The sequence below is a fragment of the Burkholderia sp. SRS-W-2-2016 genome (assembly GCF_001931485.1).
Lineage (GTDB): Bacteria > Pseudomonadota > Gammaproteobacteria > Burkholderiales > Burkholderiaceae > Paraburkholderia.
On record NZ_MSDV01000001.1, the window covers coordinates 1 to 57,671 of the forward strand.

47 protein-coding genes (1 of these 47 running past the window's edge) are annotated in these 57,671 nt (G+C 63.3%); 18 read left to right on the forward strand and 29 right to left on the reverse strand.

Annotated elements, in window-relative coordinates; genetic code table 11:
- Positions 1-114: 114 nt before the first annotated feature.
- Positions 115-519 (reverse strand): hypothetical protein, encoded by a 405-nt coding sequence (locus BTH42_RS00005; protein ID WP_075294676.1) that lies wholly within the window; start codon positions 517-519, stop codon positions 115-117.
- Positions 520-778: 259 nt separating this feature from the next.
- On the opposite strand from BTH42_RS00005, the gene BTH42_RS00010 reads away from it, so the two are divergent.
- Positions 779-1,285, forward strand: coding sequence for a MarR family winged helix-turn-helix transcriptional regulator (locus tag BTH42_RS00010; protein ID WP_075294677.1), 507 nt, complete (start codon positions 779-781; stop codon positions 1,283-1,285).
- 188 nt (positions 1,286-1,473) lie between these two features.
- Positions 1,474-3,036: a DHA2 family efflux MFS transporter permease subunit gene (locus BTH42_RS00015; protein ID WP_075294678.1), complete on the forward strand. Its 1,563-nt coding sequence runs from the start codon at positions 1,474-1,476 to the stop codon at positions 3,034-3,036.
- Between the two features lie 66 nt (positions 3,037-3,102).
- Here the strand turns inward: BTH42_RS00015 and BTH42_RS00020 are convergent, their stop codons facing one another.
- The 4 genes from BTH42_RS00020 to ada all read right to left on the reverse strand — a co-directional run bounded on the left by BTH42_RS00020 (position 3,103) and on the right by ada (position 7,940).
- Positions 3,103-3,609, reverse strand: coding sequence for a hypothetical protein (locus tag BTH42_RS00020; protein WP_075294679.1), 507 nt, complete (start codon positions 3,607-3,609; stop codon positions 3,103-3,105).
- A gap of 255 nt (positions 3,610-3,864) precedes the next feature.
- Positions 3,865-5,481, reverse strand: coding sequence for a glutamate--cysteine ligase (gene gshA / locus BTH42_RS00025; protein ID WP_075294680.1), 1,617 nt, complete (start codon positions 5,479-5,481; stop codon positions 3,865-3,867).
- Between the two features lie 301 nt (positions 5,482-5,782).
- On the reverse strand, positions 5,783-6,700 hold the full coding sequence (locus BTH42_RS00030; RefSeq protein ID WP_075294681.1) for a DNA-3-methyladenine glycosylase: 918 nt from the start codon (positions 6,698-6,700) through the stop codon (positions 5,783-5,785).
- Entirely contained in the window at positions 6,687-7,940 is a 1,254-nt protein-coding gene (gene ada, locus BTH42_RS00035; protein ID WP_075294682.1) for a bifunctional DNA-binding transcriptional regulator/O6-methylguanine-DNA methyltransferase Ada, read from the reverse strand. The genes BTH42_RS00030 and ada overlap by 14 nt, the downstream gene beginning before the upstream one ends.
- A 464-nt stretch (positions 7,941-8,404) precedes the next feature.
- On the opposite strand from ada, the gene BTH42_RS00040 reads away from it, so the two are divergent.
- Positions 8,405-8,830 carry a VOC family protein gene (locus tag BTH42_RS00040; protein WP_075294683.1) on the forward strand — a complete coding sequence of 142 codons (426 nt, stop codon included), beginning with the start codon at positions 8,405-8,407 and terminating at the stop codon, positions 8,828-8,830.
- 148 nt (positions 8,831-8,978) lie between these two features.
- Here the strand turns inward: BTH42_RS00040 and BTH42_RS00045 are convergent, their stop codons facing one another.
- Both BTH42_RS00045 and BTH42_RS00050 read right to left on the reverse strand, forming a co-directional pair.
- The gene (locus BTH42_RS00045; RefSeq protein WP_075294738.1) at positions 8,979-9,533 is read right to left on the reverse strand and encodes a YaeQ family protein; all 555 of its coding nucleotides are present in this window, start codon (positions 9,531-9,533) and stop codon (positions 8,979-8,981) included.
- Between the two features lie 142 nt (positions 9,534-9,675).
- Positions 9,676-10,653 (reverse strand): LysR family transcriptional regulator, encoded by a 978-nt coding sequence (locus BTH42_RS00050; protein ID WP_075294684.1) that lies wholly within the window; start codon positions 10,651-10,653, stop codon positions 9,676-9,678.
- Between the two features lie 205 nt (positions 10,654-10,858).
- On the opposite strand from BTH42_RS00050, the gene BTH42_RS00055 reads away from it, so the two are divergent.
- From BTH42_RS00055 to araH, 4 genes are all read left to right on the forward strand, one after another.
- Positions 10,859-12,307: an aldehyde dehydrogenase family protein gene (locus BTH42_RS00055; RefSeq protein ID WP_075294685.1), complete on the forward strand. Its 1,449-nt coding sequence runs from the start codon at positions 10,859-10,861 to the stop codon at positions 12,305-12,307.
- Between the two features lie 370 nt (positions 12,308-12,677).
- On the forward strand, positions 12,678-13,682 hold the full coding sequence (locus tag BTH42_RS00060) for an arabinose ABC transporter substrate-binding protein (protein ID WP_075294686.1): 1,005 nt from the start codon (positions 12,678-12,680) through the stop codon (positions 13,680-13,682).
- Between the two features lie 315 nt (positions 13,683-13,997).
- Complete coding sequence (gene araG, locus BTH42_RS00070; protein ID WP_075294688.1) at positions 13,998-15,554, forward strand: L-arabinose ABC transporter ATP-binding protein AraG; 1,557 nt, start codon at positions 13,998-14,000, stop codon at positions 15,552-15,554.
- Between the two features lie 82 nt (positions 15,555-15,636).
- A complete protein-coding gene (gene araH, locus BTH42_RS00075; protein ID WP_075294689.1) occupies positions 15,637-16,641 on the forward strand; it encodes an L-arabinose ABC transporter permease AraH in 1,005 nt (334 codons plus the stop codon).
- A 263-nt stretch (positions 16,642-16,904) separates the two neighbouring features.
- Here the strand turns inward: araH and sap1 are convergent, their stop codons facing one another.
- Positions 16,905-17,243 (reverse strand): surface attachment protein Sap1, encoded by a 339-nt coding sequence (gene sap1 / locus BTH42_RS00080; RefSeq protein ID WP_075294690.1) that lies wholly within the window; start codon positions 17,241-17,243, stop codon positions 16,905-16,907.
- Positions 17,244-17,745: 502 nt separating this feature from the next.
- On the opposite strand from sap1, the gene BTH42_RS00085 reads away from it, so the two are divergent.
- Positions 17,746-17,925 carry a hypothetical protein gene (locus BTH42_RS00085; RefSeq protein WP_075294691.1) on the forward strand — a complete coding sequence of 60 codons (180 nt, stop codon included), beginning with the start codon at positions 17,746-17,748 and terminating at the stop codon, positions 17,923-17,925.
- A 247-nt stretch (positions 17,926-18,172) separates the two neighbouring features.
- Here BTH42_RS00085 and BTH42_RS00090 read toward each other — a convergent pair whose 3' ends face one another.
- Together BTH42_RS00090 and BTH42_RS00095 are read right to left on the reverse strand one after the other, a co-directional pair.
- Positions 18,173-18,598, reverse strand: a complete 426-nt coding sequence (locus BTH42_RS00090; RefSeq protein ID WP_075294692.1) for an HIT family protein — start codon at positions 18,596-18,598, stop codon at positions 18,173-18,175.
- 87 nt (positions 18,599-18,685) lie between these two features.
- Positions 18,686-19,621 carry a GlxA family transcriptional regulator gene (locus BTH42_RS00095; RefSeq protein WP_075294693.1) on the reverse strand — a complete coding sequence of 312 codons (936 nt, stop codon included), beginning with the start codon at positions 19,619-19,621 and terminating at the stop codon, positions 18,686-18,688.
- 196 nt (positions 19,622-19,817) lie between these two features.
- On the opposite strand from BTH42_RS00095, the gene BTH42_RS00100 reads away from it, so the two are divergent.
- Positions 19,818-20,675 carry an SDR family oxidoreductase gene (locus BTH42_RS00100; RefSeq protein WP_075294694.1) on the forward strand — a complete coding sequence of 286 codons (858 nt, stop codon included), beginning with the start codon at positions 19,818-19,820 and terminating at the stop codon, positions 20,673-20,675.
- On the opposite strand, the gene BTH42_RS00105 is transcribed toward BTH42_RS00100, so the two are convergent.
- The 7 genes from BTH42_RS00105 to BTH42_RS00135 form a co-directional block, all read right to left on the reverse strand.
- A complete protein-coding gene (locus tag BTH42_RS00105) occupies positions 20,654-21,769 on the reverse strand; it encodes a diguanylate cyclase (RefSeq protein WP_075294695.1) in 1,116 nt (371 codons plus the stop codon). The two genes, BTH42_RS00100 and BTH42_RS00105, sit on opposite strands and share 22 nt — an antisense overlap.
- Before the next feature lie 35 nt (positions 21,770-21,804).
- Positions 21,805-22,839, reverse strand: a complete 1,035-nt coding sequence (locus BTH42_RS00110) for a chemotaxis response regulator protein-glutamate methylesterase (RefSeq protein WP_075294696.1) — start codon at positions 22,837-22,839, stop codon at positions 21,805-21,807.
- Positions 22,840-22,844: 5 nt separating this feature from the next.
- Positions 22,845-25,514 carry a hybrid sensor histidine kinase/response regulator gene (locus BTH42_RS00115; RefSeq protein ID WP_075294697.1) on the reverse strand — a complete coding sequence of 890 codons (2,670 nt, stop codon included), beginning with the start codon at positions 25,512-25,514 and terminating at the stop codon, positions 22,845-22,847.
- A complete protein-coding gene (locus BTH42_RS00120) occupies positions 25,511-26,152 on the reverse strand; it encodes a chemotaxis protein CheW (protein WP_083654629.1) in 642 nt (213 codons plus the stop codon). The genes BTH42_RS00115 and BTH42_RS00120 overlap by 4 nt, the downstream gene beginning before the upstream one ends.
- Before the next feature lie 55 nt (positions 26,153-26,207).
- Positions 26,208-27,902, reverse strand: coding sequence for a protein-glutamate O-methyltransferase CheR (locus tag BTH42_RS00125; protein ID WP_075294699.1), 1,695 nt, complete (start codon positions 27,900-27,902; stop codon positions 26,208-26,210).
- A complete protein-coding gene (locus BTH42_RS00130) occupies positions 27,899-28,363 on the reverse strand; it encodes a chemotaxis protein CheW (RefSeq protein WP_075294700.1) in 465 nt (154 codons plus the stop codon). Before BTH42_RS00130 ends, BTH42_RS00125 begins: the two co-directional genes overlap by 4 nt.
- A gap of 75 nt (positions 28,364-28,438) precedes the next feature.
- Positions 28,439-30,064 carry a methyl-accepting chemotaxis protein gene (locus BTH42_RS00135; RefSeq protein WP_075294701.1) on the reverse strand — a complete coding sequence of 542 codons (1,626 nt, stop codon included), beginning with the start codon at positions 30,062-30,064 and terminating at the stop codon, positions 28,439-28,441.
- Between the two features lie 305 nt (positions 30,065-30,369).
- On the opposite strand from BTH42_RS00135, the gene BTH42_RS00140 reads away from it, so the two are divergent.
- Positions 30,370-30,672 carry an ecotin precursor gene (locus BTH42_RS00140; RefSeq protein ID WP_075294702.1) on the forward strand — a complete coding sequence of 101 codons (303 nt, stop codon included), beginning with the start codon at positions 30,370-30,372 and terminating at the stop codon, positions 30,670-30,672.
- Positions 30,673-30,755: 83 nt separating this feature from the next.
- On the opposite strand, the gene BTH42_RS35305 is transcribed toward BTH42_RS00140, so the two are convergent.
- From BTH42_RS35305 to mnmE, 4 genes are all read right to left on the reverse strand, one after another.
- Complete coding sequence (locus BTH42_RS35305; RefSeq protein WP_178392095.1) at positions 30,756-30,917, reverse strand: hypothetical protein; 162 nt, start codon at positions 30,915-30,917, stop codon at positions 30,756-30,758.
- 246 nt (positions 30,918-31,163) lie between these two features.
- Positions 31,164-32,405, reverse strand: a complete 1,242-nt coding sequence (locus BTH42_RS00150; protein ID WP_075294704.1) for an integrase arm-type DNA-binding domain-containing protein — start codon at positions 32,403-32,405, stop codon at positions 31,164-31,166.
- A 429-nt stretch (positions 32,406-32,834) separates the two neighbouring features.
- A complete protein-coding gene (gene dinD, locus BTH42_RS00155) occupies positions 32,835-33,872 on the reverse strand; it encodes a DNA damage-inducible protein D (RefSeq protein WP_256701673.1) in 1,038 nt (345 codons plus the stop codon).
- Between the two features lie 172 nt (positions 33,873-34,044).
- A complete protein-coding gene (mnmE, locus tag BTH42_RS00160; protein WP_075294706.1) occupies positions 34,045-35,439 on the reverse strand; it encodes a tRNA uridine-5-carboxymethylaminomethyl(34) synthesis GTPase MnmE in 1,395 nt (464 codons plus the stop codon).
- A 394-nt stretch (positions 35,440-35,833) separates the two neighbouring features.
- Here mnmE and BTH42_RS00165 point away from each other — a divergent pair, with 394 nt between their 5' ends.
- On the forward strand, positions 35,834-36,241 hold the full coding sequence (locus BTH42_RS00165) for a transcriptional regulator (protein ID WP_075294707.1): 408 nt from the start codon (positions 35,834-35,836) through the stop codon (positions 36,239-36,241).
- A gap of 152 nt (positions 36,242-36,393) precedes the next feature.
- Here BTH42_RS00165 and yidC read toward each other — a convergent pair whose 3' ends face one another.
- The 4 genes from yidC to rpmH form a co-directional block, all read right to left on the reverse strand.
- Complete coding sequence (gene yidC, locus BTH42_RS00170; RefSeq protein WP_075294708.1) at positions 36,394-38,052, reverse strand: membrane protein insertase YidC; 1,659 nt, start codon at positions 38,050-38,052, stop codon at positions 36,394-36,396.
- Between the two features lie 30 nt (positions 38,053-38,082).
- Positions 38,083-38,313 (reverse strand): membrane protein insertion efficiency factor YidD, encoded by a 231-nt coding sequence (yidD, locus tag BTH42_RS00175; RefSeq protein WP_075294709.1) that lies wholly within the window; start codon positions 38,311-38,313, stop codon positions 38,083-38,085.
- A gap of 114 nt (positions 38,314-38,427) precedes the next feature.
- Complete coding sequence (locus BTH42_RS00180) at positions 38,428-38,907, reverse strand: ribonuclease P protein component (protein ID WP_075294739.1); 480 nt, start codon at positions 38,905-38,907, stop codon at positions 38,428-38,430.
- A gap of 19 nt (positions 38,908-38,926) precedes the next feature.
- Positions 38,927-39,061: a 50S ribosomal protein L34 gene (gene rpmH, locus BTH42_RS00185; RefSeq protein ID WP_004198824.1), complete on the reverse strand. Its 135-nt coding sequence runs from the start codon at positions 39,059-39,061 to the stop codon at positions 38,927-38,929.
- Between the two features lie 383 nt (positions 39,062-39,444).
- On the opposite strand from rpmH, the gene dnaA reads away from it, so the two are divergent.
- From dnaA to BTH42_RS00210, 5 genes are all read left to right on the forward strand, one after another.
- Positions 39,445-41,040, forward strand: coding sequence for a chromosomal replication initiator protein DnaA (gene dnaA, locus BTH42_RS00190; RefSeq protein WP_075294710.1), 1,596 nt, complete (start codon positions 39,445-39,447; stop codon positions 41,038-41,040).
- A gap of 446 nt (positions 41,041-41,486) precedes the next feature.
- The gene (gene dnaN, locus BTH42_RS00195) at positions 41,487-42,590 is read left to right on the forward strand and encodes a DNA polymerase III subunit beta (RefSeq protein WP_075294711.1); all 1,104 of its coding nucleotides are present in this window, start codon (positions 41,487-41,489) and stop codon (positions 42,588-42,590) included.
- 113 nt (positions 42,591-42,703) lie between these two features.
- Positions 42,704-45,175 (forward strand): DNA topoisomerase (ATP-hydrolyzing) subunit B, encoded by a 2,472-nt coding sequence (gyrB, locus tag BTH42_RS00200; protein WP_075294712.1) that lies wholly within the window; start codon positions 42,704-42,706, stop codon positions 45,173-45,175.
- 366 nt (positions 45,176-45,541) lie between these two features.
- The gene (locus tag BTH42_RS00205) at positions 45,542-46,348 is read left to right on the forward strand and encodes a serine protease (protein WP_075294713.1); all 807 of its coding nucleotides are present in this window, start codon (positions 45,542-45,544) and stop codon (positions 46,346-46,348) included.
- Positions 46,349-46,452: 104 nt separating this feature from the next.
- Complete coding sequence (locus BTH42_RS00210; protein ID WP_075294714.1) at positions 46,453-47,568, forward strand: hypothetical protein; 1,116 nt, start codon at positions 46,453-46,455, stop codon at positions 47,566-47,568.
- Positions 47,569-47,607: 39 nt separating this feature from the next.
- On the opposite strand, the gene BTH42_RS00215 is transcribed toward BTH42_RS00210, so the two are convergent.
- A complete protein-coding gene (locus BTH42_RS00215; protein ID WP_075294715.1) occupies positions 47,608-49,233 on the reverse strand; it encodes a hypothetical protein in 1,626 nt (541 codons plus the stop codon).
- A gap of 511 nt (positions 49,234-49,744) precedes the next feature.
- Between BTH42_RS00215 and BTH42_RS00220 the strand changes: the two genes are divergently transcribed.
- The gene (locus tag BTH42_RS00220) at positions 49,745-50,749 is read left to right on the forward strand and encodes a dsDNA nuclease domain-containing protein (protein WP_372237233.1); all 1,005 of its coding nucleotides are present in this window, start codon (positions 49,745-49,747) and stop codon (positions 50,747-50,749) included.
- A 218-nt stretch (positions 50,750-50,967) separates the two neighbouring features.
- Positions 50,968-52,506, forward strand: a complete 1,539-nt coding sequence (locus BTH42_RS00225; protein WP_256701674.1) for a hypothetical protein — start codon at positions 50,968-50,970, stop codon at positions 52,504-52,506.
- Between the two features lie 496 nt (positions 52,507-53,002).
- On the opposite strand, the gene BTH42_RS00230 is transcribed toward BTH42_RS00225, so the two are convergent.
- The 3 genes from BTH42_RS00230 to BTH42_RS00240 form a co-directional block, all read right to left on the reverse strand.
- Complete coding sequence (locus tag BTH42_RS00230) at positions 53,003-55,309, reverse strand: hypothetical protein (protein ID WP_143751937.1); 2,307 nt, start codon at positions 55,307-55,309, stop codon at positions 53,003-53,005.
- A 317-nt stretch (positions 55,310-55,626) separates the two neighbouring features.
- Positions 55,627-56,337, reverse strand: a complete 711-nt coding sequence (locus BTH42_RS00235) for a SprT family zinc-dependent metalloprotease (protein WP_075294719.1) — start codon at positions 56,335-56,337, stop codon at positions 55,627-55,629.
- Positions 56,338-56,340: 3 nt separating this feature from the next.
- Positions 56,341-57,671, reverse strand: partial view of a type I restriction endonuclease subunit R gene (locus tag BTH42_RS00240; RefSeq protein WP_075294720.1) — the 3' portion only. Its footprint extends 1,960 nt past the window's final position; the window shows 1,331 of its 3,291 coding nt (coding positions 1,961-3,291); the start codon falls outside the window, past its right edge; its stop codon occupies positions 56,341-56,343.

A 57,671-nucleotide genomic window follows, 5' to 3' on the forward strand; every position in this document is an offset into this window, starting at 1 on the left:
GACGTTGGAGGCGGGAGCGGTGTGTCAGCTGTGCGGCCTGAAAACGCGGCCTGAGACGAGGCTCTGAACGAGGCTCTGAACGAGGCTTCGGCGCGCGCTGCGGAAGCTGTGAGGTCAGCCGCGCGCTTCCACTGCCTGGGTCTGCTGCCGCTGGCAGGCGAGTTTGCCAGCGGCGGCCCGGCACGCCGCATCGCCGCGTGCGTGGCAAGCCGAAGTCGGCACGGCGTTCAGCGCCGGTGCGGCGGGCGCTTTGGCCGCCACCTTGATCCCTTCGTCCGCCACAGCGCTCGCCGCGATCTGCACGCCCCCGATTGCACCGTCTCCGCCGTTCGCCCGCTTGCCGCTGCGCCGATGCTCGACCCACGCGAGCAACGCGACCCCCACCGATCCGCCCGGCAGCACGAACAGTCCCGCGAACAGCGCGAGCTTCCACCAGCGGTGCCGGCCCTGGAAGCTATGGAGTGCGGAATCGGTCAGTGAGCGGCCCAGGCCGCCAAGCGTGTTTTTGAGGTACAGCATCGGGAAGATCCAGTGGGACACGTCGCGCGAACGGCGGCGTGCAAACAAACGGTCAGAACATGGTCTCGGAAGGCGGTGGACGCGCGAAACTCATTGCTTGGAATAATATTGACTATGCAAGCAAATTTCAAGATACTGTGCCGCTCGAATGATTCCAGTGTTGTTTTTCTGCCGGCCGGCGACGCGTCGCAAAATGCGATTTGACTTGTCTGCTTAGGCAGCTAGACTTCGATCTGCCTGTCGATGTTGTGGATACCCCATGGTTGAAGGCCCCTACAAAGCGGACGAGATCGAGCTGACGAGCAGTCTCGGCTATTACCTGACGAAAGCGCGCAACGTGCTGGTCGAACGCACGGACCGCGCGGTGAAGCCGCTCGGCCTGACCGCGCAGCAGATCGGCGTGATCCTGATGCTGGCCTCGAAGCGCGCGAGCACGCCGTTCGAGCTGTCGCGCGCGATGTCGTACGACAGCGGCTCGATGACCCGTCTGCTCGACCGGCTCGAAAAGAAGGGCTTCGTCGTGCGCACGCGCAGCAGTTCGGACCGTCGGATGGTGCAGCTGGAATTGACGCCGCAGGGCCACGTGGCCGCGCAGCAGTTGCCGAATCTGGGCGCGACCGTGCTCAACGAGCAGTTGCGCGGCTTCAGCGCCGAAGATCATGCAACGCTGATTCGCCTGCTGGCCCGTTTCATCGAAAACGGCATGGAAGGCGGCGCGGGCGCGGGATGTGGACTGGCGTTACCGCAGGACGACCCGCAGGCGTGAGTCGAAACGCTGCCCCGAGCGGGCGGCATCGTTGGACGGAACACAGGCAGGACCACAACGAGGCGCTGAAAGGCGCCATTGTCTTAGGATATCTGTCTGGGCAGAGGGTGATCCGGCACATAAGCATCGCGTTTGAAACGTGCGATAAAGCTGCCGCGACAAGCTTTCCCGACTGAGGAGAACAACATATGGAAGCCACGGCTCCCGCTGCCGCGCAACCCGCCGCCGAACCCGCGCAGTTGAAGGGCGGCGCACTCGCGCTACTGACCGTCGGTCTGGCGCTCGGCACTTTCATGGAGGTGCTCGACACCTCGATCGCGAACGTCGCGGTGCCGACCATTTCCGGCAGTCTCGGCGTCGCGTCGAGCCAGGGGACGTGGGTGATCTCGTCGTACTCGGTGGCCTCCGCGATCGCGGTGCCGCTGACCGGCTGGCTCGCGCGGCGGGTCGGTGAGGTGCGGCTGTTCACGCTGTCGGTGCTGCTGTTTACGCTCGCGTCGGCGGCCTGCGGTTTCGCGCAGAACTTCGAATCGCTGATCGCGTTCCGGCTGCTGCAAGGGCTCGTGTCCGGGCCGATGGTGCCGCTGTCGCAGACGATCCTGATGCGCTCCTACCCGCTCGCCAAACGCGGTCTCGCGCTCGGCTTATGGGCGATGACCGTGATCTGCGCGCCGATCTTCGGCCCGGTGCTGGGCGGCTATATCACCGACAACTTCACGTGGCCGTGGATCTTCTACATCAACGTGCCGATCGGCGTGTTCTCGGCGTTCTGCGCGTACATGCTGCTGCGCGGCCGCGAGACCCAGACCACCCGGCAACGGATCGACGCGGTCGGCCTCGTGCTGCTGGTGACCGGCGTGTCGTGTCTGCAGATGATGCTCGACCTCGGCAAGGACCGCGACTGGTTCAACTCGACGTTCATCCTGGCGCTTGCGGTGATCGCGGTTGTCGCGATCGCGTTCCTGCTGGTGTGGGAGTTGACCGACGACGAACCGATCGTCGACCTGTCGCTCTTCAAGGACCGCAATTTCGCGCTCGGGGTCGTGATCATCTCGTTCGGCTTCATGGCGTTCTTCGGCTCGGTCGTGATCTTCCCGCTGTGGCTGCAAACGGTGATGGGCTACACGGCCGGACTCGCGGGTCTGGCCACCGCGCCGGTCGGCCTGCTCGCGCTGTTCCTGTCGCCGATGATCGGCAAGAACATGCATCGGTTGAATCTGCGGATGGTCGCGAGCTTCGCGTTCATCGTGTTCGCGATCGTATCGTTCTGGAACTCGACGTTTACGCTCGACGTGCCGTTCGGTCACGTGATCCTGCCGCGACTGATCCAGGGCATCGGCGTCGCGTGCTTCTTCGTGCCGATGACGACGATCACGCTGTCGAGCGTGTCCGACGAGCGGCTCGCGAGCGCGTCGGGTCTGTCCAACTTCTTCCGCACGTTGTCGGGCGCAATCGGCACCGCGATCAGCACGACGTTCTGGGAGAACGACACGATCTACCATCACGCGATGCTGGCCGACACCGTCAACGTGTATTCGGCGAACACCAAGGCGTACACGAGTGCGCTCGCCGGCGTCGGGCTCACCGGCGACAGCGTGACCGCGCATCTGAACCAGGTGGTGACGAGTCAGGCGTACATGATGGCGACCAACGACTTCTTCCGCATTTCGTGCGCGGCGTTTCTGGTGCTGGCGGTGCTGGTGTGGGTCACGAAGCCTCGCAAGGGTGCCGGCCCTTCGTTAGGACATTGAAGCAAATCGCGAGGCCGCGGCGCGCGTAGCGCCGCGGCCTTTCAGCAATGGCATAGCCGCGAGTAGTTATTGCGACATCGCCTCGCCGTTCGGCGTGCTGGCCGGCTTGCCGGGCACCGCTTCCGGATGCGCGGCATCGGCCGCGGCGGGCGCCGTTGCGGTGCCACTTTGCGGCGCGGCGATCGCCGTGCCTCTCACATACTGTTTGAAATCGGCGCCCGCTTCCCACGGATTCGGCTTGCAGCCCATCGAGCCGTCGCAATGCGCGGAAAAGCCGATCGTCGCGGTGCCGTCGGGATTCGCGGTGCGGGTGATCTGATACGCGAGCGCGCGTTTGCCGCCATCGGGACCGGCGGTCTGGATCAACGAATCGGTCGCGGTCTCGATCTTGTATTTCGAATGACTCGCGACCCAGCTCTGCGCCCGTTGCCACCACAACTCGCACTCGGCCTTGCTCGAACACGTCAACGGCTTGGTTGCGATCTGCATCACGTCCGGATCGACCTGACCTCGCGATGCGCAACCCGCCAGCGCCGTCAGACACAGCGCGACCAACAGATTTTTGTTCTTCACGTCGATACCTCCCGCTGTGGAGCGTCTCATGCAAGTTGGACCGCGCGGCCCTAACGGTGTTTCATCACGGCCGGAGAATCGCGGGCGCGCGCGGAGAATTTGCCGATTGGCTACGAGGCCCGCCCCGCTGGCGCGTAGAGCTTACCTGCGCGTGGGCATTGAGTTGTCCACAGTAGTTATCCACAGCAAGAAAAAAGCGGCCACGTGGGCCGCTTTTCTACACTTTGCGCAGGCACGCAGCGCCACGCATCTTCGTCATACGCTAAACCGGTTCAGCGTGTACGCGCGATACGCGGCGACGAACGCATCGAACGAACCGACTTCGTCGCGTTCGAGCTTCGCCTGTTCATCGAGCGACTGCGCCGCGAGTTTGACGAACTCGTCGTGTTGCGCGGCATCGAGCGGACGGGCGCGGAAATACGCGGCGTGCGCTTCGCTTTGCGCGAGGCCGAACGCGAGAAAGCTCTGCTGTTTGTCGCGCATCGTTTGCAGCACGCGCGCCGACGGCGTCAGCGATACGTCCGCGAGCTTCGCGCGTTGCGTCGCGACCGAGCGCGCGTGCGCATCGCCGCCGTGCAGATCGTCGAGCACCTTGGCGGCCGCGTCGATCTTGACCAGCAGCTCGTTCGCCCAATCGAGCATCGCGACCGGCTGGCCGTCGCGGATCAGTTCGAGGCCCGGCTTGCGGCCTTCCATCGTCACGCGGCCGAAGTTCTGGTTCGCTTCGCAGTACGCGGGCGGCGGCAGCGTCGCGCTGTCGTCGAGTGCGCAGACCAGCAGATACGCGTCGAGAAAGCGCGAGGTCTCCAGCGAAATGCCGCTCGGCTCGAACGGATCGATATCCATGCAGCGCACTTCGACGTATTGCACGCCGCGCGCGGCGAGCGCGTGCAGCGGGCGCTCGCCCGGATAGGTGACGCGCTTCGGGCGGATCGTCGAGTAGAACTCGTTTTCGATCTGCAGCACGTTGGTGTTGATCTGCACCCACTCGCCGTCGCGTTGCGTGCCGATCTGCTCGTAGGCCGGATACGGCTGGCTGACCGCCTTCGCGAGCGCGTCGAGGTAACCGGGCAGCGTGTCGTAGTCGGCATGCAGCGCGGCTTGCGCGGTGGTGTTCGAATAGCCGAGGTCGCTCATCCGCAGACTGGTCGCGTATGGGCGATACAGCGTGTCGGCGTCGAACGTGTCGAGCGTATGCGCGCGATCGCGCAGGAAGCGCCGGTCGAGCGCCGGCGATGCGCCGAACAGATACATCAGCAGCCAGTTGGTGCGGCGGAAGTTGCGGATCAGCGCGAGGTAGCGCTCGGACTGGAAATCGACCGCGCTCGCGGTGGACTGCTGATCGGCGTGCAGTAGCCGCCACACTTCTTCGTTCAGCGAATAGTTGTAGTGGATCCCGGCGATGCACTGCATCGTGCGGCCATAGCGCAGCGCGAGGCCGATCCGGTACACGTACTTGAGCCGGCCGATGTTCGAGCTGCCGTATTGGGCGATCGGAATGCCGTCGTCGGTGGCGGGCAACAGGCCCGGCATCGAGTTGTTCCACAGGATCTCGTCGCCGAGTTCCGCGTAGACGAAGCGATGCAATTCGTCGAGCTTCGCGAGCGTGTCGGCGACGTCCTGCTCGGCCGGCGTGATGAGTTCCAGCAACGCCTCGGAGTAGTCGGTCGTCAGCGACGGATGCGTGAGCGCCGAGCCGAGCGCGCGCGGATGCGGCGTCAGCGCGAGCTGGCCGTCGTGCGCGACGCGCAGGCTTTCCTTTTCGATGCCGCGCAGGCCGCGGATCAGCGCGTCACGCTGCGGGCTTGCTGACAGCACGGACAGGCGGTGCGAAAACGCGTCGGTCGCGCGGGAGGGTGTCTTGTTGGGCATCGATGCGAGTCGCGCGTTGCCGGCCGCGGTGAACCGCCTGATGCTGCTCGGGCGGAAACGGGATGGCGACAACGCTCGGCAAAATTTTCGGTAGCGGGCACTTTAACATCTCGCCAGAACCCCTGCTTGAGCCCGCCTCGGCGCGGGTTTGGCGGTGCGTGCAGGCGTTGCTGGCCGTTTGATTTTTGCGATGAAAGCGGCGGCTGTGCGCCGGGTTCGGGAGCTTGAGCCTGCCCGTTACGGAGAGTGCCTCATTGCGGCGGGAGTGGATCGCGCTACTGCGAGCACCCCGCGGCGCCGCTTACCCGCCGCGCGCGGCGCCCGCCCGATCCGCCACCTCGTTCCACAGATGCATCGCCGCATACGCGCGATACGGCCGCCAGCCGTCGGTGCGGCTGCGCTGCTGCGCGGGCCGCGTGAGCGACGGATCGCGCGCGCAGATCGACTGCATCAGCACCAGATCCGACGCGGGCCACGCGTCCGGATCGCGCCACGCGCGCATCGCCACGTATTCGACGGTCCACGGGCCGATCCCCGCGAGCGCGAGCAGCGCGGCGCGCAGGCTGGCGGCGTCGCTGACGTCGCTGTCGAGCGGCACGTCGCCGCTCGCGACCGCGCGCGCGAAGCCCTGCAACGCGGCGACCCGCTTGCCGGGCATGCCGATCTGCGCGAGATCGACTGCGGCGAGCGCGGCCGGGGTCGGAAAACGCCACGCGGTGTTTTCGTGCGGATGCCCATCGATACGCTCGCCCGCGCGCTGCACCAGCCGCCCGATGATCGTCGTCGCGGCCTTCACGCTGACCTGTTGCCCGACGATCGCGCGCACCACCAGCTCGAAGCCGGACCATGCGCCCGGCACCCGCAAACCGGGCACCGCATCGACGAGCGGCGCGAGCCACGGATCGGCGGCGAGCCCGGCGGCGATCCGCTTCGGGTCGGCGCGCAGATCGAACATCTTCGCGACCGGCGCGGCCAGCGCGTCGGCGTGACGGCTGACCGGCCCTTCGATGCTCGCGACGATGCAGCGCTTGCGCGGATGCAGCCGCACGCTGAGCGTGCCGCTGTCGCCGTCCCAGTCGATCGCGCGACGATACGCGCCGTCTTCGACGGCTTCGACGCCGGGCGTCGCGCGTCCGCTGAAAAAGCGCAGCAGGCGCGGCCAGTCGAACGGGGCTTTGAACGGGAGTTCGAGAATTGCGACGTCGTTAAGCGTGCTCACGCGGCGTGATCCGGTTGGTGTTGTTGTCGGTGGTCGGGTTCGGGTCGGCGCGGGCGGTGTCGCGGCGCTGTGCGTCGCCGGCGGCTGCGCCGCCCGCATGCCGTGCCTCATTGTCGAGCAACGCGGCCTTGCGCGGCAGCCCCCAGCGATACCCGGCCAACGCACCGCCCTTCTGCACGACGCGGTGACACGGAATCGCGAGTGCAACCGGGTTGGTCGCGCAGGCGCTCGCGACCGCGCGGACCGCGCGCGGCGAGCCGACCGCCTCGGCGATCTGCGAATAGCTGCGCGTCTCGCCGTACGGGATGCGCCGCAGCGCGTCCCACACCCGCTGCTTGAACGCGGTCGACGCGATATCGAGCGGCAGTTCGAAGTCCTGCCGCGTGCCGTGCAGATACGCGTCGATCTGCGCGATGAACGGCGCGAGCCCCTTCGTGTCTTCGCGCAGCTCCGCATTCGCGAACTCGCCGCGCAGTTCATCGATCAGTGGCGTGGCGGCGTCGCCGAAACCGATCTTGCAGATGCCTTTATCGGTTGCGGCGACCAGCACGAAGCCGAGCGAACTCGGCGCGCTCGCGTAGCGCACCGTGAGCCCCGCGCCCTTGCGTCGATACGCGGACGGCGCCATCCCGAGTTCGGCCGGCGCGCTGTCGTACATCCGCGACGGCGAGCCGAAGCCGGCGTCGAGCGTCGCGCGGGTCACGTCGGCGCCGCCCTGCAACGCATCGCGCAACGCGGCGCCGCGCTGCGCGGCCTGATACTGCCGCGGCGACACGCCGACCACCCGCTTGAACAGCCGCTGCAAATGAAACGGGCTCACGTGTACCGCGTCGCTCAGTTGCGCGAGCGTCAGACGCTGCTGCGGATCGGCATCGAGCGCCGCGCACGCGCGATTGACGATGTCCAGCTCGCGCGGCAGGCCGCCCGGCTGGCAGCGCTTGCAATCGCGAAAGCCCGCGGCGCGGGCGGCGGCGGCATCGGTGAAGAACGCGACGTTCTCGCGACGCGGCTGGCGCGACGCGCACGACGGCCGGCAGAACACGCCGGTGGTTCGGACCGCGTAGAAGAACGCGCCGTCGGCTTCGCGGTCGCGGCGCAGGACGGCGTCCCAGCGCTCGTCGTCGGTGTGCCACGGAGTGGTGCTGGAGGCGGACGCGGCATAAGCGGCGTCGGCGGCGTCGGCGGCGTTGGTGGCGTTGGTGGCGCTCGCGGCGGTGGAATGACGGGTGGTGGCGTTCATGATGGTCCTATGTACCCCGAACGGAGACTGCGGGGTTGGGCAATGTCGATGCTCATCAATGTAGGCCCGAAGCCGACACACTACGCTCCGCTTCTTGCGCTGTCATTCGCCGATGATTCGAGCCCGCTTGCCCCTACTTAGGGTGGGGTCAAAACCCGCTAGATCGTAGTCCGAAGCGCCTCCAAACGCCTACTGGGCGGGCGTTTTGCCTCAAGTTGCGACAATTTGGCCCGATATCGGGTTTTCCCTTAAAAAGTTATTGCGTCGCACCAAGCCGATGTGTATATTAGGAACTGTCTCCTCCATGTCTCCTCCTGATATGGATTCAGCCCGCTCCACTTGAGCGGGCTTTTTTTTGCCCGCGTTTTCCGCGGCAGCCTCCCCGCCTCGCGCGACTTCCGTCCTTTCTTCTACACTGGCTAATCATCGGTTCTCCGAAACAGCCAGACCAAAGGGCGTTCGACATGAAAATCCACATTCGCGAGATCGACCACGTCGTGATTCGCGCGACCGACGCACAGGCGCTCGCGCGCTTTTACTGCGACGTGCTTGGCTGCAGCCTCGAAAAAGAGCAGCGCGAGTTGGGGCTCACGCAACTGCGTGCGGGACGTTCATTGATCGATCTGCTGCAGGTCGGCGCGAAGATCGACCGGCCGGAAAACGGCGCGGTGGGCGCCGGGCGCAACATGGACCACCTGTGTCTGCGCATCGACACGTTCGACATCGACGCGCTCAGCGCGCATCTGGCCGCGCATGGCGCGCGGATCGGCGAACACGGGGTGCGGTATGGCGCGGACGGCTTCGGGCCGTCGCTGTATCTGTTCGACCCGGAGGGCAATATGGTCGAACTGAAGGGGCCGCCGGACGCGGCGCGGCTGACGTCGCTCTAAGCGCTGTCCGGCCGCTTGTCCGGCCGAGGCAGCGAAACTGTCCAGATCCGGACAGTCAGGCTCGCTGTGAGCGCGGTCCGCGCCCAGACAGGCAGCACAAACCGTTTCAGATCTGCACAATCACGCCAGCGGGCGCCGCTCAGGCTGATCAGGCGTCCGCGGGCGCCTTCAACACAGTCCAGTCGATCTTCACCGCATCGGCCTCGGCGCTGCCGAGCCATGCTTCGCCGTCCTGCACCGTGCATTGCAGGCGCATCGTGCGTTCGGCGAGCGAGCCGAGCGACGCGGCGACGTCTTCGCCGAGCGTCCACACCGTCACGTTGCGCATCCGTTCCACCTTGTTGCGCACACCCTGCCACCAGATCTCCGACGTGCGACCGCCATACGCGATCACGACCACGCGATCCGCGCGCCCGCTCGCCTTGGCGATCCGCCGCTCATCCGGTTGACCGACCTCGATCCAGGTTTCGATCGCGCCGGTCAGGTCCTTCTGCCACAGGTCCGGTTCGTCGACGTCCGACAAACCTTTGCAAAATTCCAGCCGTTCCTGCGCGAACAGCGCGAATGCGGCGACGCGGACCATCATCCGGTCGTCGGTTTCCGAGGGGTGACGGGCGATCGTCAGCGAATGGTCGGCGTAATAGTGCCGGTCCATGTCCGCGATCTGCAGTTCCGCCTTATAAATTGTCGATTTGAGAGCCATGCCGTTACTGAACCAGGCGCCCGCTCCAGCGGAGCGCAGCGAAAAAGAATCGTCGACGGCGCGTTGCCGTTTCTTGTGTTTGCTATACATCGCACGTACCTCCCGCGCCGTCAGCCGGTGCCTATGACGAAGGAGGGAGCATTTATCGGGCCACCGCCGTTTCCAGGGGCGAGCCGTAAACCTCGCGAGCCGCATCCCGCAACGCTTCGAGCACCACCGCGGCGGCCGGCGACAGCAGATGCGACTGGCGCGTGATGATACCGAAAGTGTCCATCCTGCACGGCAAATCGATCGGTACGCGCTTGAGCACACCGTACTGTTGGTATTGACGCGCCACTTCGTCGGGCAGAACCGCCAACATGTCGCTTTGCAGCAGCAGGCTCGAAATCGCGAGAAAGTTGTTGGTATTGACGACGTTTTGCGGCGGATTCAGCCCGATCTGCGAAAACATCAGATCGAAGCGATGACGCAGCACGCTGCCCGGCGGGTGCAACACCCAGCTTGCGTTGACGATCCCGCGCAGCGTCAAACCTGTCTCATTTTCGAGCGGATGGCCGGGGCGCGCGACCACACACAGCGGCTCGTCGGCGAGCGGCTCGTAGCGCACGTCGGTCTTGAACTGGTTCTGCCGTTCGAGCACGCGGCCGATCATGATGTCCAGCTCGCCCTCGGCGAGGCGCGGCAGCATCACGTCGGAAGTCTCGACTTCGGCCCAGATCTGCAACTGCGGATAGCGTTCCTTCACGCTGGCGATCGCGTGCGGCACCATCGTCGCGGCGGCCGCCGCGATCACGCCGATCCGCACCTGACCGGCGAGTCCCGAGCGCAATGCGGAGATTTCGTCGTGCGCCTGGCTCAGGTTCGACAGCACCATTCGCGCGTGGCGGATCATCACCTCGCCGTACAGCGTCGCGTGCATCCCGTGTGGGGTGCGGTCGAACAGGCTCACCCCGAGCATGTCCTCCAGTTCCTTCAGCAGCCGCGATGCGGCCGGCTGAGTCATGCCGAGCACGTCGGCGGCGCGGCGCACGTTGCCCTCCTCTTCCATCGCCGCCAGCAGCAGCAACTGGCGGGTCTTCAGCCGGGCGCGCACGAACCAGTTTGAATAGCTACGCGTCATCGCGTGGTCTCCTGTTTTTTGGCGAGCGGCTTTTAGCGCTCTGCGTGGCGGCCCCCATCATGCCATACCGAAACTGATATCGGTGAGGCCGAAAAAGGGATTGGAAAGTTATTAGGACCGCCAATACCATTCGTGGACTTTGTGAGCTTCGATGAGATTTCTGCCGCGGCGCCGGTAAGGCGCCGCCCGTGCGCCCTTTCCGCCGATGAACCGCGATCCGCTCGTCCCTCTCGCTACCAGCCCGTTTCGCCATTACATCAATGGCGGATGGGAGACCGGCGCGACCGCGGGCGTGTCGCTCAATCCGTCGGATCTCGACGAGCCGGTCGGCGAATACGTGCGGGCCGATGTGCGCCAGACCGATAGCGCGATCCAGGCCGCGCACGCGGCGTTTCGCGACTGGTCGCTGGCGTCCGCGCAGCGCCGCGCCGATGCGCTCGATGCGATCGGCAGCGAAATGCTCGCGCGCCGCGAGGAACTGGCCCGGCTGCTCGCGCGCGAAGTCGGCAAGGTGCTGCCCGAGGCGCTCGCCGAAGCGACCCGCGCGGGTCAACTGTTCAAGCTGTTCGCGGCCGAGGCATTGCGCGCGTTCGCGGAGCCGCTCGCGTCGGCGCGGGCCGGCGTCGAAATCGACGTGACCCGCGAGCCGCTCGGCGTGGTCGGCATCATCGCGCCGTGGAGCGCGCCGCTCGCGAGCGCCGCCGCGAAGATCGGCGCCGCGCTCGCGCACGGCAACTGTGTGGTCTACAAGCCGGCGGAATCGTCGCCGGCCTGCGCGGCGGCGCTGGCGTCGATCGTCAGCCGCGCGGGTCTGCCGGCCGGCGTGTTCAACCTCGTGATGGGCAGCGGCCGCAAGGTCGGCGCGCGCATCGTCGCGCATCCGCTGGTGGCCGCGGTCAGCTTCAGCGGCTCGACCGAGATCGGCACGCGCGTGTTGCAGACCGCCGCCGCGCGCCAGGCGCGCGTGCAGCTGGAAATGGGCGGCAAGAATCCGTTCGTAGTACTGGCCGATGCCGATCTGGACCGCGCGGTCGATGCCGCGCTCACCGGCGCATACAGCGCGGCCGGCCAGCGCTGCACGGCGGCCGCGAGATTGATTGTCGAGCGCGCGGTGTTCGCGCCGTTCGTCGACGCGTTGCGCGCGAAGCTCGAGAAACTGACCGTCGATCACGCGCTGAAACACGGCGCCGATCTCGGCCCGGTCGCGAACGCCGCGCAGCTCGAACGCAATCTCGACTACGTGCGCATCGGCGAGCAGGAAGGCGCGCAATTGCTGTGCGGCGGCCGGCCGCTCGAGCGCGCGACGCGCGGTTACTTTTTCGAGCCGGCGCTGTTCGTCGGCGAGCCCGATCAGCGGATCGCGCGTGAAGAAATTTTCGGGCCGCTCGCGGTCGTGCTGCGCGCGGACGACTACGAGCACGCGCTGCATCTGGCGAACGACACCACGTACGGACTGTGCGCCGGCATCTGCACGCGCTCGCTCGAACGCGCGCGGCATTTCCGCCGCCATGTGCAAAGCGGCCTCGTGACGATCAATCTGCCGACCACGGCGGTCGAGCATCACGGGCCCGGTGGCGGGCGCAAGGCATCGGCTTACGGCGCGAGCGATGCCGCGTTCTGGACCGCTGTGAAGACGGCGTACGTGGCGGGCTGAGCGCGATGAGTCTTTCGGCTGTGTGCTTCGCCGCAGGTTTTTCCGGTTTGGACCGCTGTGAAAACGATCGACGCGGCGGCCCGAGCGCGATGAGTTTTGCGGTTGCGCGCGGCGCTGTCGCTTTTCGCGGCCTGGACCGCCGTGAAAGCAGCGCTACACGGCGCGCCGAGTGCGACGAATTTTCCGGCTGTGCGCGGCCCCGCGGTATCACCCGGTTTTCACCGCATGTTGCGTGCGTGGCGTGGCGCGCGTTCGACATGGATGTGCGCAATTTCGCGCGGGCGGCATCACACACCGATGACGCGCCCACGCGTACCCCTGCTGCAACTACACGACACCAATGCAGCTTTTCAACCTTAGGAGACACCCGATGACCAGCAAGCTTCGCCGTTTGACCCTGACCGCGATCGCGGCCGCCGCCCTCGCCGCGCCGTTCGCCGCGCAACTGTCCGCGCACGCGGACGAGCCGCTGAAAGTCGGCTTCCTCGTGAAGATGCCGGAGCAGGCGTGGTTCATCAACGAACAGAAGGCCGCGACCGCGCTCGGCCAGAAGGACGGCTTCTCGGTGGTCAACATCGGCACGCCGGACGGCGAAAAAGTGCTGGCCGCGATCGATAACCTCGGCGCGCAAGGCGCGCAGGGCTTCGTGATCTGCGCGCCCGACGTGCGTCTCGGACCGGCGATTCAGGCGCGCGCGAAGCGCTACAACATGAAGTTCGTGACCGTCGACGACCAGCTGGTCGACTCGACCGGCAAGCCGCTCGCGAACGTGCCGCACCTGGGCATGTCCGCGTTCAAGATCGGCAACCAGGTCGGCACCGCGATCAGCGAGGAAATGAAGCGCCGCGGCTGGAAGCCTGAAGAAGTCGGCGCGCTGCGCATCACCGACTACGAACTGCCGACCGCCAAGCTGCGCACCGACGGCGCGACGCAATCGCTGCTGGCCGGCGGCTTCAAGAAGGAAAACATCTTCGACGCGCCGCAAAAGACCACCGACGACGAAGGCGGCTTCAACGCGGTATCGCCGGTGCTCGCGCAGCATCCGAACATCAAGAAGTGGGTGATCTTCGCGCTGAACGAGGAAAGCGTGCTGGGCGGCGTGCGCGCGACCGAGCAGCTGCATATCCCGTCGGCCGATGTGATCGGCGTCGGCATCAACGGCGCGGGCGAAGCGTTCGCCGAGTTCCAGAAGAAGGAGCCGACCGGCTTCTACGGCACGATCGCGGTGAGCTCGACGAACCACGGCAAGGACAGCACCGAGAACCTGGTTCAGTGGATCAAGGGCGGCAAGCAGCCGCCGGCCGACACGCAAACCACCGGCAAGCTGATGGTGCGCAGCAACTGGCAGGACGTGCGTAAGGAACTCGGCATTTAAGCGGAGTTCGCGCGGCGGCGTTGTAGTGGCCGCCGCGCATGCAGCACGAAGTTTGCGGGCCGCGCGCGAAGCACGTGAAACGCGGCAAGCGAACCACCCGGGGCAGCACCAGGCATGCGACGCGCGGCAGACGGATCGCCGCACGCCGCAAGCAATTCGCGGCAGGCATATCGCCGCGCGCGGCCCGCAAACCGTGCCGCTTGCCGCACGCGATACGCAACGCGCGGCAAGCAGCGGCAAACCGCAGACAGCAAGCAGGAAATCGCAGGCAGCAAGCGGCGGCCCGCCCACGTTCCACCCGTTCGAGGTTTTTCGATGACGTCCATATTCACCGGCGCCGACGGCGGCGACACGGCGCTTGCGCCCTCGCCCGCCATGCCCACGTCCGACGCCCCCTATCTCCAGCTCGACGGCATCACCGTGCGCTTTCCGGGCGTGCTCGCGCTCGACCAGGTCTCGCTCGAAGTGCGGCGCGGCGAAGTGCACGGCCTGATGGGCGAAAACGGCGCCGGCAAATCGACGCTGCTCAAGGTGCTGTCCGGCGTCAATCATCCGGTCGCGGGCACGCTGTCGCTCGACGGCGTCGAGCAGCAGTTCGCGACCACCAAGGCGGCGATCGCCGCGGGCATCGCGATCATCTATCAGGAACTGCATCTGGTGCCGGAATTGACGGTCGCCGAAAACCTGATGCTCGGCGCGCTGCCGAATCGTTTCGGGGTACTGGACGAAAAAGCGCTGGTCGCTCGCGCGCTGCGCGAGCTCGAACGGCTCGGCGAAAAAATCGATCCGTCGCAGCAGGTCAAGCATCTGTCGATCGGCCAGCGGCAGATGATCGAAATCGGCAAGGCGCTGATGCGCGACGCGCGCGTGATCGCATTCGATGAGCCGACCAGCTCGCTGTCCTCGCGCGAGACGACCCAGCTGTTCCGGATCATCCGCGCGCTGCGGGCCGAAGGCCGCGCGATCATCTACGTCACGCACCGGATGGAGGAAGTCTACGAACTGTGCGATCGCGTGACCGTGTTCCGCGACGGCCGCCGCATCGATACGTTCGAAGCCGGCGCGGGGCTCGACCGGGATCGGCTGATCAGCTGCATGGTCGGCCGCTCGATCAGCGACGTGTACGGCTATCGCACTCGCGAACTCGGCGACGTGCAACTGAAGGTCGATGGCCTGCTCGGTCCGGGGCTGCGCGAACCGGCGTCGTTCGCCGCGCGCAAGGGCGAGATCGTCGGCTTCTTCGGGCTGGTCGGCGCGGGCCGTTCGGAGCTGATGAAGCTGATCTACGGCGCGGTCAAGCCGGCCGCCGGCGAGGTCGTGCTGAAGGGCAAGCGCGTGCAGTTCGCGACTCCGCGCGACGCGGTGCGCGCCGGCGTCGCGCTGTGTCCGGAGGATCGCAAGCAGGAAGGCATCGTGTCGATCGCATCGGTGTCGGACAACCTGAACATCAGCTGCCGGCGCCACTTCAGCCGCTTTCACGTGCTCGACGGCCGCAAGGAAGCGCAGACCACGCGCGAATTCATCGCGAAGCTCGCGATTAAAACCCGCAACGGCGACACGCCGATCGGCACCCTCTCCGGCGGCAACCAGCAGAAGGTGATCCTGTCGCGCTGGCTCGCCGAAAACATCGACGTCTTCCTGATGGACGAGCCCACGCGCGGCATCGACGTCGGCGCGCGCAGCGAAATTTACGGCCTGCTGTACGGGCTCGCTGAAGCGGGCCGCACGGTCATCGTCGTGTCGAGCGATCTCGCCGAGGTGATCGGCGTCGCCGACCGCGTGATCGTGATGAAGGAAGGCGCGATCGTCGGCGATCTGCCGAAGGCGCAGGCCACCCCCGATGCGCTAATCAAGCTCGCACTGCCGCGTTGAGTGCGCTCATCGCGCTCAGCTTGTTCAGCGCCACCGTTATAGAAACATCGCACTGCCAACGGCATTGAATGGAACCGACACCATGAATACACCTTCAACCGATTCGTCATCGCCCGCCGTCGTCTCGGCCGGCATTACCGCGCGCGCCGCGCGCACCTGGGAGCTCGTCAACAAATCCGGCATCGTGATGGTGTTCCTGATTCTGTTCGCGGTGCTGTCGTTCACGGTCCCCGGCTTTCTCAGCTCGCGCAACATCCAGGGGCTGCTGCTGTCGGTCACGCTGATCGGTTCGATCTCGGTGACGATGATGTTCGTGCTCGCGCTCGGCGAAGTCGATTTGTCGGTCGCGTCGATCGTCGCGTTCTCCGGGGTGGTCGCCTCCGTGCTGATCACCGCGACCCATAGTGTGACGATCGGCGTCGTCGCCGGCGTGCTCGCGGGCGGCGTGGTCGGACTCGTGAACGGCACGCTGGTCGCGCGCTACAAGATCAACTCGCTGATCGTCACGCTCGCGATGATGGAAGTCGTGCGCGGCCTCGCGTTCATCACGTCGAACGGCGACGCGGTGATGATCTCCGAAGAGAGCTTCTTCGAACTCGGCGGCGGCTCGTTCCTCGGCATCTCGTATCCGATCTGGAGCAACATCGTCGGCTTCGTGCTGTTCGGCTTCCTGCTGAAGAAGACCGTGTTCGGCAAGAACGTGCTGGCGGTCGGCGGCAATAGCGAGGCGGCCGTGCTCGCGGGTCTGCCGGTCACGCGCATCAAGATCACCGTGTTCGTGCTGCAAGGTCTCGTGACCGGCTTCGCGGGCGTGATGCTCGCATCGCGGATGAGTCTCGGCGACCCGAAGACCTCGGTCGGTCTCGAACTCGGCGTGATTTCGGCTTGCGTGCTCGGCGGCGTGTCGCTGACCGGCGGCGTCGCGACCATCTCCGGCGTGCTGGTCGGCGTGCTGATCATGGGCTCGGTGCAGGACGCGATGAGCCTGCTGAACGTGCCGACTTTCTACCAGTACCTGATTCGCGGCGGCATCCTGCTGCTCGCGGTGCTGTTCGACCAGTTCCGCCGCAGCAAACGCGTGCACTGACGCGCGCTTGTTTCGGCTTGTTCCGGTTAGTTTTTCCTGCGCTTTGCGAGAAGGCGACTGCCGGTGCGGATCGGGCGATCCGCACCGGCTTTTTTACGCGCGAAGAGAATAAAAAAACGGCCGGGGCATTCACATGCCCAAGCCGCTTTTCAGCTCACGCGTTCACGCTTGCCGCTTTAAAGCCGCAAGTGACACGCATGCGACCGTATTCCGGCTTTTGCCGGAATAACGGGGTTGTTGCTTATCGGTTGCTTATCGATTGCCTATTGCTTGATAAACCGGTCGTTTGCCCATAATCCGACCGTGTCGCTATTGCCGGCGTTCACGAATTCGACGTCATGGCCGACTACGCGGACCACGCGGAAACTCGAATCGGACGGCGTCGACACGCATTGGTATCCGGAGAAGAATTCCTGCATCTTTTGCTGTTCACCGGCTTGCGCATGCTGGTCGACGGCGTCGAGCTTGTCTTTCGACACGCAGCCATACGCATTGGCCTTGAACTGAATGGTTTGCTGCGGCTTGATCATGACGTCCTGCGCCTGAACGCTCGCGGCAGCCAAACCCGCAATGGCGAAAACAACGGCAATTCGAGTTTTCATTTTTCCTCCGGTGCAGGCCGGGTGCTCGGGTTAGCTATGTATTTAACTTTAACGGCGGACCTGCATCTTGCACTTTAGGAGAAGCAGTCAGAACGACAAGCACATCTTGTGTGCGGTCGCAACAGTGGCGAATTGTCGCACCCGTGCGCGCAGCAAATTAAAACGCCCGCTAAGTGTCTGATTGGGCACGCATGAAACAGATAACTAAAAATGGGCTAGGGCGGTCGGCTTTATCCAGTAAAGCTCTGCGCTAGGGTTCGCGTAAACCAGTGGGCTCAATTAAGCGATTTAATAAAATTAAATCCGGCACTTGGTGCGGCGCACACAAAGTCATTCAATGCGCTAATCACGTCGCGCGAAATAATGGTGCGGATACAGAAAATAAACGATGCCAACTGGGTGAATGGGCGCTGCCGTCGGCTTCGGAATGCGCGGCGCCGTCCGATGCGGGAATAACCGCTGCTCTACAATGAAACCAAATCTCCGGCACCTGGAGGCTATCGTGAACGAGCACGTAATACTCGGGATTTTTCTGGTCGTTCCGCTGCTAATCGTCCTGTTCCTTTTCTCCGACGAATTGTGGCAGGAACATCGCCATCTGCACGATGAACGCGGTCTGCATCCGCGGCCGCGGCGGCACGACTGGCGCCATCCGCTGCGGCGCTCGCGCGATCGTCTGTGAATGAGGCTGGATCGACAGCACCAAGAAAAAAGCCTGCCGCAATGGGCAGGCGAAAAAAGAGATCCACACTCAATGCCTTGAACACAAGGCAGTTCGCAGTCTAGCGAGGTCGCGCCCGCTAGTGGTTTCAAGCGCTTTTACAGATGTTACGGCGCGTGACCGCTATGCGCGGCGCGTGGCGATACATCACTACGTGACGCGCTCCGCGCGCGGCCAGCCTCGCGTGCCGCGTGCTTAATCCGCTCGCTCAATCCGCGCGCCAGTGAGCGCGAATCCGTTTAGCCAAGGCTTCCAGCGTATCGGCGTCGGCGGTCTCGCGCGCATGCATTTTCAGCGGCTGCCCATCCCAGCGCGGGATCACATGGAAGTGCACGTGCGGCACCGTCTGTCCGGCGGCGGCGCCGTTGAACTGACCGATGAACACGCCGTCCGGGCGCAACGCCGCGCGTATCGCGATCGCGAGCTTCTGCGCCATCCGCATCGACGCGACCAGCGACGCGTCCGACAGATCGAAAATTTCCGCAACCGCTTCCTTCGGCACGACCAGCAGATGGCCGTCGGCTTGCGGCATCAGGTCCATGAACGCCAGCGCCTGGTTGTTTTCGGCCACCTTGATGCACGGGAGTTCGCCGCGCAGGATTTTCGCGAACGGGTTGCTGTCGTTGTAGCTCATTGCGTTTCCTTTCCTCGTCAGGCTGGGTTCGAATTGCGAATCGATGCCGCGGTAGCGGGGCGGTCCGGCTATTGTCCACCCGATCTCTTACAACACGCGTGCGGCGCGACGGATTGCCTGCGGCGGCTGGCCGAAGGCGCGCAGAAACGCGCGCCGCATCCGCTCGGGGTCGACGAAGCCAGTGTCGGCTGCGACCGTTTCGATCGAATGACGGCCGGCTTCGAGCATCGCGCGCGCCGCTTCGACGCGCAGCGCCTCGATCGCCTTGGCCGGCGACTGCCGGGTTTCGTCGCGAAACGCGCGGCTGAACTGGCGCGGACTCAGATGCGCGAGCTCGGCGAGCTGTTCGACCGTCAGCGGTTCGTGCAGATGGCTTTTCGCATACGACAGCGCGGTCTGAATCCGGTCGGACTTCGGTTCGAGTTCGAGCATCGCGGAGAACTGCGACTGCCCGCCGGTGCGGCGGTGATAAACGACGAGTTTCTTCGCGATCGCGCGCGAACTGGCCACGCCGAGATCATTCTCCACGAGCGCGAGGCACAGGTCGATGCAGGCGGTCATGCCGGCCGAAGTCCAGACCGAGCCGTCGACGATAAAAATGCGGTCCTCGTCGACCCGCGCGCGCGGGAAGCGCCGTTGCAGATCGCGTGCATGCGCCCAGTGGGTGGTCGCGTGGCGGCCATCGAGAATGCCGGCCTCCGCGAGCACGAACGCGCCGGTGCAGATGCTCGCGGTACGGCGCGACGCGGTGAGCGCATCGTTCAGAAACGCGAGCAGCCCCGGCGACGACGGCGCGACTTCCATCGCGCCGGTGACGATCACCGTGTCGTAGGCCGCCTCGCCGAACGGCTCGGTCGCGACCTCGACGCCGGCCGAGCTACGCACCATCCCGCCGTGCTCGGAAATCACCGTCACTTCGTACGCGGGCTCCGCGCGTTCGAGGTTCGCGACCTCGAAGATCGACACCGCGATCAGATCGAGGACCTGGAAACCCGGAAATACGACCACACCGATGCGTTTCATCGCGATGTCCTGAAACGAGGGAAATACGACATTTGAGACAAAAAGGTACGCGCCTACACTGGCTTCGTCAACCCGGTCGCGTCGGCGCAAAAACTTTCAAAGCGTTGCGGCGGACGGCGACGGGTTCACCGGCTTTTCCCATTCATCGGCAAGGGCATTCGCGCATGTTGCGCGCAGCCCGCAAGGAGCGATTCAAATGGCAACGCAGACACAGCAGGGCGCCCACACGGGTACGAACGCAGGCAAGGGCATCGCGGTGATTACGGGCGCATCGTCGGGGATCGGCGCGGTCTACGCGGACCGTCTCGCGCGACGCGGCTACGACCTGCTGCTGATCGCGCGCGACGGCGCCAGACTGGCGAGCCTCGCCGCGCGCCTGAACGAAGCAACCGGTCGCCGCGTCGCGACGCTCAGCGCGGACCTGACCGTGAAGGCCGACGTGCGGCGTGTCGAGGAACGGCTGCGCGCCGATCGCGACATCACGCTGCTGGTCAACAACGCGGGCGTCGGCGCGACCGCGTCGCTGCTCGACTCGGACCTCGATCAGCTAGACGCGATGATCGAGCTGAACGTGACCGCGCTCACGCGGCTGAGCGCGGCGGTGTTGCCGGGGTTTATCGAGCGCGGCGCGGGCACGCTGATCAATATTTCGTCGATCGTCGCGCTGGCGCCGGAACTGTTGAACGGCACCTATAGCGGCACCAAGGCGTATGTGCTGAACCTGACGCAGTCGCTGCATCACGAAGTGGGCGGCAAGGGCGTGCGGCTGCAGGCGGTGTTGCCGGGTGCGACCAGCACCGCGTTCTGGGATCGCGCGGGGCTCGCGGTCGAGCAGTTGCCCGCGCAGATCGTGATGAGCGCCGACGATATGGTCGACGCGGCGCTCGCCGGTCTCGATCAGGGCGAACTGGTGACGATTCCGTCGTTGCCCGATGCCGCCGACTGGCAGCGCTTCGACGATGCGCGCCTGCAGTTGCAGCCGAATCTGTCGCGCGATGTGCCGGCCGCGCGCTACGCGCACGCGGCGGCGGCTCAACCGCTCATCGCGACCTGATTCTTGCCGTCCCGTTTCGCGCGATACAAACCCACATCGGCCGCTTCGATCAGCGTCGTCACCGGGTCGGCCGCCGACGGCACCAGCGTCGCCGCGCCGATGCTGATCGTGACGACGCCGGCCGCCGAGCCCGAATGGGTGATCGCGAGGTCTTCGATCGCGATGCGGATTTTCTCCGCGAGCAGCCGCAGGCCGCCGGCCGACGTGCCCGGCACGACCACCGCGAACTCCTCGCCGCCGAAGCGCGCGGCGAGGTCCGGCGAGCGGCCCAGGCACGATTCGATCGTGTGCGCGACGCTCTTGAGCACTTCGTCGCCGGCGACGTGGCCGTAGGTGTCGTTGTAGGCCTTGAAGTTGTCGACGTCGATCATCAGGAAGCCGAGGCCGGTCCGGTCGCGCATCCCGCGACGCCATTCGGCGGCCAGATACTGGTCGAGATAGCGCCGGTTCGACAGCCCGGTCAGGCCGTCGGAATGGGTCAGCCGCTGCAGCTCCAGATTGGTCGCGAGCAATTGCTGCTGCGACTGCCGCAGCGCGCGATACGCCTCGTCGCGCTGCACGAGGTTCAGGTACGAGCGCGAGTGATAGCGGATTCGCGCGATCAGTTCGATCCGGTCGGGCAGCTTCACCAGGTAATCGTTCGCGCCGGCCGCGAACGCCGCGCTTTTGACGAGCGGCTCTTCCTTGGTCGACAGCACGAGGATCGGGATATCGCGGGTGGCCGGATTCTGCCGGTACTGCCGCACCAGCGTGAGGCCGTCGGTGCCGGGCATTACGAGGTCCTGCAGGATCACCGTCGCGCGGGTTTCCTCCGCGCAGCGCAGCGCTTCTTCCGGCGACGCGCAGTAGTGGAAATCGACCCCCGGCTCGCCGGCCAGCGCCTGGCGCACCGCCTCGGCGATGATCGCCTGGTCGTCGACCAGCAGCACCATGATCGGGCATTCGGCCGCCGGCGGATTGGCGAGGATGCGCGCGAGCGCGTCGTCGATCGCGAGACTGGGCGCATCCTCCGCGACGAGCGCGTGCGCCGGTGTGTTCGCTTCGTCTGCGACAGACTGCGCAGCGGCGTTCTGTGGCGAGTTAGGAGTGTCCATGTGGGTCAGCCAGAAGGTATGTCGGGAAAGCCACGTCAGGCCGCGCTCGGCGTCTGGCGTTCGTTGACGGCGGCCGTCAGCGCCGCGGCGATGCGCGGCAACGGCAGGATCGCGGCGGCGGCGCCGAGCGCGGCAGCCGCCTTCGGCATGCCGTACACCGCGCTCGTTGCCTCGTCCTGCGCGATCGTGTGAAAGCCCTTGGTGCGCATCGCCTTCAGGCCGATCGCGCCGTCCCGGCCCATGCCGGTCAGCAGCACGCCGAGCGCGCGCGCGGGCCAGCGCGCGACCACGCTGTTGAAAAACACGTCGACCGATGGTCGGTACGGCGTTTCCTCCGGCACCCGGGTGTAGCCGAGCACGTTCGGCAGCTTCAGATGCAGATGGTCGTCGGTTGCGGCGAGCAGCGCGACGCCCGCTTGCGGGCGGTCGCCTTCGCGCGCGATCCGCACCGGCAGCGCGGCCTGCTGGTTCAGCCAGTCGGCCATGCCGGCGGCGAACGCGGCGTCCACGTGCTGCACGATCACGATCGCCGCGCCGAAGTCTTTCGGCAAACCGCTGAGCACTGTGGCGAGCGCGGCCGGGCCGCCCGCCGACGCGCCGATCGCGACCAGCGGCACGTCGCGCGCGGCGCCGCGTTCGGGACGCTCGCTCGCGGCAATGCGTGGCGCGCAGCGTTCGCGGACCAGCGCGGCGACGTTGTCGATCTTCGCGATCAGGGTCGCGATGCTCTTGTGCGCGTCGGGGCCGGACAGCGACGGCGTATCGACCGCGTCGAGCGCGCCCGCGCCCATCGCTTCGTACACGCGCCACGCGTTCGCGCCGACGTCGACGGTGACGATCAGGATCGCGCACGGCGCGCGCGCCATGATGCGGCGGGTCGCCTCGATGCCGTCGACGTTTGGCATCACGAGGTCCATCAGTACGATGTCGGGCCGCTGCGCGACGCAGAAGTCGAGCGCCTGCTGGCCGTCCGATGCGACCCACGCGAGCTCGTAGTCGCTGCGGGCGGCGAGGGCGCGGCGCAGTGCCTCGACCGCGAGCGGCATGTCGTTGACGATTCCAATTTTCATCTTGTTTACCCGTAGGCCTCGCCAATCAGGTCACGCACCGCGTCGAGCAGTGCCTCGTCGTGGAAACTGCCTTTGGCCAGATAATAGTCCGCGCCCGCATCGAGGCCGGTGCGGCGATCTTCTTCACGATCCTTGTACGACACGATCATCACCGGCAGCGCCTGCAACTGCGGATCGCGCTTGATCAGCGTGACGAGTTCGATGCCGTCCATGCGCGGCATGTCGATGTCGGTGATCACGAGGTCGAAGCGCTCGCCGCGCACCGCGTTCCAGCCGTCCATCCCGTCGACCGCGATCGTCACGTCGTAGCCGCGCGTCGCGAGCAGCTTGCGTTCGAGTTCGCGCACGGTCAGCGAATCGTCGACCACCAGCACGCGGCGGGTCGCGCGCCGCGCGCTGTCGGCGCCGCGTTGCTGCGCGTGACTGAGGGTGCCGCCGGCGACCAGCCGTTCGACCGAGCGCAGCCAGTCGTCGACGTCGGCGATCAGCACCGGGTCGCCGTTTTCCATCAGCGCGCCGGCGCTGATGTTGCGGATCTTGCCGAGCCGCGCGTCGAGCGGCTGCACGACCAGCATCCGTTCGCCGAGGAAGCGGTCGACCGCGACGCCGTAGGTGCGCGGCCCGTCGCCGATCACGACGAGGCACACGCTCGTGTCGTCGTGCGCGGCCGGCGCGGCCTCCAGAATCTGCTGCGCGGTGACCACGCCGATCCGGCGTCCTGAAAATTCGATGTGCTGATGACCTTCGAGCAGTTCGATGTCCGCGCGGCTCACCCGCAGCGTGCGGTTCACGTGCGCGAGCGGCACCGCGTACGGCTCGCCGCCGACTTCGACCAGCAGACTGCGGATTACCGACAGCGTCAGTGGCAACTGCATCTGCATGCGTGTGCCGATGCCGGGTTCCTGGGTGATGCGCACGGTGCCGCGGACCCGCTTGACGACGTCGTGTACCGCGTCGAGGCCGACGCCGCGGCCCGACACGTCGGTAACCTGGTCGCGCAGCGAGAAGCCGGGCAGGAACAGGAAGTCGAGCAGCTCGGCTTCGGACAGGCGCGCGGCGGTGTCCTCGCTCGCGAGTTTCTTGCGCACGATCGATGCGCGCAGCGCGTCGAGATCGATGCCGGCGCCGTCGTCCGATACGGTGATCTGCAGCGCGCCGGCGCTGTGGCGCGCTTCGAGCGTCAGCGTGCCTTCCTCGGGCTTGCCGCGCGCGAGCCGCAGCGCGGGCGCTTCGATGCCGTGATCGAGCGCGTTGCGCAGCATGTGGCCGAGCGGCGCTTCGAGCAGATCGAGAATGTCGCGGTCGACCTGGGTCGATTCGCCGATCAGTTGCCAGCGCACCTTCTTGCCGAGCGAACGCGCGACGTCGCGCACCATTCGCGCGAGGCCGCCGGTGCCGTCGCCGAACGGACGCATCCGGCATTGCAGCGCGGCGTCGTACAACTGCTGCGAGAGGTGGGTCGAGCGACGGTCGTAGCTTTCCAGATCGGCGAGGCGCTCGCCGAGCAGTTGCTGCGCTTCGGCGCTCAGGCGGCGCAGTTCTTCGAGCGCGCTTTGCGCGAGCGGGTCGAGCCGCAGGTCGGCGAGTGTCGCGTGCAGGTGGTCGAGCGCGCGGGCGCTGTCGCGCTGCACGCGTTTGACGCGCAACATCGATTGCGCGAACGGCTTCAGCCAGCGCGATTCGACCAGCGATTCGCCGGATAGCGATAGCAGGCGGTCGAGGTTGTCGGCGCGCACGCGGAGCATGCGGCTGGTTTCGGTGAGGTTGGCGGTGGCGGGCGTGTTCGCGCTGGTGGATAGGCTCGTTGGCGCGGTTGGCGTTGCGGTGCCGGCGGGCGAGGGCGGCAGCGGGGCTGCGGGCGGGGTTTGTGCTGCGGGGAACGGAGCGGTTGCGGGAGTTCCATGCGCTGCCGGAGCCGCAGGCGTTGCAGCGGACGTGGGCGCCGCGGAAGCCCCATGCGTTGCTGGAGTCGGCGGCGGTGCAGCAGGCGTTGACGTCGCGGGAGTCCCGGGCGTTGCGAAAGTTGCCGGCGGCGCAGCACTGACAGGCGTTTCACGAGTCGCAGGCGTCGCCTGAGCGGCGGCGGACGCAGCGCTTCGCGTCGTTGCGGCTTCGGCCCGCAGTGCATTAGCCAGAAGATCGAACGCAGCGTCATCGGCGGGAGGCAGCGATAAGCGGTCCGGACCGCGTGGCGCCAGCGGTTCGCTTGCGGGGGCTGCGTTGGGCGCTTGGGTAGGCGAGGGCACCGCACCCAGCGCCAACCCACCCATCCCTGCACCATGCGGCGCCACCCCTTCCATCCGCGCCTGCAACGCCGCCACACATTCGCCGACCTCGACACGCGCCGCGTCGTCTTCATCGTTGCCGATCCGCGCGACGATATCGACGCCGCGCAGCAGCACATCGATCCACGCGCCGTCGAGCAGCGCGCGCCCCTCCTGCGCGGCGACGAAACAGTCCTCCATCGCATGCGCGAGTTCGACGCCGACCGGCACGCCGACGATCCGCGCGGCGCCTTTCAGCGAATGCGCGGCGCGCATGCACGCTTCGAGCGCGGCCGCGTCGGTGGGCGCGCGGTCGAGCACCAGCAGGCCGTCGTCGAGCACGCGTGCCTGGTTGCGCGCTTCCTCGCGAAACAGATCGATCAGCGACGGGCGGCGCGGGTCGTCGATCATCCGAGGCTCCGGTTCAGGGTGTCGAATAGCGCGTCGGCGTCGAGCAGACCGACGCTGACGCCGCGCCACCCGACGACCGCGCGCGTGTGCGTGGCCGCGGTTTGCGACAGCGTCGCGGGCGGCGCGCAGAACGTCGCTGGCGCGAAGCGCTGCACGCCGTCGACCTGGTCGACCGGCAACACCGCGTGCTCGTCGCCGCGCGCGATCACCAGCAGACGCGGCAGATCGAGGCGGGTGCGATCGTCGCGCGCGCCGGCGGCCTCGGGCTCGAAGCCGAGCAGATGCGCGAGCGACAGGCACACCAGCAATTCGCCCTGCACGTTGACCACCCCGAGCACCGCGCGATGCTGGCGATGCGGCAACGTATGCACGGTACGCGTCTGCACGATGCGCTTGAAAATCGGCGTCGGCAGCGCGAGCCATTCGCCGCCGATGCGAAACACCAGAAACGATTCGCCGTCCTGCTTATCGCGCGAGTGCGAGGTGAGGGCGGCACGCGAGGCCGCGCCGGCCGTCCGCGGCTCGTGCCGGGTCAGATCGACGAGCGGCATCGGCTGATCGAGCAGCTTCGCCGCGGCCACTTCGAACACCGGGCAGTTCAGGCAGCGCACGTATTCGGTCAGCCGCTCGCACGACATATCGCCGCGCACGCCGATGCGATTCCAGCAATCGTCGAAGCTGCTCACGCGATCCTCACGCACGGGTCGCTCCCTGCGCGCGCGACGCGCGTTGCATCAGCAAACGCGCGCCGTCGCGATCGCCTTCGAGTTCGAGCAGCGTGGCCAGATGCGCGAGCGCTTCCGCGTGCTGCGGATCGAGATATAGCGCCTTGCGATACTGGCCGCGCGCGATGTTGGTCTCGCCGTTCGCATCGGCGAGCACGCCGAGCAGGTAGAACGCGTCCGCGTGCGGCGGATGTTGTTGGAGATACGCGTTGACCGCGGCGGCGGCTTCGTCGAGACGGCCGGCGTCCGCGAGCTGGTGCGCGGTGCGCAGCGTGTCGCGCGCGGCGGCGATGGGTGCGTTCGGCGCATTCGCCGCGTTCGCGGTGTAGTTCGACGTAGGGTTCGGCGCGGCGATACCGGTGGGATTGTGTGTGGCGTTTAATGCGTTGCCGCCGCGCGCATGATTTCGGGCTCCGAACGATGCGCCGGCCGCCGCGCCCGCTGCACCGTTGAGCGCCGCGTTGCCATGCGTGCCGCCGCCGGTGTGAGGCCACGCGCGAGACGGCGCACCGAACGACATGGGCGCGCGCTGTGCCTGCGGCGCTTGTGATGTTTGCGATGTTTGCGGCGGCGACTGCGTTTGCGCGAGCGACGAAGACGGTGCCGCCGGCAGCCCGCCCCACGGTGGCGTGCAGCCGACGAACGGCACGGCCCCCGTCGTCGTATCGCCCGCTCCACGCGCAACCGGATCGGGCCACGCGAACGGCTCGGCCGCGTACACCGGCGCCGGGGCGAGCGCCAGCGCGGGCGGCGGCGTCAGCGCAAGGGCGGCGGCGCTGGCGAGCGGCGCGGTGTGCCAGCAGTTCGCCTGCGTGCTGCCCGGCGGCGCGCGATGAAACGCGAACGCGAGCGGAATCTTCGCCGACTGCATCCCGTAGCGCATCAGCAAGCCGGTTTCGGCCGGCCCGACGAACAGCGTGCCGGTGTCGGCGAGCACGCTGTCGAGTGCCTGCAACGCGATCTGCTGGGTCTCGCGATCGAAATAGATCAGCACGTTGCGGCAAAACACGAAGTCGTAGACGCCGAGCGCGGCGGCATCGAGTTGCATCAGATTCGCGTGCGCAAAGCGCACCGTGTCGACGATCCTCGGCGCGAGCTGCCAGCCTTCGTCGGTGCGGCTGAAGTGCGCGTCGCGAAACGCGAGTGCGTTGCCGCGAAACGAGTTGCGTCCGTAGTGCGCGCGCTGCGCGAGCGCGAGCGAACGCTCGTTGATGTCCATCGCGTCGATGCGGAACTGCGCGGCGTCGAGCCCCGCATCGAGCAGCGCCATCGCGATCGTGTACGGCTCTTCGCCGGTCGAGCAGGGCAGGCTCAGAATCCGCAGCGGCGTCGCGTGACCGCGCGTGCGCAGCCGTTCGTTCAGACGCTCGTGCGCGAGCCGAGCGAGCGCGCGGAATGCGTCGGCGTCGCGGAAGAACCAGGTCTCCGGCACGGTCAGCGTTTCGACCAGCGCCTGCAGCAGCGCGGGCGAGGTCTGCACCGCGTTCCAGTAATCGGCGAGCGTCGCGTCGACGTGACCGTCCGCGCACCATGCGCTCGCGTGCTGATCGACCGCGCGTTCGATCGAACGATGACCGAGCGAACTCGCGTCGAGTCCCATCGTCCGGTGCAGCAGGCCGGTGAAGTGGCGGTAGAGCGCGGCGTTGTCGTGATGCGCGTTCATGCGTGCGCCTCGGGAAACAGCAATGCCTGGACGTCGGCGGGCAACAGTTGTTCGACGCGGATCCACTGTACGAGGCCGCCCGCTTCGCTCGCGACCGGACCGAGATAGCGCGCGTGCGGGGTGTCGATGCCGGTCGCGTGAAATGCTTCGGGTTCCAGACGAATCGTGCGGGTCGCGCCTTCGAGCAGCAGCGCGAGCAAGCGCACGCGGCCCGCGTGCGGATAGCGCACCAGCACCATGCGGGTCGACATCAGTTGCGCGGCCGGGCGGCCGAGCGCGAGCGCGGGGACGTCGATCAGCGGCAGCGGCGCGCCGTCGTGTTCGAGCACGCCGGCGACCCACGCCGGCGCGCCGGGGATCGTCTTCGGCGGCGTGCGCGGGTCGAGCGGCATCATCCGCTCCACCTGCGTCGCGTCGATCACGTAGCGTTCGTTGTCGAGCGTGAAGAGAATGAAGAGCATCGGCGGGGGCGCGAAGCGTGACTCAGGCGGGCGGCGACGAACCGGACGACGAACCGGACGACCGGCGCGACGCCCTCATGCCGCGACCTTGAAGCGCGACACGCCGGTGCGCAGACTGTTGGCGACGTGAGTCAGATCGTCGATCGCCTGGGTCGACTGACGCAGCGATTCGGCGGTCTGCTGCGCGGCCTCCGACAGCTGCGTCAGCGCCTGGGTGATCTGCTCGGCGCCGGTCGCCTGGGTCTGCATCCCTTCGTTGACCATCGAAAAACGCGGCGCGAGCTGCTGCACCTGCTCGATGATCTGGGTCAGATGGCCGCCGACGTTCTGCACGTCGTGCATGCCGCGGCGCACTTCCTCGGAGAACTTGTCCATCCCCATCACGCCGGCGGCGACCGCCGACTGGATTTCCTTGACCATCTGTTCGATGTCGTAGGTCGCGACCGCGGTCTGGTCGGCGAGACGGCGGATTTCGGTCGCGACGACCGCGAAGCCGCGGCCGTATTCGCCAGCTTTTTCCGCTTCGATCGCCGCGTTCAGCGACAGCAGGTTGGTCTGATCCGCGACCTTGGTGATCGTCGCGACGACCTGGTTGATGTTGCTGGCTTTCTCGTTGAGGATCGCGAGTTTCGCGTTGACCGAGCCGGCCGCCTCCATCACGTGGCGCATGGTTTCCTCCATGCGCGCGAGCCCCGCGTGGCCGGTGCCGGCGAGCGCGGCCGACTGGCCCGCCACTTCAGACACCTCGTTCATCGTGCGCAGCAGGTCGCGCGAGGTCGCGAAGATCTCGCGAGAGGTTGCGCCGATTTCGGTGGTGGTCGCGGCGGTTTCGTTCGCGGTGGCCTGCTGTTCGCGCGAGGTCGCGGCGATTTCGGTCACCGACGTGGTCACCTGCACCGCCGATTTCTGCGCCTGGCCGACCAGCGCGGTCAGCTCGTCGGTCATCCGGTTAAAGCCCGACTCGAGCGCGCCGATTTCGTCGGAACGGTTCAGTTGCAGACGCTGGGTCAGATCGCCGGTGCGCATCACGTCGACCACCTGCAGCACCTTCGCCATCGGCACGGTGACCGCGCGCAGCAGCCAGTAGCCGGCCAGCACCGCGACGATCGCGGCGAGCAGCAGCATCACCAGCAGCACGATGCGGGTGGCCTCGACCGAGTTGCGAATGCTTTCGGCCGACTGATCCGCGTAACCCTTGTTGCCTTCGACCAGCTTGCGCACGATCACCCGGCCGCTTTCCCAGATCGGCGTGAGCTGCGTGTTGAAGATGCGCGTGGCGTTCTCGCGCGAGGCCGGCAGGTTATCCAGCAGCGTCGCCTGGAGCGGCGTGTACTGCGCGTGGAACTGGCGGAATTCGTTGAAAAGTTCGCGGTCGGACGCGCGGAAAACGGTGGCGCCGTAGTCGTTGAAGAGCTTTTGCAGGGTCTGCTGGGTCTCCTGCAGACGCGCGGTGTCGCGTTTGATCGAGTCGGCGTCCGCGTCGACGAACAGCAGACGCTGGGTGGTCGAGTAGTTCTCGAACCAGGCCGCGCGCATCGCGGTCGCGTAATAGAGGCCGGGCATCGAGTCTTCCTGCTGACTCTTCGCATCGTGATCGATCGCGCCCAGCTGCTCGAAGGTGACGACCGCCATGACCAGCATCACGATCAGCACGATCCCGAAGCTGCAAAGAATCCGTTGCCGGATGGTCCATTGTTTCACGCGCTGCCCCCTGCCTGACCTTGCCTCGTCCCCCGTATCGGTCCCCGTTGGACCGGATCGTCGGGTCGGTGCTTTTCTGTTCATCGGACAAATCCGATGGCTCCAGCGGCGAATTCTACATGGATAGCAACGGTGTCTTGCACGGAATAGAAGGCAAAATCGTGTGCATTACGGGCAAACACGGGCTTCCGGCGGCGATTTGTTATGTGCCTGTTACATAGTTAATCAGCGGTTACCAACTGCAGCATCTATTTCCCCACGAGTGGCTCAGAATTCGTTCCATGCCTGAACGGCAGGAGCTAAATATGAAAAAGATCGCAGTAGCGTTGGTAATGGCGGGTAGTTTGACGATGGCGGGCCAGGCGTCCGCGCACGGACATGGCGGCGGCGACGTGGTCGGCGCGCTGATCGGCGGCGCGGTGCTCGGCGCGGTGGTCAGTTCCGTGCTGAACCCGGCACCGGTGGTCGCTTATCAGCAGCCGGCCTACGCGGCCCCGCCGCCCGGATATTGCTACGACGATTACCGGCGTGCGTATGTCGCCTGCGGGGCGCCGCCGCCGGGACAGTACGGTTACGCGCAGCCGCCGCAACCGCAGCCGGGCTGGTAATGGATTGAGCCGCTGCGGACGAACCGCGCGCAAACAAAAAGGCCGTCGCCTCTCGCGACGGCCTTTTCAATTCGGGGTACTGGCTAATGCCTGTGATGCAGCCACTCCGCGTAATGCGTATCGAGCCAGCGCTCGAGCTTCGGTGGCTGGGACGGGTCGCGATGACGCGACGTCATCCAGATGGCCAGGCCGATCACGATCATGACGGCAGGTCCCATCAAATAGGCGAGCAGCGATTCAGACATCGGAACCTCCGTATCGGCTTGCATCCATCTCTCAGTGTAGGCGATGGAAGCGGGGATAGAACGACGATGTGAAGCGGTCGCTTGAAGCGGCTGCGACGCGTTTTGGCGGTGGTTTCGAAACCTGTTTTTCTGGTGATTTTTCCTTTTTATGATTGGGTTTAAGGCGACGTATTTTCGGCCTGTGTACCAATCCGTGGGCCGTGTCCGCGCGAACGGCGGATCACGCCAAAACCCATCTCGATGCCGTCAGGCCGCCCCGTGCGCGGCGTGCCGCGCGGCTTCTATCTGGCTATCGACAAAGTCCGCCCAACTCTGAAGCAGGCGATGCTGGCGCGTGGCTTCAGTGGTTGCTTCGGTTTGCGCTTCGGTTTGCGTCTTGGCTTTCGTTTCGGCTGCGCTGTGCGTCGCGTCGCGGGCGTCCGCCTGCTGCCCCAGCTCGCGCAGATGTGTCGACGCAGTGCGACGGAAGTCATGCAGCACGAAGTGCTCCACGTCGAGCCCCAGAGCCTTGACCGCCTGGTTCAGCGTGCTTTTCGCGATCGGCCGGTCGTCGCCGCGCACGCTTGGGAACAGGTAGTTGTCGCTGGCCCGGTCGCGCTGCAACTCGCGCAGCAGCGTGAGCGCCTGGCGCGACAGGTAGACGACGCGGTCCGCCCGCGCTCGCTCGCCCGCGTTCAGGCGCGCGGCGGGGATCGTCCAGCGCGCCCGGTCTAAATCGAATTCGGCCCACTTCGCGTCCACGAGCTCGGACTTGCGCGCCATCGTCAGCACCAGCAGGTGCAGCGCGAGCTTCAGCGGCCGGCGGATGTTCGAGGTGTCGATCGTGCGCAGCGTGACGCCGATCTCGGCGCCGGACAGCACGCGGGTGCGGCTGTCGAACGTTGCGATCGAGCGCGCCGGGACGATTTGCGCGGGGTTGCTCGTCGCGAGTTGGCGCGCGATCAGATATACGTACAGGCGCTTGACGACGTTGCGCGTATGCAGGGCCATCTTCGGCGAGCCGCGCCGCTTGATGCGTTCGCAAATCGCGACGATGTCGTCGGCGCTGACCGCGCCGATCGGCTTGTTGCCGATCGCCGGCAGCACGTCTTTGTCGAGCGCGCGGCGGGTGGTGCGGCGGTATTCGTCGGATTTGCCGGCCAGCGCGGTCGCCAGATACAGCTCGGCGGCCTCGCGCAGCACGTCGGCCTTGCTTTCGGCGCCGCGGTCGCGGCGCGCGGTGGCGACCGGCGAGATGCCCTGGGCGACCATCGCCGCGTACTTTTGCGCCTTTGCGCGCGCGACGCGCAGCGAAATCATCCGGTAATCGCCGATCGTCGCAAGCGGCTGGCGTTTGCCGTTCAGCGTGTAGCGGAAGCGCCAGATCTTGCTGCCGGTCGTCATCACCTCGATCACGAGGCCGTTGCCATCGGCGATGCAGTAGCGGGTCGCGCGCGGTTCGAGTGCGCGGACCTGGGATTCGGTGAGGGGAGTGGCGAGGCGGGGCATGCGGGGGACCTTGGGTGCGGAGTGCGGCGATTTTAATGCTTGCGCCGGGCTGTGTACCAAAGATTCGGTGGATTTGGAGTAGGTGGGGCGGTGAGTTGAGCGTGCGGGGAGGTCGGTTATTTATTTGTTCGTGGTGCTGCTGGGCCGGCTGAGCGCCAGCATGACGGCTGACTCATAACCTTGAAATATATTCCAAGTCCTTTTCTAAATTGGATTAATCGTCATCAAGAATTTTTTGCGTACCTAAATAGAGGCTAAAACTCAAGGTGACTCGGGTTCCTCAAGGTGCCCTCATTAGATAACGTTTCCGTCCTTACCATCGTCTTCCCAATCGTTTGGGCGTGATCGGCGTGTTCGCCAAACCGTGGCGACTCGACATTGTCGGCAGAGCTGCTGGGCATGCGTAATCCCGCAGCCGTCGAGACGGCACTATTTCGGCAACTTCTTCTGGGTTCGCTCGATCTGCTGAATACTCGTCTCAGGCGTAGGCAATTTTTCGGGCATCGTTCCGCCCAGTTCCTGAATCGTTTGCCGCACCTTTTGGCCCACCGCAAAATGCGTTTGATTCGCGCGCTGTTTACCCAGGATGTCGTCGCGCCGTAGTTTCTCCTCGGTCTGAGTTGCACGGAACAGATTGGCCGCGAGTTCCGTGCTGCCCATGTGGTCGAGGATCTTCTGGCTCTTTTTCAGGCCTTTCTTCGTGTGGATTTCCTTGCTGCTAAGGCCGCCGTACAAACCTTTGTAGCCGTGGTCCTGAAAGATCGCGTAGTCGATTGGCGTCTCGACCCCTGCATCCCTGGCGGCCGCGGCCAGGTGCTTGTTGTGCGTCACCAATTCGTTGCGAATCGCAAGACGCCGCTCGTCCTCGCTGAGCTGGGCAAACTTCGCATCGTCGGCGAGTTCCTGGCGGCGTGTCTGCAGCGCGAAGTAGGTTTGCCCGTTAGCGATCACCGGCTTCGATGGGTCACCATTCTGGACGATCAGGTAGCAGGCATAGCGAGACAGGCATACGTCATCGATCGGGCGTTGCGCACCGGAACCGATGCCGACCATTTTGCGCATCTCCGCAAAATGGTCTTCCACCGGTTGTTCGCTCTGACGGCAGGCTTCCCGCGCCTTATCGAGCACCGGCAGGAAGTTGCGCCATTGCGAATAGTCGAGCAGCGGCGCGAGGTCACGAGCAAACCAGAACTCCGAGCCGCTGTCGTCGATCTGCCTGATGCTTTCGAAGGTCCGATGATGACCGGCTTCTAGCGCGTTGCTGTTTGTCACTGATACCCTCCGCGCAGTGGATGGCCGCCAGTTGGCAGCAGTTACCGGCAATTTTAAAGCGGAATACTGTCTTTTTATACAGGTATCGAGGTAGGCCGAACGGCGAACGCTGGACACGGCGTCCATCGTTGCACAGTGGGTGAACGTGCCGCTTTTGAGCAGACCCGCCGGCTGCGCGTCGTCCGCGAGCGTCACGGATGGCGCAGCGCCCAGACAGGTTCGTCCGGCGAGCGCGCGCTCACGACTTTTGTGCGTGCCTACGAAACGGGCGACGACCGCGGTCGAGCGCTTGGCCCGGACGACCTGAGTCGCGGTCGCTTACTCGGAGGTATGGTGTTCTGCGCGTTGCGCGTCGTTTGCCAGTTGCTTATTTGCCAATACAAAACCGACTAAAAATCACCCCCAGCAGATCATCCGAACTGAACTCCCCAGTAATCGAGTTCAGCTGATCCTGCGCGAGCCGCAATTCCTCGGCGAACAGATCGAGCGCCTGAGCGTTCTGTTCCGCGTGCGCGGCGGCGGTCGCCAGGTGTTCTTCGGCCGCGCGCAGCGCAATCAGATGCCGCTCGCGCGCGAGGTACACGCTCTCCGCGCCCGCCTGCCATCCAGCGATGCGCAGCAACTCGTCGCGCAGCAACGAAACGCCGGCGCCCTGTTTCGCCGACAACCGCACCTCGCTGAGTTCGAGATCGGCATCGAGCGCCTGGGTCGCCGGCGCGAGCCCGGTCAGATCGGTTTTGTTCAGCACCCGCACGACCGGCACCGCACGCGGGAAACGCGCGGCGATGGTTTCGTCGTCGGCGGTCATGCCGGTGCGCGCGTCGAGCAGATGCAGCACCACGTCCGCACGCTCGATCTCGCCCCACGTGCGCTCAATGCCGATCTTCTCGACCTCGTCCTCGGTCTCGCGCAACCCGGCCGTATCGATCACATGCAGCGGAATGCCTTCGATCTGGATCGTCTGCGCGACCTTGTCGCGCGTCGTGCCGGCGATCGGCGTGACGATCGCGAGCTCCGCGCCGGCCAGCGCATTGAGCAGCGACGACTTGCCGACGTTCGGCTGCCCCGCGAGCACGACCGACAACCCCTCGCGCAGCAACGCGCCCTGGCGCGCCTCGCTCAGCACGAGCGCGAGGCGCTCGCGAATCCGCGCGAGCTTGCCGCGCGCGTCGGCGGCTTCGAGGAAGTCGATTTCCTCTTCGGGAAAGTCGAGCGTCGCTTCGACCAGCATCCGCAGCGTGATCACCTCTTCGACCAGCGCGTGAATGTCGCGCGAGAACGCGCCGTCGAGCGAGCGGCCAGCCGAACGCGCGGCGGCCTCGGTGCTCGCCTCGATGAGATCGGCGACCGCTTCGGCCTGCGCCAGATCGAGCTTGTCGTTCAGAAACGCGCGACGCGTGAACTCACCGGGCTCGGCAAGCCGCAGACCGAACGCGCGACCGGCATCGATACAGCGCTGCAGCACCAGTTGCAGCACGACCGGCCCGCCGTGCCCCTGCAGTTCCAGCACGTGCTCGCCTGTATACGAATGCGGCGCCGGAAAGTACAGCGCGATGCCGCGATCGAGCGGGTTGCCGCTCGCATCGAGAAATGGCACGTAGCTCGCGTGGCGCGGCGCGAGCGTCTGACCGGTGAGCGCCTGCATCAGCGGCTGCGCGGCCGCCTCGCCGGCGCGGCCGAACGAAATCCGCACTACGCCGATGCCTCCCCGGCCGGGCGCGGTGGCAATGGCGACGATGGGATCGGAGTCGGTCGTAAGCATGGAAGTCCGGCAAAAACACGAGGGGGAGAGGAGGGCGGCACCGGGCGGGAACATCCGCGACCGAAGCGCGACGCATTGTAACGCGCGCATCTCAAATGCAATGGCGCTCGAAACCGACGCGATCCAGCCGGCGCCGGCGCTCAGACCACTTTCGGACGAAATAGGATTTATCCTAGACAAGCTAGGATTACTACCATCATTTCCCCAGACGATTCATGCTCAAAATGCACTCCACTTTGAGCAAACGCAAGCCAGACAATAAAAAGATGAAAAAAACCGATTTCTGGCAATGCGTTGCCCGGCGCGCTCTGCAAGCTAAAACTATCTCAAATAAGCAAAATACGCGCTTGCCCGGTTGTCAACTGGTTTGACGTTGAATTGCACAATCTGGCCCATGCCAACCGTCAAAGAAAAAGCTGCGTTCGCCAAGAGGCTGAATGATCTGCTCGAGCCGCTGAAGATTCGCGGCGGAACCGCACTTTCCGAGCAGTTCAATCTCCGTTACCACGGCGACCGTCCAGTGACACCGCAAACCGCGCACAAGTGGATCAAGGGCACGACGATTCCGAAGCCCGACAAGCTGCGCACGCTCGCCGAGTGGTTGAACGTCAACGAGCACTGGCTTCATTACGGACCGTCGCCCGGCACCAACGCGCGGCCGATGGCACGCGGCGAAAAGTATCCGCCGACTCCGGAAACGATCGAACTCGCATCTAAAATTGCGTCGCTGACGCCGAAAGACCGGACCCTGGTCGAGGAAATGATCGTGCGCTTCTACGGCGAAGACGCCGACGAAGAGTAAGCAACTTGAAGATACCGCGCGGCTCACTCTAGCGCCGCCACGCTATTTCAGCCGCACCAAGTAAAAAAGCCGCCCGGTTCGCACCGGGCGGCTTTTTGTTTGCAGCGAGCGTCGCGGCGGCGATGGAACGAGCCGCCGCGAGGGACCGGGCCTTAGGCCGGCTTGACCTTCGACTTGCCCATCATCCGCGTGATGTAGTACTGCTGCGCGATCGACAGCACGTTGTTCACCACGTAGTACAGCACCAGACCGGCCGGGAAGAAGAAGAACATCACCGAGAACGCGATCGGCATGAACATCATCATCTTGGCTTGAACCGGGTCCGGCGGCGTCGGGTTCAGCTTGGTCTGCAGGAACATCGACACGGCCATCAGCACCGGCAGGATGAAGTACGGGTCCTGCTGCGACAGATCCTGAATCCACCAGATCCACGGCGCACCGCGCATTTCCACCGACGACAGCAGCACCCAGTACAGCGAGATGAACACCGGAATCTGGATCAGCACCGGCAGACAGCCGCCGAACGGATTGACCTTCTCGGTCTTGTACAGCTCCATCAGCGCCGCGTTCATCTTCTGCGGATCGCCCTTGAAGCGCTCGCGCAACGCCTGCATACGCGGCGTGATCACCTTCATGCGCGCCATCGACTTGTAGCTCGCGGCCGACAGCGGGAAGAACACCGCCTTGATCAGCAGCGTGAGCAGCACGATCGACCAGCCCCAGTTGCCGACATAGCTGTGGATCTTCGACAGCAGCCAGAACAGCGGCTTCGCGATGATCGTGACCATCCCGTAGTCCTTCACCAGATCGAGGCCCGGGGCGATGCCGGCGAGCATCTTCTCTTCTTCCGGACCGGCGAACAGGCGCGCGCTGACGCTAACCGTCTGACCCGGCTGGATCGTCGGCAGCGCCTGCTTCAAACCCACTCGATACAGCGACGGATCGATCTTCTCGGCGTAGTAGTCACGCTTCACGCCGTCCTGCGGAATCCACGCCGACGCGAAGTAGTGCTGGACCATCGCGACCCAGCCGTCGTTGGCCGTCTTCGCGAAATCTTCCTTGTTCTTGTCGAGGTCGCTGAACGTCATCTTCTGGAAGTGATGCTCGTTCGTATAGACAGCCGGGCCGATGAACGTGTGCGAGAAACGCGGCGTTTCGACCGGCTGGTCGTCGCGCACCAGTTCCATATAGACCTGCGGCGTCACCGCCGTGGTGCCGACGTTCTGGACCTTCGTCTCGACGCCGATCACATAGCTGCCGCGCGTGAACGTATACGTCTTGATGACTTTCAGGCCGCCCTTTTCCGGCGACTCGAAGCTCATCTGGAACGAGTTCTGACCATCCGCCAACTGGGTCGGCTGATTCGGCATCAGCGTGAAGACGTCGTTGTGATTCGGGAAATCGCCACCGAGCAGACCCGTGCGGGCGAGATAGGTGTGATTGTTGGTCCGGTCGAACAGCGTGATCACGAGATCCGGCTGCTTGCCGTCGCCTTCCTTCAGCAGCGACAGGCGCGACACCGTGCCGCCCCGGGTGTCGATTTCGCCGCTATAGACGTCGGTGCTGAACTTGACCAGTTGCGATTGCGTGGCGGCCGGCGCGTTGCCAGGCGCTGCTGCGTTGGTGGCCGGCAGATCGGCCGGCTGGGTTCCCGGCGTCGTGGTTCCCGGTGCGGCGCTGCCCGTGGTCTGGGTCGGCGTCGTGCTCGGGAAGAACATCGACGGGCGTCCGTGGTCGCGTTGCCAGTTGTCGAACAGCATGACAGCTGACATGAAAAAGATGACCCATAGGACGGTGCGTTTGATATCCATGCGTTGTCTCAGTGTCGATGGAACGGCGCGTCAGCGCTTTTCAGAAGTGGGTGGCGGGACGAGATCGATGCCGCCCGCGGAAAACGGGTGACAGCGGCAAACACGCCTCACGGCGAGATAAGTCCCGCGCGCGGCGCCATGATACTGGATTGCCTCGCGCGCGTAATCAGAACAGGAAGGGTAAAAACGGCACCGGTCGCCAAGCATGGGGCTGATGGCGAGCTTGTAAAAACGCAATAAAGCGAAGAGTACCGTTTGCATGGCAGGTGCGGCCGGAGGGCGCCGCGCAACAACGTGGAGTACCGGGCGACGTCCGCACCCCGGAAACTGCCGGCGCAACCTGAATTGCGTCGGAAGGGTGCGGCGATCCCTGCGTCATTCCGTCCTCGGCGCTTCCGCGGGGGGCGCCTGACGACGGGTAATTTCGCGCGCTGCCTTGTCGAGCAACGCCTCGATTTCGCTGCGGCACAGCGCCTTCAACGGCGGCGACGACGCACTCGGCATAGCCTTTTTGTCGAACCGCGTATGCAGGCGCAGCAGCACATCCCAACCGTCGAACTCGGCGCGCCGCAGCCGGAACGACTCGCGCGCGATCCGGCGTACCAGATTCCGCGTGGCCGCGCGCGGCGCGTACTTCTTGCCGATCACGAGGCCAAGTCGCGCCTCATTGCCGGTGGGCCGACCGTACACAACGAAGTGCGCGGTACGGCGCCAGGGCCGCAAACGAAAAACGGATGAAAATTCATCCGTTTTTAGCAGCCTTGCGGCTTTGGGGAAGGCGGCTTGCGCTGGCAACGGAACCGAGCCCGGTTGCTGCGCCCCGGCCGTTCCCGCTTCGCCGCGGGCTTCGGTCACAGCGCGCAATCCGCTCGCCTTAGATCGCGAGGCGCTTGCGGCCCTTCGCGCGACGTGCGTTGATGACCTTGCGGCCACCAGCGGTCTTCATACGGACGCGGAAGCCGTGGGTGCGCTTGCGACGGGTAACGGAAGGTTGGTAAGTACGTTTCATGTTGCTCTCACTTGATCGAAAAAAACCGCGCGATCATCGCTGAAAGCGCAATGGCCGGTGGTTTACTGAAATTGGTTTTCGCGGAACCCGCTATTTAAGCTGGTTTTTCGTTGGCCGTCAATAGTTTAGCCTGGATCGGGAAGCGCGCGTGCGTGTCCGGGCAGGTGATCGGTCCCTGTGGATAACTCACTGGCGACTCCGTTTTGGCGTTAGAATCTCGCCTTACTTCCCAAAAATGTTGCACGTCGCTCCGGCACGTTTGTCCCGCAAACCCTTGTGGCACAAGCGCCTGGGGCGTTTACGCCTGGCTGCTCAGGGCCTTGTTGCGCGCTCGCGACAGGGGCAGCGGCGAGCTCCGTGCACACCATAACGACAGCATCTTGATGAACGAATTCTGGCAACACTGTTCCGCATTGCTAGAGCGTGAGCTTACGCCCCAGCAGTACGTGACGTGGATCAAACCATTGGCCCCGGTCGCCTTCGACGCCGATGCGAACACGTTGAGCATCGCCGCGCCGAACCGCTTCAAGCTCGACTGGGTCAAGAGCCAGTTCTCCGGCCGCATCGCGGATATGGCCCGCGATTTCTGGCAGGCCCCGATCGACGTGCAATTCGTGCTGGACCCGAAGGCCGGGATGCGCGGCGCCGCAGCCGCGCCGGCTCCGGCGCCTGTGCGCGCGACATCGGCGGCTCCCCAGGGTCACCACGCGGGTGGCGCAGCGGCCGTCGATGCAGCCGTCGGCGCGGTGCAGGCTGCGCACCTCGCGCGCTCCAATCCGATGGGCGCCGCGGCAGCCGCTGCCGCGCAACACGGGAACCCGCGCGCCGCGGCCGATGACGCCGCCGACCTCGATCTGCCGAGCCTCGACGCCCACGAAGCCGCCGCCGCGCGTCGCACGTGGCGCCCGGGCCAAGGCGCGGGCGCGCCCGCGGCCGGCGAGAACGACTCGATGTACGAGCGCTCGAAGCTGAACCCGGTGCTGACCTTCGACAACTTCGTGACCGGTAAGGCGAACCAGCTGGCGCGCGCAGCGGCGATCCAGGTCGCCGATAACCCGGGCATTTCGTACAACCCGCTGTTCCTGTATGGCGGCGTGGGTCTCGGTAAGACCCACCTGATCCACGCGATCGGCAACCAGCTGTTGATGGACAAGCCCGGCGCGCGGATCCGCTATATCCACGCGGAACAGTACGTGTCGGACGTGGTGAAGGCGTACCAGCGCAAGGCGTTCGATGACTTCAAGCGCTACTACCACTCGCTCGACCTGCTGCTGATCGACGATATTCAGTTCTTCTCCGGCAAGTCGCGTACGCAAGAGGAATTCTTCTACGCGTTCGAGGCGCTGGTCGCGAACAAGGCGCAGGTGATCATCACCAGCGATACGTATCCGAAGGAAATTTCGGGTATCGACGACCGCCTGATCTCGCGCTTCGACTCCGGCCTGACGGTGGCGATCGAGCCGCCCGAGCTGGAAATGCGCGTCGCGATTCTGATGCGCAAGGCGCAATCGGAATTCGTGAGCCTGAACGAGGACGTCGCGTTCTTCGTCGCGAAGCATCTGCGCTCGAACGTGCGTGAACTCGAAGGCGCGCTGCGCAAGATCCTCGCGTACTCGAAGTTCCACGGCCGCGAAATCACGATCGAGCTGACGAAAGAAGCGCTGAAAGACCTGCTGACGGTGCAGAACCGGCAGATTTCGGTGGAAAACATCCAGAAGACCGTTGCCGATTTCTACAGCATCAAGGTCGCGGATATGTATTCGAAGAAGCGTCCGGCGAACATCGCGCGGCCGCGCCAGATCGCGATGTATCTGGCCAAGGAACTGACGCAGAAGAGTCTGCCGGAAATCGGCGAGCTGTTCGGCGGGCGCGACCACACGACGGTGCTGCACGCGGTGCGCAAGATCGCCGACGAGCGCAGCAAGGACGCGCAGCTGAACCACGAGCTGCACGTTCTGGAGCAGACGCTGAAGGGCTAAGCGGGGAAGCCGTGGAGTTGGCGGAAGTTGGCCGGAAAAGGCTGGCGAAGCGGTAGGGCGCAGGAGAAGTCAGCAGGAACGGGCGGCTCGAAATGCGTCTGAACCAAATAGGAGTCCTGGCGAAAAAGGCGAAACCGAAGCGGTGGCAGATCGAAAACCGCGCTTCAGATTGGCCGCCGCTCGCGCCGCGCTTCGCAGCACCGGTAACCCGCCTCCAACCACCCCGATTCCGCACCGCAAAATCGACCTGTTTATTCCCGAACTCGCCCCCAATTTAGTGAGGCGGTCCCGTTTTCAGGCACAATACAGGTTTAACCGCCCGGCGGCCGCGGGCGGATTTCACGCCGTGACGGGCGCTAGCGTGGCGCCGGCGGGGAGCCGTGGCTGCACGCTGGAAATGCTTGTCACATCAGGCGTGCAGGCCGTTATATCAACGAAGGAACCCTATGCAACTGGTCAAGACCGAACGCGATAACCTCCTCAGGCCGCTGCAAACTGTGAGCGGCATCGTCGAACGCCGCCATACGCTGCCGATCCTCGCCAATTTGCTGATCACCAAGAACGGCCCCGACGTGTCGTTCCTGTCGACCGACCTCGAGTTGCAGATCACCACGCGCGCCGACTTTGGCGTGGGCAACGACTCGGTTGCAACCACGGTGGCGGCCCGCAAGCTCCTCGACATTCTGCGCGCGATGCCCGACGGGCAGGTCACGCTCACGTTGAACGACAAGCGTCTGACCGTGCAGTCCGGCAAGAGCCGCTTCGCGCTGCAAACGCTCGCCGCGGACGAGTTCCCGACCGTCGCACAGGCTAAAGACTACGGCGCGAGCCTCGTGGTTCCGCAAAAGACGTTCCGCCAGCTGCTCGGCATGGTCCATTTCTCGATGGCCCAGCAGGACATCCGCTACTACCTGAACGGCATGCTGCTGGTGGTGGACGGCGACCAGCTGATGGCGGTCGCGACCGACGGCCACCGTCTGGCGTTTTCGTCGATGAAGATCGAAGGCTCGTTCGCGCGCCAGGAAGTGATCATTCCGCGGAAGACGATTCTCGAACTGCAGCGCCTGCTCGAAGACATCGACGACACGCTGAAGATCGACATCGCGCAAACCCAGGTGAAGTTCACGTTCGGCCAGGTCGAACTGGTCTCGAAGCTCGTGGAAGGCAAGTTCCCCGACTTCCAGCGCGTGATTCCGAAGTCGCACAAGAACAAATTCCTGATTGGCCGCGAAGAACTGCAGCGCTCGCTGCAACGCGCGGCGATTCTGACCTCGGACAAATTCAAGGGCGTGCGCTGCATCATCGAGCCGGGCCAGTTGAAGATCATGTCGACCAACGCCGATCAGGAAGAGGCGCAGGAAGAACTGGAAATCGCCTACACCGGCGACAGCGTCGATATCGGGTTCAACGTCACGTATCTGCTCGACGTGCTCGCGAACCTGAAGGTCGACATGCTGGAAGTGAGCCTCGGCGACGCCAGCTCCAGCGCACTGATCACGATTCCCGAGAACGATGAATTCAAATACGTGGTGATGCCGATGCGCATCTGACGCGTCTATCACCAAGAAAAACACCAAGGGGCGCAGCGCCCCTTTGGCGTTTTTATGGCGTTTTGAAAAGTCCAGAGCAGCAACTTCGCAGTAATGCAGAACCGGAAAAATCCATGACTGAAACGAACAATACGCAGCCCGATAACAGCTACGGCGCCTCGTCCATTCAGATCCTCGAAGGTCTGGAGGCGGTGCGCAAGCGTCCTGGGATGTACATCGGGGATACATCGGATGGCACCGGTTTGCACCACCTCGTGTTCGAAGTGCTCGACAACTCGATCGACGAAGCGCTCGCCGGGCATTGCAACGACATCCAGGTGATCATCCACGCGGATAACTCGATCTCGATCACCGACAACGGCCGCGGCGTGCCGACCGGCCTGAAGATGGACGACAAGCACGATCCGAAGCGCAGCGCCGCCGAAATCGTGATGACCGAGCTGCACGCCGGCGGCAAGTTCGACCAGAACAGCTACAAGGTGTCGGGCGGCCTGCACGGCGTGGGCGTGTCGTGCGTGAACGCGCTGTCCGCGTGGCTGCGCCTGACCGTGCGCCGCGACGGCAAGAAGCACTTCATGGAATTTCACCGTGGCGTGCCGCAGAATCGCGTGCTCGAAGAGATCGACGGCGTGATGACTTCGCCGATGCTGGTGACCGGCGACACCGAAAACCGCGGCACCGAAGTGCATTTCATGGCCGACGAGACGATCTTCGGCAACGTCGAATACCACTACGACATTCTGGCGAAGCGGATTCGCGAACTGTCGTTCCTCAATAACGGCGTGCGGATTCGTTTGCTGGATCAGCGCTCGGGCAAGGAAGAGGATTTCGCGTTCGTCGGCGGCGTGAAGGGCTTTGTCGAGTACATCAACAAGAACAAGTCCGTGCTGCACCCGACTATTTTCCACATCATCGGCGAGAAAGACGGCGTCGGCGTGGAAGTGGCGATGCAGTGGAACGACAGCTACAACGAAAACGTGCTGTGCTTTACCAACAACATTCCGCAGCGCGACGGCGGCACGCACCTCACGGGTCTGCGCGCGGCGATGACGCGGGTGCTGAACAAGTACATCGCCGATCACGAAGTCGCGAAGAAGGCGAAGGTCGAGACCTCGGGCGACGACATGCGTGAAGGGCTGTCGTGCGTGCTGTCGGTGAAGGTGCCGGAGCCGAAGTTCAGCTCGCAGACGAAGGACAAGCTGGTGTCGTCGGAAGTGCGCGCGCCGGTGGAAGAAGTGGTCGCGAAGGCGCTCGAGGAATTCCTGCTCGAAACGCCGAACGACGCGAAGATCATCTGCAGCAAGATCGTCGACGCGGCGCGGGCGCGCGACGCGGCCCGCAAGGCGCGCGAGATGACGCGCCGCAAGGGCGTGCTCGACGGCGTCGGTCTGCCGGGCAAGCTCGCGGACTGCCAGGAGAAGGATCCGGCGAAGTCGGAGATCTATATCGTCGAGGGCGACTCGGCGGGTGGCTCGGCGAAGCAGGGGCGTGACCGGAAGTTTCAGGCGATCTTGCCGCTGCGCGGCAAGGTGCTGAACGTCGAGAAGGCGCGCTACGACAAGCTGCTGTCGTCCGAGCAGATCGTCACGCTGATCACGGCGCTCGGCTGCGGGATCGGCAAGGAAGACTACAACCTCGACAAGCTGCGCTATCACCGCATCATCATCATGACCGATGCTGACGTCGACGGCGCGCACATCCGGACCCTGTTGCTGACGTTCTTCTACCGGCAGATGCCGGAGATGATCGAGCGCGGCTACATCTATATCGCGCAGCCGCCGCTGTACAAGATCAAGGCAGGTAAGGACGAGCGGTATCTGAAGGATGAGTCGGAGGTGAATGCGCATATTCTGCGGCTGGCGCTGCAGGGCTCGGAGCTGGTGTCGGGTGAAGGCGCGACGCCGATTACCGGCGATGCGCTCGGTGAGCTCGCGCGGGCTTATCTGCTGGCGCAGGCGGTGGTGGACCGGTTGAGCCGGCTGTATGACGCGGGTGCGCTCGAGGCGGTGATGGATGGTGTCGCTGTCGACCTGTCCAGCGAGCAGGCGGCCGAGGCTTCGGCTCGCGCGCTCGAGGCGAAGCTGCGTGATGACGCGCTGAAGCCTGAGGTTTACGTTACGACAATGTATGACCCGGTGCGGGAGCTGCGCTCGCTGCGCGTCGCGCGTACGCATCATGGCAATCAGAAGATTTCTGTGATCGATGAAGATTTTCAGTTGACCGCGGATTATCAGCAGCTTGTTAATACGGCTAATACGTTTAAGGGTTTGATTGGGGCGGGGGCTGTTATCAAGCGCGGCGAGCGGAGTATGGCTGTTACCGACTTCAAGAGCGCTATGAAGTGGCTGCTTGCCGATGCTGAGCGGAATATGTCCAAGCAGCGCTATAAGGGTCTCGGTGAGATGAATCCTGAGCAGCTTTGGGAAACTACTATGGATCCGACTGTGCGTAGACTGCTGCGGGTGCAGATTGAGGATGCTATTGCGGCTGATGGGATCTTTACTACGCTTATGGGGGATGATGTGGAGCCGAGAAGGGCGTTTATTGAGTCGAATGCGTTGCGGGCGGGGAATATTGATGTTTGAGGGTGGGTGTAGATAGACGCATACCCTGAGAAAAACGGACCCATAAGTTGAGAAATTTATGGGTCTTTTTCATTGATAGCCAAGAGTTACGAACAATCCATCGAGTTGTCCTACGCCCACCACAGGCCGAAGCGCTGGGCATTCAGAGCGGACCTATCATCGTTCCAGCGCCTGCCGCTCCGCCGCAGAAGCCCGCACCGGAGGTGCCCAGTGCTAACGCGCGCTTCGTAGAGCAGATGCGTGCGAGGCGCAATGCCAGCCGCGGGAAGAATCTCGGCAATCGTTGACGGTGGCGAGCGCAGCCGCGTGGCACGACTTCAGTCCACGCCGCCAGACGAAGCCTGAACTCTCACTTATGAATGCCTCATGCTCGAAGAACTCTACAATCGAATCTCACCCGCGTGCTGCTCTGTCACGGTCTTCCTTGACGACGAGAAAATCAGCGAGGGCTCAGGCTTTGCGTTTCTTCCGAACGGTCAGGTGATTACGGCCGCGCACGTCGTCACCGGGCGGTTCCCGATTCGGCACAGCGATTACATCGACCCGGCGCTAAAAATATTCTGCAAGTTCCAGGGTTTGCCGGTCGCAGAGTATGCGGTCCAGCTTTGCTCCATGAACATAGAAGTCCCGGGATTTTCGCAGCCGGTCCAGCTGGACATCGCGATGCTGAATCCGAAGGAGCCGTTTCCGACGGAGGTTCCTCGGATACCGGTCGTGCTTGGGGATACGCCGCGACTTGGCCAGCGCGTATTCCTGGCAGGCTATTCTGAAGAGTTGCGCCTCCCGTTCGACATCGACCGACTACTCTTGCCAGAGACAAAGGGCGCCGCCGAATTCAAGGCAGCCATGGACAAGGGCTACATGGCCGACATGACGGGCCCGCTCATCAAGCAAGGGCATATCGGCAACCTCAGGCGGATAGTGACGACAGTCTCTGGTCTCGGAACCCTCGAATGCGATGTCATGTATATCGACAACGCAATGCATCCCGGCGCCAGCGGCGGCCCAGTGTTCAATGAGGGGGGCGAGGCCATCGGGATACTTTCTCAGCGCGCCATGACCGCCGTTGAATACGGAACCGATGGCCGAACACGCGTGCCATCTGGTTGCACCATCGCTATCGGCCTCAACCCGCTTGAGTTTCTCGGCAGGACGCCCCAAGCCCCTAACTGATTGCAGCCGGCTCGCATAGTCTGCTGACCTTAGTTGATTGACGTCTCGTTTGGGCTAGACTGGCGATTCGCCTGCACCGGAGGCAACCAGCGGGAGCGTACTTAATGGCCATCGACTTGTTTGCTGACTTGGGTCGGCCAGAAAGCGAACTGCATCCGCAATACAAAGCGTTGAGAGACCTCCCCGGTTATTCGCCGGCCCGACAGCTCATACGAGAATTGCAACGCGAGTTCGTCGACCCGGACGGAAACTTCGTGGAGCAATTTCAGACTTTTGCGCTCGATGCCCGGACCTTTGAGTTCTTTCTTTCGGTGATGCTGGCAGATGCTGGCCACGAGTTGGACCGGAGCGTCGACCGGCCAGATTTTCTCGTCATAAAAGATGAGGTCACCGCAGTCGTCGAGGCGGTCACCGCGAACCCGCGAGGGAACGGCAGCATCCAACCTTACGACGCTGTTCCCGACGCCAGGTCACTGCAGGAAGCCGCCGAGCAACTTGAGCACACCATCCCAATCAGGCTCGGAAGCCCACTGTTCACCAAGCTCAACAAGAAGTATTGGGAGCTACCGCATGTCGCCGGTAAGCCATTGATACTTGCGATACAGGACTTCCACACGGCCGGAGCACTGATGACATCGGATGTTCCGCTGGTGCGATACCTCTACGGGCTTGGGCAGACTTGGTGGCATGACGAAGATGGCAACCTTGTCATTCAAAGCCATAGCCTCGGCGAGCACAGAGAAGGCGCCAAACGCATTCCGTCTGGATTTTTCCAGCAGGAGGATGCGGAGCATATCTCTGCGGTGCTGTTCTCCAACGCGGGCACGTTGGCAAAGTTCAACCGCATGGGACACCAAGGTCAGTACAGGACTAGAGGGGTTCGGATGCTTCGTTGGGGCTCCTGCTATCGTCATGACCCGAACGCAACGCTTCCGCGTCCATTCGTGTACGAAGTCGGCGATAGCGAATGGCCAGTTGAAACTTGGCGGCAGGGAACTGTTCTCGTCCACAACCCAAATGCGCTGCATCCGCTACCTGAGCGATGGCTAGGCGCCGCGCTTGAACACACGGTAGTGGATGGCGAACTGAGGACGATGGTTTCGGAGCAGTTCTTGCCCTACAGTTCCATCACGCAAATCATGACGAATGCGTCGCGTGGCGATGTCAGGAGAACAGCTCAAGGTCTCTACGACGCACTCACCAGCGTGCTGCCACCGTGAGGAGCCGCGCGGTATTCGGATGAGCGCCTCGATGTCCGCTCACGCCGCGGTCTGATTAGCCTCGATGTCAGATGGGGATGACCCGCTCGGAGTGAGGTCTGCAAAGATTGCTGCGGTCCGGGAAATCTGTCGCTTCGAGACCGGATTGATGACCTCGTCGGGAGCCGCAAGCGGATGTCGTAGAAAATGTTGTGTGATGACTTTGTGCAGGTCTGGTAAATCCCTCACGGTGTCTTCAATCTCGGGAGCGAGGAGCACCTTGATTGCGTACCGTTTGGGGTCTACGCTGGCCTGCATCGCTTTAATCTTTGCATCCGCCTCTGGTGTCAGCTCCCCGGTGAGCCATAGCTCGAAAGTCAATGCGAGGTTCCTGAATTCCGGGTTATCGAGCGTTTGGCTTCGAACGGATGGGATGCGCTTGTTCAGCCACGCCTCGACGTCGGAATCCGAAAGCAGACGCCCCGGCAGCAGGCCCTTGCACTCGATAAACCGAATCTGTTGACCAGGCACGACTACTCTGACGTCGACTTCCGCAACGTCCTTTCCATCCTGTCGGTAAATCTTGTTCATGGTGATGTTGGCGCCGGCAACCGTCCTTCTCATCACATCTGCGATTACAAATTCGAAGAGCGCTCCGCGAAGAGTCCCAGCTGCGCCTTCAATTTTGCCGAGCTTCTCGAACAACTGGGTGAACTTCTCAGGTTCGACCGCTTGGGTAGCTGCCTGCGTCAGCGTCGCACTAAGCTCCATCAAGGCCCGCGCGACGTCGGTGCCGAAGAGGGATTCGGTTGTTGCCGGTACCACGCCCTCACGCCGGATTGCATCCAGCGCCTCAAGGGTGTACCGATGCGCGACGAAGAACTGCATCGTTCGAACGCCGCGCACCTGCCGCAGCGACCTGCATTTATAGATGAATGGCGAGAGGTCGTTAAGGTCAACCTCATCTTTAAGCAACACATCGAGTACGATGAATCCGGGCTTGGGGCGGCCGGATTTGTTCCAGGTGGCCAGCGCGCTTATATAGGAAGGCGCGGTCATATCCCACTCGAACACGGAAACGATAGGCCGTGCTGCAGCCAGACCACCTCGAAGTTTGAAGCTATTGAAGCTCCCGAGCCCAAGCTTCGCCGCCCATTCCTGAACCGACTGAAGAAGGACAGTCTCCGCTATCAGCCGCGCCCTGATGGGGGGCAGCAGTTCATCGAGATACGGGGCGTTCTTAGCGAAGGCGAAACATTGCCCCAACCCGGGCACCTCGATAGTCTCAAAGAGGCCGATGTCGACGAGGTTCTGCCAGACACGTTCGAACGGGATTTGACGCGGACCACCCGAGATGCCGGCGGCCGAAGCGAGATGGACCATCGGCATCAGCCCGCCGCGCGCTTTAAGCGCTCGTATGACCCGGGAATATGCGCCATTGCCCTCTTCAAACGCTTGAGCTAGCCGGGCCCAAAATCTATCGCTGCCGTATTGGCTGGCCGCATACAGAAATCTTGCGCGACGTGCGAAGGGGATAGTCAGTGCGCGTACCTCCGCGCTTCGGCGCTCGATTTTCTTCCGTGCTGCCGCCGGTGTGATGCCAAGCCAGCTCGCGAGGCCAAGTGCAACGCCCCCACTGAGCTGGGGGCCTTCTTTCACCAAGAAGTCGTGCAAGTCGTCGGTCATGCTCGGAGTGTCCCTGTCACACAGCGCTATTTATAATTGTAGGACCATGTGACTGTGTCGCGCAAATTTTACTTTAGGCCGCAAGAAAACCGTTTAAAAACAAATGCATACAACATTGGAAAATTTCGTGCTTGGCTGGCACCGCTGTCACAGTCACGAAAATGCGAGATTGTTCAGCTCTTCAAAGCGCGTTTGGGCGGGACGGCGAGGGACGCATTTTCGAACTCCAGCCAGGAACTTTAGATTCAAATCGCATATTTCGTCACCTCCCAGCCGCACGGAATGCGTTCTGCACAGCTCGCGACGAGCGGTTCAATATCACGGCGCGGCCCTTCTAATCAGAGATGCGTATCGATGATGCTGCATACGCTGGTTATAATGGGTCAACTAAAAAGCGCCGCCCTTAGACGTGAGAGACCTAAAATCGACCGGGTCGCAATCCCCGCTGGCTCCTTCGGGAGCTAAATCTCCGAACCCGCTTTTTTCACCACAGCGTGAGACGGCGGGGGCGGTGACCGCGGACCGATTCAGCTATCAGTATGACTGGGCGCTGCATGAGTTCCTTGAACTCCACCATCGAGGTGAGGCGAGCATTGTCTTCGTCGAGCTACATGAGGACGTGGTTTTCGGGACATCATTAGATGCAGAGGAAACCAGTTTTATCTTCTGTCAGGTCAAGGCCGGTGGAAAGAGCGGATACAGTTCACAGGCTTTAATTAAGCGGTCGGGAGCCAAGAACTCTATTCTCGGCAAAATGCTGTCCAGTATCGCGGTGAAGGATATTGCCGAGCGCGTTCAAAAATTGGGCTTAGTGGCGACTCGTGGTTTTTCGCTTAAGTTGAAGACCTCCGGATTTCGCCTGGAAGAGATACCTTTCAGCGAACTCGAAGAAAAGACCGCCACCGTTATCCGCGAGTCTTTGCAGACAGAGCTGAACACTAGCGTTCCTCTCGAGAAGCTGCATTTCCGCGAACCCTCGCTCGACACGCGTTCCACGCGCCACGCTGTCATAGGTCTAATCTCCGACCTGCTCACTGAGCGCAATCCAAACCAGCACAGCAACAGCACTCAGATATATGTCGTGCTCACCGACGAGTTACGGCGCAAGGGTGAGATTGCTTGGGACTATTCCGACTGGGACCAGCTTGTCATGCGGAAGGGCCTAACGGCCAACCGCGTTGAAGCACTCTTCGCGCAATACTCGTCGACGGCGTCTACCGACGAACTCATCAACGACTTTGATTCACAGGTCCGCGAGCTGGGATTTCTGACGCGTGACGTAAAAAGGCTTCGGGAGCGCGCTCGTACCTACTTGCTCAACACGCTGGCCGGAGGAGCGCTGGTTCAGGTGCGAGTCCGAGACTCAATACGCGAGCACCTGTCGACGCTCGAAGCGGTACTGTGCCGACAGACGCTGGAGAGCCTGGTCAACAGCTGCGCGCCTGTCGTCACCGAGCATCTCAGAGACCGGGAGAGCCGCGCCGCCGCCTACATAATCGAGTATCTCAGGTCATAGTGATATGGGATTACCCAACTACAAACTGCTCGTAAGAAATTTGCGTACGAAAGCCCATGAGCGCATTGATATTCAGGACCCTCTACGTACAGTCGACTACCCAAAAGCTCGCCGGACGATTCGGGTTCGAAGCCGGCTTAAACCTGATAACAGGCGCGGATAACTCTATCGGCAAATCTACGCTCGCACGCCTACCGCTATGGACGCTAGGGTGCGATATGGCATTCGACACGGACTGGAAGAATTTCGATGTTCGTGCGCTGCTGAAGTTCGAGCTCGGCGGGCGTGAACACTACGTAACTCGGCACCGCGATGAGTGGCGGATACGAGCGGACGATGGTTTGTGGACGTCCTACGAGGTGGGCAGCGACGAGTTCGAGAAGAAGTTCGCCTCGTTGGTCGGGTTTGGCGCGAAGTTGCCGCGGAGGAAGGAACCGTGGATTCACGAAGTGCCCTCGCCGGAGCACTACTTCGTGGCTTTCTACGTTGACCAAATGCGCGGGTGGGTCGAGCCGCTGAACAGTTTCGAGATTTACAAATACGAGAACTGGAAGGGTACGGTTCTATCGTTTCACGTCGGGTATCGCTCGGCCGAATATTTCAATCTCGATGCCGAGATTGCGAAGGGCAAACAGGCCGTTCTCGATGACGCGGACCTAATTGACCGCTATACGAAGGCTGTGGACGTCTTGGATTTGTTTGCTCCCGAGGAAGAGCTTCCGACAACCGACGTAGAGCTCGATTCGGCGATTGCAGACATCCAGGGGACGATGGTTGCGGTCAAGCGACGAGAGCAAAGAGCGTTGGCGGTCCTCCGAGCGAAGCAGGAGGAGCTCGAGATTACAAAGGTCCAGATTGGCATAGCGAAGGCAGCTGTTGAAGCGCTTGAGAAAGACTACGACTACGCGAATGACCAGTTGGAATCCGACGTGCTTATTTGCCCCCTTTGCGCAACGAGGCACGACAATACTCTCCTTGAGCGCGCCTCCCTTCTGCAGGACCGGGCCGACGCGGAGCATCAGGTCCAGGAATTGACCGAACGGCAGTCCAAAATCGAAGCGGTTGTGAACACGACACTCCGCCGGTTGGACACCGTTCGAGAAGACTTGTCCAAATTGAATCGGCGGTTCAAACGGCTAGATAGGGACGTCACGCTCAAGAGCATTCTGGAGTCGATGGGGACGGATTCCGTGCGCCGAAGAGCAACGTCTGAGACGAATGAAGCAAGAAAGCGCCAACGCGATTACAACAAGCGGTTGTACACCCAGCGCCAGGAGCTCGCAGAGCTGGTCGATGAAGACCGCGATGAAACTATCAACCGCTATTTCCGCAGTGAACTTCGCGAGTTGTGCCGCGTTCTCCGCATCAAACCCGGCTTCGACATTGAGACGGCAACGCCGCTGGACTTCCGAAAGTTGGTGGCGGTAGGCGGCGGCGCTGACAGCACCCGGATGCGACTCGTTTACTACCTTGCGCTGCATCGAGTCATCCAGCACTACAAGACAGAGGTTCTTGCACCGCTTGTTCTCGACACCCCGAACCAGCAAGACCAAGGCGTGTTGAACTACAGTGGCGTGGCGGCGGAATTGAAACGACGTGCGACGGACCAGACTCAGTTCATCATTTGCGCCACACGACATCACGCGATGTCCCAGCTCGAGCAGGACTCGCACGTAATCGAGCTGGATGAGGCGCAGCTTCTGTCAAAGGAAGCTTTCGACCGTTACGAGCATCGTTTCAACGACTGGTTTGCGTGAACTGTTGACGAAAACGCTCGGCAAGCACTGAACGCCTTGCCGAGCGGGAGTAGCGGCCGGCGGCGGCTTGGGCCGTAAACGTTTCTATTTCTAGGCCGCCCCGCTTGGCATGAAGGTCATTCTCTTGCCAACTTGCTTCCTGGATTGGACGTTAGAAGCGCTTACGAGCCCGCTAACTCTGACAACGTAACACTTTGCTGCGAGGAAGCGGAAACGTTTCTAATTCCAATTACCATCTCCTGCTGAGTTGCATTAAATTTAGTTTCAGGTGGTCGATTTAGGTTTGTTACGAGAGTTTTTCGTCCCGCTACGCTTTGCCTGACAAGGCGTAACTGGAATCGTTGTCTAAGGGGCGCTTGAGCTTTTTCTGACCCTTTTGCCATTGCCTTGTCGATTTCGTAAATTGCACCGGAGCGACGTGCTGTCAGACACGGTGGCGCGCTGCGATTGCGTTCGCAACGCGCTGAGCCTGTTGTCAGTGGCCGCTAGGCCGTGACTACGGCGGGCTCTTGCCTGCAGAGGTGGGTGCATCGTGATTGATTGTCGTAGTAGCGACAGCTTGCTTCACGATGTCGTCCTGGTGATTGCTCCAAAAATTCGAGTAAAGAGCACTTCCAGTTTGGTAAACGCCGGCGACGCCCATAGTCCATCCGAACGTCAGAACCGCGCACACGCGACGAAGCCACGTCGTCTCTTTCACCGCAGGGCGCTTGGCAGCCGTGAATTTTACGATACCGGCCGTTCCGCCTATTCCGAGTGCCAAGCCGACCCCGACCGCACGCAGGGGCGTGAACAAAAGCAACGCAAACGCCCCAAAAATCAACGAAGCCCCAATAAATGGAAGCAACACGCAAAAGAGGAAGTATTTTTGCGCTTTCGTTGCAAGCTCCTTCTGCTCGTTCGCGCGCCGGGCGGCCTCTTCAAGCTGAATACGCGATTGCCGCTCTTGCTCCAACTCACGGCGAAGGGCTTCCGCGTTTCGCTTCTGTACCGCCATCTCTGCCTTGTGCTTGGTAGAGATTTCCTGACGCGCGAGTCGTTCAGCCTCGCTCGAGCGCGACGCCGAGTCCAGCTGCTGGACCAGCGCGTCCTTGCGCGTGCGTTCCTCGGACAATTCGTTCTCAAGCTTCTTCGACTTCTCGACCGTATCGCGATGAATCGACAGAAGCTCATCCCGGACGATGGCGGTCTGCTCCGCGTCGCTGGGGCTCTCGCGGAAACGAGTACGAACTGCGTCGTTCAGTAGCAAGGTATGGATTTCGTCCGCCGTGAAGTCACCGACCGCTTCGATACGCGACAGCCGGTTTATGATGGCAAGGCTGACATCCTCGGTTTCGCTGTCGAATTCGCGGAACAGCAGCGGCAGCTTGAGACTGCCGAACAAGGCCTTTTCGAACTGAGCCGAGCGCGGCATCCAGAACTGCGCAAACTGGATAAAGGTGCTCGGGTCTACGCACACGGGAACCCAACCCGAATTGCCCTTGCCTTTATACGCATCGAAGCCGACAAGGCGACGGTCGAGCGTAACGAACCATTCCTTGGCATCGAGCGGCGACGACAGCTGCAAGTCGCGCTGGCGCTGAATGCAATGCCAGATGTAGATGTCGTGGAATATCGCTTCGTACGATTTCCGCCGCGTTTCCGGAAGGCGCTCCTCGAACTTCTGGTTATCGAGCACGTCGTCGATAACCTCTTGGTCTTGTCGACCAATGAGCAGGCGTCGGTCGATGACCTCAATGCCTCGCTTCTTGAGAATGGCGGACAGATTGGAGAGGTACGGCGCGAAGTAATCCTTCGGACTGAGCGGCGTGCTAGTCCTCGACACGGCCTCGAGATACTTTGCGTGCACGCCGGACAGGTTCGAACGCAAAGCGGCTTGAGCCAGATGACGCGGGTAGACTTGAGAGCCCATCGACTGGGCAGCGTGCGAGAGCACTCGCGTCGCTTCCTCAATCGTCTCCGGAAACACGAAGAGCTTTATCTTGACCGGCGCGCGCGGGTCGTCGCGCAGAGCCAGGAGTCCTTCGACGCCGTCGTTCTCCTCGTTCTCGTGCAATCCGAGAACTGAGAACAGCGTGTTCGTATCCATGAAGAGACGAAGCGAACTATGAGTGTTCCTCTTCTTGTCAAGCGCTTCGACCGTCGCAGTGTCCAAGCTCACGGCCGCAATAAAGAATGAGGCAGCGACGCGTTTGAGGATGAACTGGCGGACATCCTTCGCGGATGGATTCAGGAATTCGACCACGGTCCGGAAGACATCTTCCCGTGTTTCCGTCGGCAAGGCGTCTAGCAACGGCTGCAAGTCCTCGCGGGTGCTCAGCGGCGCCGCACCGGAGAGAAGATTCAGCGTGTTCGCTCCGGCTTCGCGGATGAGCGGCATCAGGAACAGCTCAAGGAACATTTCCCACACACGCTCGCCGTCGAGCCCGCCAGGACAGCGTTGAAGTGCGGCGATGAAAGCGCTTTTGGTCGCTTCCTCTTCCGCCTCGGTCGCCGCAATTGCCGACTGAATCTCGTTCAGTGCCGACTCGCGAACCCGGAAAACTCCTTTGGGATGCTCAATCAACTGGTGCTGCGAGGAGAGCAACTCGATGGCCTTGATGACCGAGCCCAAGCCGAAGTCATAAGCTGCCTGCAATCTCACCGCATCGTGGATTTCTTGGCGAGATAAGCCCTGGGTCGAGCGGCAGAGTATAGCGAGTACGATTTTGCTGAGAGTCTTTCGAACCCAGCCGCTCTCGTTCAATTCGACAAAGTGAACCAGTGAAATCAGTTCTTTGGTGAGCTTTACTTGTTCGGTCATTTCTCGAAAATTCTTCGTCGCATGCTCCATACGCCGCTCTCAGTGTGAAGCGTGATGACATTGACGACTCTTATTTTTAATCAAAACCTTACCGCTCAATTCTAACCCTACCGGACCAACCCCTATGACAATTTCTTACGTGCCGCGCTGCATTAGCTTGGCTTGCCCTGAACGCGCCATGGTGCCTTCAGCGTCTCCCAGTTTCTACCTTCTGACTGCAGGAATAAAGGCTCGCAATCTCAGCGACGTTCGTGCGCACTGAAGGCCCGTACGTAGCCGAACACTGGCAGGCTGGCTTGTGCGACTACGCTGCCTTTCTATATCTCGTCCTCAAACACCGCCCTCTCCAATGCTTCATGTTCACGCCGCCATGCCGGCATCACCCGGGCAACCAGGTTCCAGAAGGCCCGGGTGTGATTCTTCTCGATGGTATGGCAAAGCTCGTGGACGATGACATAGTCCTGCACGCTGCGGGCTAGCTCCATCACCCTAGGATGGAACTGCAACACGTTCGCAGCGTCGCAGCTCGCCCATCGGCTTTGAAAATGCCGGATGCATGCCCCTGCGGCTTTCAGCCCTGTCGCGCGCTCCCAATGACGGACCCGTGGCAGCAGTTTTTCTTCCGCCCGCTCGCGGTAAAAGCCTTCCAACAGTGGTGCCACGGCTTCGGGCGAGATAGTCCTGCCCGAGGGACACCCCACCACGAAGCGCGAAGCGGTGAATGCCAGCTGTGGCGTCGTCAGAGTAGGCATCTGCCGGACCTCCGTGAAGTAGCTGCGTCCACAATACCTGAGCCGGCTACCGGTCACGATGAGGTCTTCGAGTTGCGGCTTGTTCACCAGCGCCAATTTCTCACGTATCCACCGGGCGCGCCGCCGCACAAGCGCCTCCTGCTCCGATACATCCACCCACGGTCCGCGCAACAACACGGGGCGGTCACGCTCGACCGTCACATAGTGGCGCTTCAGCCCTGCGTCTGGCCGAAACTGCCACTCGATGGTGGTCTCTCCGTAATGCAAGCGCGGCATAGCTCAGTTCTTCAGCAAAATGGTCAGCAGGTGACTGGCGTGGTCTCGCGCTACGGCGCGCTGCCAGCCTGCCAGCGGCACCAGCAAGCTGCTGATGCGCCTCTTGATTTCGGGGTGCAAGTCGTGCATGGCCTTCCAGTGGCCCGATGCCATGGTATGGCGGAGTTCCTCGTCCTCGAACAGCTTTGTCGTCACGCCCCGGGCCATGTCGCTCGACAGATGCGACTCTAGGTAGTGGAATGCCGCCGAATGAGCCGGGCTGGAAAACCCGGTGTTGTCTTTCTCCTTGATGCGCTGACCGAACAGGTCCAATTGCTCCAGAAACTTCGCTTGGGTGATGCGGCCAGCCTTCTCTTCTTCAAGCAGTTTTTCCATCTCCTCCGCCAACTTGTCGAAGAACACAGGGTCCTTGTCGCGGCCCGTCTCGATAGTGTGTTTCAATTGGTTCTTCATCACCAGCGCCCGACTGCCGGGGCTGGCTAGCTTCTTGAGCCGGTCCATGTCCGAGGCGTCAAGAATCGACACCTCTTTGCCAAGCAGGCTCTTGGCTGGGCTGGCGCTAATGTGTTCATCCAGCAACTGCTGCAGGAGCACGGATTCGAGCTTGGTAATTCGTTCCCGATATGCCGTACCTGGCAATTTGTCCCGCAACATTAGACGGATTTCAGCAAACAGCGTGAAATACGGTTTGAACTCCACGCCACGCACGTCGGGCAGAATGATGTCGATGCTGCGGTTGAACTGTTTAACCAGCTCCAGAAAGTCTTCCACCTTATCCAAGCGGGCTGCCGGGTCGAGGAATGTTTCAGCATCGGCCTTGTAGTCCTCACGCTGGCTGACCGGGTCATGCTTGCGCGGTAAAAGTTTTAGAATCCGTTCGAGAGTCGCTTGCAGCTTGGGCAGCTCGCTTTCCACGCCTTCCCATACCTGGGCAGGCTTGACGTCGCCGCCGTAGATTTTGAGAGCATGGTCCAAGTGCTCCACCACACCGTGGTAGTCCACAATGTAGCCTGCGTTCTTGCCTGCCAAGGTCCGGTTAACGCGTGCTATGGCTTGCAGCAGGGTGTGTTCTTTGAGCGGCTTGTCTAGGTACATAGTGCCGACAATCGGCGCATCCCAGCCAGTGAGCAGCATGTCGGACACGATGATGAGCCCGACGTTGTTGGCATGTACCTTTCCGTCCTTGCCCTTCACTTCATCGCCATAGGGCAGCGGAAACAGCTTGCTGACGAAGTTGGCAATCTGCTCGGTCGGCATGGCGACCGGCACCTTGCCGGCCTTGATTTCCCCGCGCACGCGCTCTTCGATGGTGCGGACCTTGTCGGCGCTAACTC

Coding starts and splice junctions, on each gene's coding strand:
- BTH42_RS00005 (WP_075294676.1), bottom strand. CDS start 519: ATGCTGTACCTCAAAAACACGCTTGGCGGCCTGGGCCGCTCACTGACC.
- BTH42_RS00010 (WP_075294677.1), top strand. CDS start 779: ATGGTTGAAGGCCCCTACAAAGCGGACGAGATCGAGCTGACGAGCAGT.
- BTH42_RS00015 (WP_075294678.1), top strand. CDS start 1,474: ATGGAAGCCACGGCTCCCGCTGCCGCGCAACCCGCCGCCGAACCCGCG.
- gshA (WP_075294680.1), bottom strand. CDS start 5,481: ATGCCCAACAAGACACCCTCCCGCGCGACCGACGCGTTTTCGCACCGC.
- ada (WP_075294682.1), bottom strand. CDS start 7,940: ATGAACGCCACCACCCGTCATTCCACCGCCGCGAGCGCCACCAACGCC.
- BTH42_RS00040 (WP_075294683.1), top strand. CDS start 8,405: ATGAAAATCCACATTCGCGAGATCGACCACGTCGTGATTCGCGCGACC.
- BTH42_RS00045 (WP_075294738.1), bottom strand. CDS start 9,533: ATGGCTCTCAAATCGACAATTTATAAGGCGGAACTGCAGATCGCGGAC.
- BTH42_RS00050 (WP_075294684.1), bottom strand. CDS start 10,653: ATGACGCGTAGCTATTCAAACTGGTTCGTGCGCGCCCGGCTGAAGACC.
- BTH42_RS00055 (WP_075294685.1), top strand. CDS start 10,859: ATGAACCGCGATCCGCTCGTCCCTCTCGCTACCAGCCCGTTTCGCCAT.
- BTH42_RS00060 (WP_075294686.1), top strand. CDS start 12,678: ATGACCAGCAAGCTTCGCCGTTTGACCCTGACCGCGATCGCGGCCGCC.
- araG (WP_075294688.1), top strand. CDS start 13,998: ATGACGTCCATATTCACCGGCGCCGACGGCGGCGACACGGCGCTTGCG.
- araH (WP_075294689.1), top strand. CDS start 15,637: ATGAATACACCTTCAACCGATTCGTCATCGCCCGCCGTCGTCTCGGCC.
- sap1 (WP_075294690.1), bottom strand. CDS start 17,243: ATGAAAACTCGAATTGCCGTTGTTTTCGCCATTGCGGGTTTGGCTGCC.
- BTH42_RS00090 (WP_075294692.1), bottom strand. CDS start 18,598: ATGAGCTACAACGACAGCAACCCGTTCGCGAAAATCCTGCGCGGCGAA.
- BTH42_RS00095 (WP_075294693.1), bottom strand. CDS start 19,621: ATGAAACGCATCGGTGTGGTCGTATTTCCGGGTTTCCAGGTCCTCGAT.
- BTH42_RS00100 (WP_075294694.1), top strand. CDS start 19,818: ATGGCAACGCAGACACAGCAGGGCGCCCACACGGGTACGAACGCAGGC.
- BTH42_RS00105 (WP_075294695.1), bottom strand. CDS start 21,769: ATGGACACTCCTAACTCGCCACAGAACGCCGCTGCGCAGTCTGTCGCA.
- BTH42_RS00110 (WP_075294696.1), bottom strand. CDS start 22,839: ATGAAAATTGGAATCGTCAACGACATGCCGCTCGCGGTCGAGGCACTG.
- BTH42_RS00115 (WP_075294697.1), bottom strand. CDS start 25,514: ATGATCGACGACCCGCGCCGCCCGTCGCTGATCGATCTGTTTCGCGAG.
- BTH42_RS00120 (WP_083654629.1), bottom strand. CDS start 26,152: ATGTCGTGCGAGCGGCTGACCGAATACGTGCGCTGCCTGAACTGCCCG.
- BTH42_RS00125 (WP_075294699.1), bottom strand. CDS start 27,902: ATGAACGCGCATCACGACAACGCCGCGCTCTACCGCCACTTCACCGGC.
- BTH42_RS00130 (WP_075294700.1), bottom strand. CDS start 28,363: ATGCTCTTCATTCTCTTCACGCTCGACAACGAACGCTACGTGATCGAC.
- BTH42_RS00140 (WP_075294702.1), top strand. CDS start 30,370: ATGAAAAAGATCGCAGTAGCGTTGGTAATGGCGGGTAGTTTGACGATG.
- BTH42_RS35305 (WP_178392095.1), bottom strand. CDS start 30,917: ATGTCTGAATCGCTGCTCGCCTATTTGATGGGACCTGCCGTCATGATC.
- BTH42_RS00150 (WP_075294704.1), bottom strand. CDS start 32,405: ATGCCCCGCCTCGCCACTCCCCTCACCGAATCCCAGGTCCGCGCACTC.
- mnmE (WP_075294706.1), bottom strand. CDS start 35,439: ATGCTTACGACCGACTCCGATCCCATCGTCGCCATTGCCACCGCGCCC.
- BTH42_RS00165 (WP_075294707.1), top strand. CDS start 35,834: ATGCCAACCGTCAAAGAAAAAGCTGCGTTCGCCAAGAGGCTGAATGAT.
- yidC (WP_075294708.1), bottom strand. CDS start 38,052: ATGGATATCAAACGCACCGTCCTATGGGTCATCTTTTTCATGTCAGCT.
- yidD (WP_075294709.1), bottom strand. CDS start 38,313: ATGCAAACGGTACTCTTCGCTTTATTGCGTTTTTACAAGCTCGCCATC.
- rpmH (WP_004198824.1), bottom strand. CDS start 39,061: ATGAAACGTACTTACCAACCTTCCGTTACCCGTCGCAAGCGCACCCAC.
- dnaA (WP_075294710.1), top strand. CDS start 39,445: ATGAACGAATTCTGGCAACACTGTTCCGCATTGCTAGAGCGTGAGCTT.
- dnaN (WP_075294711.1), top strand. CDS start 41,487: ATGCAACTGGTCAAGACCGAACGCGATAACCTCCTCAGGCCGCTGCAA.
- gyrB (WP_075294712.1), top strand. CDS start 42,704: ATGACTGAAACGAACAATACGCAGCCCGATAACAGCTACGGCGCCTCG.
- BTH42_RS00205 (WP_075294713.1), top strand. CDS start 45,542: ATGCTCGAAGAACTCTACAATCGAATCTCACCCGCGTGCTGCTCTGTC.
- BTH42_RS00210 (WP_075294714.1), top strand. CDS start 46,453: ATGGCCATCGACTTGTTTGCTGACTTGGGTCGGCCAGAAAGCGAACTG.
- BTH42_RS00215 (WP_075294715.1), bottom strand. CDS start 49,233: ATGACCGACGACTTGCACGACTTCTTGGTGAAAGAAGGCCCCCAGCTC.
- BTH42_RS00225 (WP_256701674.1), top strand. CDS start 50,968: ATGGCATTCGACACGGACTGGAAGAATTTCGATGTTCGTGCGCTGCTG.
- BTH42_RS00230 (WP_143751937.1), bottom strand. CDS start 55,309: ATGACCGAACAAGTAAAGCTCACCAAAGAACTGATTTCACTGGTTCAC.
- BTH42_RS00235 (WP_075294719.1), bottom strand. CDS start 56,337: ATGCCGCGCTTGCATTACGGAGAGACCACCATCGAGTGGCAGTTTCGG.